The 53,810-nt window shown below is 68.3% G+C and carries 59 protein-coding genes and 1 tRNA gene (1 of these 60 cut by a window edge); 37 read left to right on the forward strand and 23 right to left on the reverse strand.

Annotated elements, in window-relative coordinates; all coding sequences use genetic code 11:
• Positions 1–348 carry the beginning of a glycosyltransferase gene (locus ACO2SS_RS13775; protein WP_423278243.1) on the reverse strand. Its footprint begins 936 nt before the window's first position, so 348 of the gene's 1,284 nt are visible here — the first part of the coding sequence; its start codon is at positions 346–348; its stop codon lies beyond the left edge, outside the window.
• Between the two features lie 348 nt (positions 349–696).
• On the opposite strand from ACO2SS_RS13775, the gene ACO2SS_RS13780 reads away from it, so the two are divergent.
• On the forward strand, positions 697–1,461 hold the full coding sequence (locus ACO2SS_RS13780) for a GntR family transcriptional regulator (RefSeq protein WP_423278244.1): 765 nt from the start codon (positions 697–699) through the stop codon (positions 1,459–1,461).
• Positions 1,462–1,544: 83 nt separating this feature from the next.
• On the opposite strand, the gene ACO2SS_RS13785 is transcribed toward ACO2SS_RS13780, so the two are convergent.
• On the reverse strand, positions 1,545–2,534 hold the full coding sequence (locus tag ACO2SS_RS13785) for a Bug family tripartite tricarboxylate transporter substrate binding protein (RefSeq protein WP_423278245.1): 990 nt from the start codon (positions 2,532–2,534) through the stop codon (positions 1,545–1,547).
• Between the two features lie 281 nt (positions 2,535–2,815).
• Between ACO2SS_RS13785 and ACO2SS_RS13790 the strand changes: the two genes are divergently transcribed.
• Genes ACO2SS_RS13790 through ACO2SS_RS13805 form a run of 4 tightly spaced genes read left to right on the forward strand, consistent with a single transcriptional unit; the run spans position 2,816 to position 7,441 of the window.
• Positions 2,816–4,009, forward strand: a complete 1,194-nt coding sequence (locus tag ACO2SS_RS13790) for a CaiB/BaiF CoA transferase family protein (RefSeq protein WP_423278246.1) — start codon at positions 2,816–2,818, stop codon at positions 4,007–4,009.
• Between the two features lie 11 nt (positions 4,010–4,020).
• Entirely contained in the window at positions 4,021–5,181 is a 1,161-nt protein-coding gene (locus ACO2SS_RS13795) for an acyl-CoA dehydrogenase family protein (RefSeq protein ID WP_423278247.1), read from the forward strand.
• A 23-nt stretch (positions 5,182–5,204) separates the two neighbouring features.
• On the forward strand, positions 5,205–6,632 hold the full coding sequence (locus ACO2SS_RS13800; RefSeq protein ID WP_423278248.1) for an MmgE/PrpD family protein: 1,428 nt from the start codon (positions 5,205–5,207) through the stop codon (positions 6,630–6,632).
• A 5-nt stretch (positions 6,633–6,637) separates the two neighbouring features.
• Positions 6,638–7,441 (forward strand): enoyl-CoA hydratase/isomerase family protein, encoded by an 804-nt coding sequence (locus ACO2SS_RS13805; protein ID WP_423278249.1) that lies wholly within the window; start codon positions 6,638–6,640, stop codon positions 7,439–7,441.
• A gap of 5 nt (positions 7,442–7,446) precedes the next feature.
• On the opposite strand, the gene ACO2SS_RS13810 is transcribed toward ACO2SS_RS13805, so the two are convergent.
• The 9 genes from ACO2SS_RS13810 to ACO2SS_RS13850 all read right to left on the reverse strand — a co-directional run bounded on the left by ACO2SS_RS13810 (position 7,447) and on the right by ACO2SS_RS13850 (position 16,235).
• On the reverse strand, positions 7,447–8,328 hold the full coding sequence (locus ACO2SS_RS13810) for a polysaccharide deacetylase family protein (protein WP_423278250.1): 882 nt from the start codon (positions 8,326–8,328) through the stop codon (positions 7,447–7,449).
• A complete protein-coding gene (locus tag ACO2SS_RS13815) occupies positions 8,328–9,086 on the reverse strand; it encodes an ABC transporter ATP-binding protein (protein WP_423278251.1) in 759 nt (252 codons plus the stop codon). The genes ACO2SS_RS13810 and ACO2SS_RS13815 overlap by 1 nt, the downstream gene beginning before the upstream one ends.
• A gap of 9 nt (positions 9,087–9,095) precedes the next feature.
• On the reverse strand, positions 9,096–10,007 hold the full coding sequence (locus ACO2SS_RS13820; protein WP_423278252.1) for an ABC transporter permease: 912 nt from the start codon (positions 10,005–10,007) through the stop codon (positions 9,096–9,098).
• 47 nt (positions 10,008–10,054) lie between these two features.
• On the reverse strand, positions 10,055–11,041 hold the full coding sequence (locus ACO2SS_RS13825; protein ID WP_423278253.1) for an ABC transporter substrate-binding protein: 987 nt from the start codon (positions 11,039–11,041) through the stop codon (positions 10,055–10,057).
• A gap of 53 nt (positions 11,042–11,094) precedes the next feature.
• On the reverse strand, positions 11,095–11,895 hold the full coding sequence (locus ACO2SS_RS13830) for an enoyl-CoA hydratase (protein WP_423278254.1): 801 nt from the start codon (positions 11,893–11,895) through the stop codon (positions 11,095–11,097).
• Positions 11,895–13,088 (reverse strand): CaiB/BaiF CoA transferase family protein, encoded by a 1,194-nt coding sequence (locus ACO2SS_RS13835; RefSeq protein ID WP_423278255.1) that lies wholly within the window; start codon positions 13,086–13,088, stop codon positions 11,895–11,897. Before ACO2SS_RS13835 ends, ACO2SS_RS13830 begins: the two co-directional genes overlap by 1 nt.
• A gap of 15 nt (positions 13,089–13,103) precedes the next feature.
• On the reverse strand, positions 13,104–14,420 hold the full coding sequence (locus ACO2SS_RS13840) for an amidase (RefSeq protein WP_423278256.1): 1,317 nt from the start codon (positions 14,418–14,420) through the stop codon (positions 13,104–13,106).
• A gap of 112 nt (positions 14,421–14,532) precedes the next feature.
• A complete protein-coding gene (locus ACO2SS_RS13845; RefSeq protein WP_423278257.1) occupies positions 14,533–15,429 on the reverse strand; it encodes a LysR family transcriptional regulator in 897 nt (298 codons plus the stop codon).
• Entirely contained in the window at positions 15,426–16,235 is an 810-nt protein-coding gene (locus ACO2SS_RS13850; RefSeq protein ID WP_423278258.1) for a GntR family transcriptional regulator, read from the reverse strand. The genes ACO2SS_RS13845 and ACO2SS_RS13850 overlap by 4 nt, the downstream gene beginning before the upstream one ends.
• A gap of 203 nt (positions 16,236–16,438) precedes the next feature.
• On the opposite strand from ACO2SS_RS13850, the gene ACO2SS_RS13855 reads away from it, so the two are divergent.
• Genes ACO2SS_RS13855 through ACO2SS_RS13895 form a run of 9 tightly spaced genes read left to right on the forward strand, consistent with a single transcriptional unit; the run spans position 16,439 to position 25,248 of the window.
• A complete protein-coding gene (locus tag ACO2SS_RS13855; RefSeq protein WP_423278259.1) occupies positions 16,439–17,590 on the forward strand; it encodes a CaiB/BaiF CoA transferase family protein in 1,152 nt (383 codons plus the stop codon).
• Positions 17,587–18,471 (forward strand): ABC transporter permease, encoded by an 885-nt coding sequence (locus ACO2SS_RS13860; RefSeq protein WP_423278260.1) that lies wholly within the window; start codon positions 17,587–17,589, stop codon positions 18,469–18,471. The genes ACO2SS_RS13855 and ACO2SS_RS13860 overlap by 4 nt, the downstream gene beginning before the upstream one ends.
• Before the next feature lies 1 nt (position 18,472).
• Positions 18,473–19,324 (forward strand): ABC transporter permease, encoded by an 852-nt coding sequence (locus ACO2SS_RS13865; RefSeq protein ID WP_423278261.1) that lies wholly within the window; start codon positions 18,473–18,475, stop codon positions 19,322–19,324.
• Between the two features lie 26 nt (positions 19,325–19,350).
• Entirely contained in the window at positions 19,351–20,463 is a 1,113-nt protein-coding gene (locus ACO2SS_RS13870; protein ID WP_423278262.1) for an ABC transporter substrate-binding protein, read from the forward strand.
• 1 nt (position 20,464) lies between these two features.
• Positions 20,465–21,634 (forward strand): ABC transporter ATP-binding protein, encoded by a 1,170-nt coding sequence (locus tag ACO2SS_RS13875; RefSeq protein WP_423278263.1) that lies wholly within the window; start codon positions 20,465–20,467, stop codon positions 21,632–21,634.
• 50 nt (positions 21,635–21,684) lie between these two features.
• Positions 21,685–22,569 (forward strand): alpha/beta fold hydrolase, encoded by an 885-nt coding sequence (locus ACO2SS_RS13880; RefSeq protein WP_423278264.1) that lies wholly within the window; start codon positions 21,685–21,687, stop codon positions 22,567–22,569.
• A gap of 25 nt (positions 22,570–22,594) precedes the next feature.
• A complete protein-coding gene (locus ACO2SS_RS13885) occupies positions 22,595–23,452 on the forward strand; it encodes a sugar phosphate isomerase/epimerase family protein (protein ID WP_423278265.1) in 858 nt (285 codons plus the stop codon).
• On the forward strand, positions 23,449–24,426 hold the full coding sequence (locus ACO2SS_RS13890; RefSeq protein WP_423278266.1) for an NAD-dependent epimerase/dehydratase family protein: 978 nt from the start codon (positions 23,449–23,451) through the stop codon (positions 24,424–24,426). The genes ACO2SS_RS13885 and ACO2SS_RS13890 overlap by 4 nt, the downstream gene beginning before the upstream one ends.
• A 45-nt stretch (positions 24,427–24,471) precedes the next feature.
• Positions 24,472–25,248, forward strand: coding sequence for an SDR family NAD(P)-dependent oxidoreductase (locus ACO2SS_RS13895; protein ID WP_423278267.1), 777 nt, complete (start codon positions 24,472–24,474; stop codon positions 25,246–25,248).
• A 29-nt stretch (positions 25,249–25,277) separates the two neighbouring features.
• On the opposite strand, the gene ACO2SS_RS13900 is transcribed toward ACO2SS_RS13895, so the two are convergent.
• Positions 25,278–25,631: a hypothetical protein gene (locus tag ACO2SS_RS13900; protein WP_423278268.1), complete on the reverse strand. Its 354-nt coding sequence runs from the start codon at positions 25,629–25,631 to the stop codon at positions 25,278–25,280.
• 186 nt (positions 25,632–25,817) lie between these two features.
• Here ACO2SS_RS13900 and ACO2SS_RS13905 point away from each other — a divergent pair, with 186 nt between their 5' ends.
• Genes ACO2SS_RS13905 through ACO2SS_RS13930 form a run of 6 tightly spaced genes read left to right on the forward strand, consistent with a single transcriptional unit; the run spans position 25,818 to position 30,377 of the window.
• The gene (locus ACO2SS_RS13905) at positions 25,818–25,970 is read left to right on the forward strand and encodes a hypothetical protein (RefSeq protein ID WP_423278269.1); all 153 of its coding nucleotides are present in this window, start codon (positions 25,818–25,820) and stop codon (positions 25,968–25,970) included.
• 6 nt (positions 25,971–25,976) lie between these two features.
• Positions 25,977–26,813 carry a cytochrome c oxidase subunit II gene (locus ACO2SS_RS13910; RefSeq protein WP_423278270.1) on the forward strand — a complete coding sequence of 279 codons (837 nt, stop codon included), beginning with the start codon at positions 25,977–25,979 and terminating at the stop codon, positions 26,811–26,813.
• A 24-nt stretch (positions 26,814–26,837) separates the two neighbouring features.
• Positions 26,838–28,598: a cytochrome c oxidase subunit I gene (gene ctaD, locus ACO2SS_RS13915; RefSeq protein WP_423278271.1), complete on the forward strand. Its 1,761-nt coding sequence runs from the start codon at positions 26,838–26,840 to the stop codon at positions 28,596–28,598.
• Positions 28,599–28,606: 8 nt separating this feature from the next.
• On the forward strand, positions 28,607–29,272 hold the full coding sequence (locus ACO2SS_RS13920; RefSeq protein ID WP_423278272.1) for a cytochrome c oxidase subunit 3: 666 nt from the start codon (positions 28,607–28,609) through the stop codon (positions 29,270–29,272).
• An 11-nt stretch (positions 29,273–29,283) separates the two neighbouring features.
• Positions 29,284–30,006: a heme-copper oxidase subunit III family protein gene (locus ACO2SS_RS13925; protein WP_423278273.1), complete on the forward strand. Its 723-nt coding sequence runs from the start codon at positions 29,284–29,286 to the stop codon at positions 30,004–30,006.
• Positions 30,007–30,011: 5 nt separating this feature from the next.
• The gene (locus tag ACO2SS_RS13930) at positions 30,012–30,377 is read left to right on the forward strand and encodes a cytochrome C oxidase subunit IV family protein (protein ID WP_423278274.1); all 366 of its coding nucleotides are present in this window, start codon (positions 30,012–30,014) and stop codon (positions 30,375–30,377) included.
• A gap of 39 nt (positions 30,378–30,416) precedes the next feature.
• Here the strand turns inward: ACO2SS_RS13930 and ACO2SS_RS13935 are convergent, their stop codons facing one another.
• Entirely contained in the window at positions 30,417–31,208 is a 792-nt protein-coding gene (locus ACO2SS_RS13935) for a DUF2189 domain-containing protein (protein WP_423278275.1), read from the reverse strand.
• Positions 31,209–31,525: 317 nt separating this feature from the next.
• Here ACO2SS_RS13935 and ACO2SS_RS13940 point away from each other — a divergent pair, with 317 nt between their 5' ends.
• On the forward strand, positions 31,526–32,125 hold the full coding sequence (locus ACO2SS_RS13940; RefSeq protein WP_423278276.1) for a hypothetical protein: 600 nt from the start codon (positions 31,526–31,528) through the stop codon (positions 32,123–32,125).
• A gap of 31 nt (positions 32,126–32,156) precedes the next feature.
• Here the strand turns inward: ACO2SS_RS13940 and ACO2SS_RS13945 are convergent, their stop codons facing one another.
• Positions 32,157–32,882, reverse strand: a complete 726-nt coding sequence (locus tag ACO2SS_RS13945) for a histidine phosphatase family protein (RefSeq protein WP_423278277.1) — start codon at positions 32,880–32,882, stop codon at positions 32,157–32,159.
• 68 nt (positions 32,883–32,950) lie between these two features.
• On the opposite strand from ACO2SS_RS13945, the gene ACO2SS_RS13950 reads away from it, so the two are divergent.
• The 7 genes from ACO2SS_RS13950 (at position 32,951) to ACO2SS_RS13980 (ending at position 40,175) form a co-directional block, all read left to right on the forward strand.
• Positions 32,951–33,739 carry an SDR family NAD(P)-dependent oxidoreductase gene (locus ACO2SS_RS13950; RefSeq protein ID WP_423278278.1) on the forward strand — a complete coding sequence of 263 codons (789 nt, stop codon included), beginning with the start codon at positions 32,951–32,953 and terminating at the stop codon, positions 33,737–33,739.
• 7 nt (positions 33,740–33,746) lie between these two features.
• Positions 33,747–34,019 carry a hypothetical protein gene (locus ACO2SS_RS13955; protein ID WP_423278279.1) on the forward strand — a complete coding sequence of 91 codons (273 nt, stop codon included), beginning with the start codon at positions 33,747–33,749 and terminating at the stop codon, positions 34,017–34,019.
• A 95-nt stretch (positions 34,020–34,114) separates the two neighbouring features.
• Complete coding sequence (locus ACO2SS_RS13960) at positions 34,115–35,089, forward strand: TRAP transporter substrate-binding protein (RefSeq protein ID WP_423278280.1); 975 nt, start codon at positions 34,115–34,117, stop codon at positions 35,087–35,089.
• Between the two features lie 79 nt (positions 35,090–35,168).
• Entirely contained in the window at positions 35,169–37,148 is a 1,980-nt protein-coding gene (locus tag ACO2SS_RS13965) for a sensor histidine kinase (RefSeq protein ID WP_423278281.1), read from the forward strand.
• On the forward strand, positions 37,141–38,883 hold the full coding sequence (locus ACO2SS_RS13970; protein WP_423278282.1) for a DUF3369 domain-containing protein: 1,743 nt from the start codon (positions 37,141–37,143) through the stop codon (positions 38,881–38,883). Before ACO2SS_RS13965 ends, ACO2SS_RS13970 begins: the two co-directional genes overlap by 8 nt.
• Positions 38,884–38,889: 6 nt before the next feature.
• A complete protein-coding gene (locus ACO2SS_RS13975; RefSeq protein WP_423278283.1) occupies positions 38,890–39,606 on the forward strand; it encodes a response regulator in 717 nt (238 codons plus the stop codon).
• 185 nt (positions 39,607–39,791) lie between these two features.
• A complete protein-coding gene (locus tag ACO2SS_RS13980) occupies positions 39,792–40,175 on the forward strand; it encodes a hypothetical protein (RefSeq protein WP_423278284.1) in 384 nt (127 codons plus the stop codon).
• Positions 40,176–40,737: 562 nt separating this feature from the next.
• Here the strand turns inward: ACO2SS_RS13980 and ACO2SS_RS13985 are convergent.
• Together ACO2SS_RS13985 and ACO2SS_RS13990 are read right to left on the reverse strand one after the other, a co-directional pair.
• A tRNA-Leu gene (locus tag ACO2SS_RS13985) sits at positions 40,738–40,822 on the reverse strand.
• Positions 40,823–40,903: 81 nt separating this feature from the next.
• Complete coding sequence (locus ACO2SS_RS13990) at positions 40,904–41,224, reverse strand: FliM/FliN family flagellar motor switch protein (protein ID WP_423278285.1); 321 nt, start codon at positions 41,222–41,224, stop codon at positions 40,904–40,906.
• 51 nt (positions 41,225–41,275) lie between these two features.
• Between ACO2SS_RS13990 and lipB the strand changes: the two genes are divergently transcribed.
• The 3 genes from lipB to ACO2SS_RS14005 all read left to right on the forward strand — a co-directional run bounded on the left by lipB (position 41,276) and on the right by ACO2SS_RS14005 (position 43,506).
• Positions 41,276–42,013 carry a lipoyl(octanoyl) transferase LipB gene (lipB, locus tag ACO2SS_RS13995; RefSeq protein WP_423278286.1) on the forward strand — a complete coding sequence of 246 codons (738 nt, stop codon included), beginning with the start codon at positions 41,276–41,278 and terminating at the stop codon, positions 42,011–42,013.
• 132 nt (positions 42,014–42,145) lie between these two features.
• Positions 42,146–42,700, forward strand: a complete 555-nt coding sequence (locus ACO2SS_RS14000; protein WP_423278287.1) for a hypothetical protein — start codon at positions 42,146–42,148, stop codon at positions 42,698–42,700.
• 155 nt (positions 42,701–42,855) lie between these two features.
• A complete protein-coding gene (locus ACO2SS_RS14005; protein ID WP_423278288.1) occupies positions 42,856–43,506 on the forward strand; it encodes a DUF4142 domain-containing protein in 651 nt (216 codons plus the stop codon).
• Positions 43,507–43,562: 56 nt separating this feature from the next.
• Here the strand turns inward: ACO2SS_RS14005 and purU are convergent, their stop codons facing one another.
• Positions 43,563–44,423 carry a formyltetrahydrofolate deformylase gene (purU, locus tag ACO2SS_RS14010; RefSeq protein ID WP_423278289.1) on the reverse strand — a complete coding sequence of 287 codons (861 nt, stop codon included), beginning with the start codon at positions 44,421–44,423 and terminating at the stop codon, positions 43,563–43,565.
• 145 nt (positions 44,424–44,568) lie between these two features.
• Here purU and ACO2SS_RS14015 point away from each other — a divergent pair, with 145 nt between their 5' ends.
• Positions 44,569–45,063, forward strand: a complete 495-nt coding sequence (locus tag ACO2SS_RS14015) for a DUF4142 domain-containing protein (protein WP_423278290.1) — start codon at positions 44,569–44,571, stop codon at positions 45,061–45,063.
• Positions 45,064–45,101: 38 nt separating this feature from the next.
• Here ACO2SS_RS14015 and msrB read toward each other — a convergent pair whose 3' ends face one another.
• Entirely contained in the window at positions 45,102–45,626 is a 525-nt protein-coding gene (gene msrB / locus ACO2SS_RS14020; RefSeq protein ID WP_423278291.1) for a peptide-methionine (R)-S-oxide reductase MsrB, read from the reverse strand.
• A 240-nt stretch (positions 45,627–45,866) separates the two neighbouring features.
• Here msrB and ACO2SS_RS14025 point away from each other — a divergent pair, with 240 nt between their 5' ends.
• From ACO2SS_RS14025 to trhA, 5 genes are all read left to right on the forward strand, one after another.
• Positions 45,867–46,361, forward strand: coding sequence for a (2Fe-2S)-binding protein (locus ACO2SS_RS14025; protein WP_423278292.1), 495 nt, complete (start codon positions 45,867–45,869; stop codon positions 46,359–46,361).
• A gap of 93 nt (positions 46,362–46,454) precedes the next feature.
• Entirely contained in the window at positions 46,455–48,851 is a 2,397-nt protein-coding gene (locus ACO2SS_RS14030; protein WP_423278293.1) for a xanthine dehydrogenase family protein molybdopterin-binding subunit, read from the forward strand.
• An 18-nt stretch (positions 48,852–48,869) separates the two neighbouring features.
• Positions 48,870–49,205, forward strand: coding sequence for a BrnT family toxin (locus tag ACO2SS_RS14035; RefSeq protein WP_423278294.1), 336 nt, complete (start codon positions 48,870–48,872; stop codon positions 49,203–49,205).
• Entirely contained in the window at positions 49,156–49,413 is a 258-nt protein-coding gene (locus tag ACO2SS_RS14040) for a CopG family antitoxin (RefSeq protein ID WP_423278295.1), read from the forward strand. The genes ACO2SS_RS14035 and ACO2SS_RS14040 overlap by 50 nt, the downstream gene beginning before the upstream one ends.
• Positions 49,413–50,081, forward strand: a complete 669-nt coding sequence (gene trhA / locus ACO2SS_RS14045; protein ID WP_423278296.1) for a PAQR family membrane homeostasis protein TrhA — start codon at positions 49,413–49,415, stop codon at positions 50,079–50,081. The genes ACO2SS_RS14040 and trhA overlap by 1 nt, the downstream gene beginning before the upstream one ends.
• Here the strand turns inward: trhA and ACO2SS_RS14050 are convergent.
• From ACO2SS_RS14050 to ACO2SS_RS14070, 5 genes are read right to left on the reverse strand one after another with little or no spacing between them, the layout of a single operon-like run.
• Positions 50,045–50,773, reverse strand: a complete 729-nt coding sequence (locus ACO2SS_RS14050) for an aspartate/glutamate racemase family protein (RefSeq protein ID WP_423278297.1) — start codon at positions 50,771–50,773, stop codon at positions 50,045–50,047. The genes trhA and ACO2SS_RS14050 overlap by 37 nt on opposite strands.
• A gap of 12 nt (positions 50,774–50,785) precedes the next feature.
• Complete coding sequence (locus ACO2SS_RS14055) at positions 50,786–51,391, reverse strand: nucleotidyltransferase family protein (RefSeq protein ID WP_423278298.1); 606 nt, start codon at positions 51,389–51,391, stop codon at positions 50,786–50,788.
• Positions 51,388–52,407: a molybdopterin-binding protein gene (locus ACO2SS_RS14060; protein ID WP_423278299.1), complete on the reverse strand. Its 1,020-nt coding sequence runs from the start codon at positions 52,405–52,407 to the stop codon at positions 51,388–51,390. Before ACO2SS_RS14060 ends, ACO2SS_RS14055 begins: the two co-directional genes overlap by 4 nt.
• Entirely contained in the window at positions 52,404–53,099 is a 696-nt protein-coding gene (locus ACO2SS_RS14065) for an XdhC family protein (RefSeq protein ID WP_423278300.1), read from the reverse strand. Before ACO2SS_RS14065 ends, ACO2SS_RS14060 begins: the two co-directional genes overlap by 4 nt.
• A 4-nt stretch (positions 53,100–53,103) precedes the next feature.
• Positions 53,104–53,427, reverse strand: a complete 324-nt coding sequence (locus ACO2SS_RS14070) for an XdhC family protein (protein ID WP_423278301.1) — start codon at positions 53,425–53,427, stop codon at positions 53,104–53,106.
• Positions 53,428–53,810 lie beyond the last annotated feature (383 nt).

The raw sequence follows: 53,810 nt of genomic DNA on the forward strand, positions 1-53,810 counted from the left end.
GGCCCGGCCCATCTCCTCGTGGCAAAGCGCCAGGAGGTTCTCGACGTAGGGTGACACGGAGTGCCGGAGCCATCGCAGCCAGGAAACGAGCTGGACCCCGACCGACCCCTTCGGCTTGGGGAAGCCTGCCATCGCCCGCATCTCGCGCATGCGGGGGCCGCCCTGGACGACGTGGAGACCGAAGGCTTCGCCGAGCCGGCCGAAATCGGGCGTGGTCAGGAGGGTGACGTCATGTCCCCGGGCAGCGAGCGCGGCGCCCAGCACACACATGGGTTGGACGTCGCCGCGCGAGCCGAGCGCAACGACCAGGATTCGCTTCGGCGCATCCTGGTGATGGGCGCGGTCCACGGGCTGTACCGCGCGCGGCCTTTAGCTGGACGCTCCAGGCCTCTCGCCCCCAGCAGTCGCCGGTCCTCGCGTGCGGGCCTCGGCAGAAGCAGCGGCCGCAATGGGCAGGATGAGGCCCGTTCCGACAACGGTCGATTGCCTCATGAACGCCTCCGACGGCCCAAATGGACCGGGGACGCTGGCGCGAGCGTGGGGCGCCGGCTTGATCGGTTGGGCCACGCGAATGCGCCCTGGCAGAGCTGCCAGGGCGGGATCGGCGAATGCCGGCCGGTTCGGCTACGCGGCGCGGCCGTGAAGCGGGCTCATGCCGGACTTCCCACCCCATCGGCCTTCTCGTAGAAAGCTCCCATGACCGAGGAGGAAGTGTCGCCCGACACGAACAGACGGGCAGTGCCTGCGGGCCGACACATCGAACTGGCGAACGAACTCAGCGCGGAGATCCGGTCGACCGCCTATCCGGTCGGCTCGCGCTTCCCCACGGAGCCCGAGCTGCAGCGGCGGTTCAACGTCGGCCGCCATACCATTCGGGAAGCGCTGAAGATCCTGACGGAGCAGGGGCTGATCGGGCGCAGGCGCAAGACCGGTACGGTCGTCCTCTCGAAGGCGCCCGTCTCGCCCTACGTGCACAGCCTGCGCGACATCAAAGGACTGCTCGACTTCGCCAATAGCACCGTGCTGGATATCCGGCACGAAGGCTTCGCCTCCCTGTCGCTCCGGAACTCGGGGGACTTCAGCGGCGTGGAGGAGAGGCGCTGGTTCAGGATCGCCGGCTTGCGTGCGACCCGCGACGACCTCGCGCCGCTATGCTGGTCCGAGATCATGGTGCCCGAGCGGTTCGCGCCGGACAGGAGCGAGGTTCGGCGCGGCGAGCGGGCCGTCTACGAGATCGTCCTGGCCCAGTTCGGCCTCAGACTCGAATATGTCGAGCAGAACGTCACGGCGACGCGCTTACCTGCGCAACTCGCCGCCATGCTCGAGTCGGAGGCGGACGGGCCGGCGCTGCTGGTCAAGCGGCGCTACGTGGCACATACGGGCGCGACCTTCGAGATCTCGCACAATCTCTACCCGGCGGATCGCTACTCGATCCACAGCGTCATCCGGCAGCGAGCCTGATCGCGCCGAGCCGGCGGGCCGCGCCGGCCGATCGAGGAGAAGGCGGACGGCCCTGCGGCCTCCCCGCCACCCATGCCGTTCCGTCAGGCAGAAATGCGGATTCCCGTACGCGCCGAGATGTCCTTGAACCGCTTGAGTTCCGCGGTGACGATGGCGCGCGTCGTCGTCGCCGTGTTCGGGCCGGTCCAGGCCTCCATGCCGGCGGCGATGAACCTGGAGCGCACTGTCTCGTCCTGAAGGGCGGACGCGACGGCGGCACTCAGGATCTCGTGGATGCCGGCCGGGAGGCGTGCCGGCGCGTGGACCAGATAGTAGATCTCGACCTCCATCTCCGGCAGGCCGCGCTCGGTGAAGGTTGGAACGTCGGGGAAGCTCGGAAAGCGCTTTGCCCCGGTCACGGCGAGTGCCCGCAGGCCTCCGCCCTGAAGGAGGCCGGCCGCGGAGCCGAGGGACGCGACACCCCAGCCGGTCTCGCCTTTCGACACGCTGAGCACGGCCGGCGCGCCGCCGCGATACGAGACGTGGCGCGACTGGTTGGTGTCGCCGACAACCTTCCGGAGCATCTCGGCCGCGATATGCGGGATCGAACCTGCCCCGGAACTGGAATAGTCGAGCTTCTCCGATTTCGGAGAGCGCAGCACCTCGATCGCCTCCTCCACGGTCTTGGCCGGGAAATCGGGGCTGACGATGAAGACGAGCGGCGCCGTGCAAACGGTCGAGACCCAGTCGAAATCCGCAAGCGGATCGTACCGCGTCCCCTCCGCGTGCATGCTCGGCCAGATCGCGAACGAGGACGACTCGGACAGGAGCAGGCTGTAGCCGTCGGCCGTCTGGCGCCTCAGCCAGTCGCAGGCGATGGTGCCGCTCGCTCCGGGGCGGTTCTCGACGATGACGCGCGAGTTCGGCATCGCGCGCATCATCCTGTCCATGATCAGGCGCGCCGCGACATCCGTCGAACCACCCGGCGGGTAGCCGTTCGACAGGATGATCGGGCGCTCGGGAAAGGTCGCCGCGTTGGCACGCGAAACGGCAGCCGAAAAGGCCAAGGCGGCCAGACAGTCACGGCGTCTCAATCGATCCTCCCCGAGCATCGCCTATTCATTCATTCGAACGTTTATCGTTATTCTGCTGCCTCGCATGGGACAAGACGGCTGCGCGTAAAATGCGAGATCCCCGACGATCACGGTGGTTCGGGAAGTGCGCGCGGAGACGGGAACGATCGAGGGTAGGTTGCGGCAATCCACCAAAGGCACTGAAAGCGGCGCTTCGACCAATTTGCAATTCGTTCGAACTTTTGGTTTGGGTGTCGGCAGCTCGCGGCCGGTCTGATGCGCCGCGTTGAAAAAGGGGTTCGATGCTCGACGGCGTTCTCAAAGGGATCCGGGTCATCGATCTCACGCAGAATGTGGCGGGTCCCTACTGCACCCAGGTGCTGGGGGACCTCGGCGCGGAGGTGATCAAGGTCGAGCGGCCCGGGCGCGGCGACGATACGCGGGACTGGCGCCCGCCATCTACCGGCGACCACAGCGCGACCTTCCTCTCGCTCAACCGCAACAAGCGCAGCATCTGCATCGACCTGGACAATGCGGCGGGGGTCGAAGCCCTGAGGACCCTGATCGCGGCCTCGGATGTCGTGATCCACTCCATGAAGCCCGGCAGCGCGGAGGCGCGCGGCCTCGGCTATGACGCGCTCAAGGCGGCCAATCCGAAGCTGATCTACTGCGCCATCAGCGCCTTCGGTAGCGTCGGGCCGCTCAAGAACCTGCCCGGCTACGATCCGCTGATGCAGGCCTTCACGGGCATCATGAGCACGACCGGCCACGACGGCGACGACCCGGTCCGGGTCGGCGTGTCGCTGATCGATCTCGGCACAGGCATGTGGTCTGCGCTCGGCATCCTGGCCGCCATCATCGAGCGCGGACGTTCGGGGGAGGGGGCTCTCGTCGAGGCGAGCCTGCTCGAGACGGGCACCGCCTGGATGACCGTGATCGTCGCCGCGCATCTCGCGACCGGCAAGCTGCCGCGCAAGCTCGGATCGGCGACCCCGATGACGGCGCCCTATCGAGTGTACCGGTCCGCCGACGGGCATGTGTTCATCGCGGCCGGCAACAACGGCCTGTTCCGCCGCGTCTGCGAAGGGCTCGGCGCGCCCGAACTCGCCGCGGATCCGCGCTTTGCCAGCAATCCCCAGCGCCTCGCCAACCGCGACGAGCTCGACGCGGCGCTCGAGGCTCTCACGCGGCAGCGGCCCACCGGGGAGCTCGTCGCGAGCCTGCAGAAATCCGGCGCGCCCTGCAGCGAGCTGAACGATGTCGGCCAACTCGTCCGGCACGAGCAGGTGGCGGCCATGGAACTGCTCGCCCCGCTGCCGGTCGAGGGCGTGCCCGATCACAAGGTGATCGCGCTTCCCATCAAGGCGAATGGCGCGCGCAGCCGAAACCTGGCGCCGCCGCCGGCGCTCGGGGCCGACACGGAGGCCGTTCTCCTCGAGATCGGCCTGGACGAAGCACAGATCGAGCGGCTCCGCGCCGAGGGCGCGGCGGGGTAGAGACCGGGACGATGAACTTCGAGTACACCGAGATTCAGGAAGAGATCCGGAAGGCCGTAAGGAAGCTCTGCGAAGAGTTCGGCCCGGATTACTGGCGCCTTTGCGACGAGCGCGAGGCTTATCCGGAAGAGTTCGTCCAGGCCATGACGAAGGCCGGCTGGCTCGCGGCGCTGATCCCGGAGGAGTTCGGCGGCTCGGGCCTCGGCGTCATGGAAGGTTGCATCATCCTGGAGGAGATCAACCGGTCCGGCGGGAACGGCGCCGCTTGCCACGCCCAGATGTACACGATGGCGTCGGTCCTGAACCACGGCAGCGAGGAGCAGAAGCGCAAGTATCTGCCGCGCATCGCCGACGGGAGCCTGCGCCTCCAGGCCTTCGGCGTGACGGAGCCGGATGCCGGTTCCAACACGCTGAAGATCAAGACCTTCGCCAAGCGCACGAGCGACGGCTACGTCATCAACGGCCAGAAGATCTGGACCTCGCGCTACAAGCAGTCGCACATGTACCTGCTCATCGCGCGCACGACGCCGCTCGAGGAGGTGAAGAAGAAGACGGACGGGCTGTCGCTCTTCCTCGTCGACATCGAGAAGGCCGGCGACTCGCTGAAGTCGCGCCCGATCAAGACGATGCTCAACCACCACACCAACGAGGTCTTCATCGACGACCTCCACGTGACGGAGAAGGACCGGATCGGGGAGGAGGGCCGCGGCTTCTACTACCTGGTCGACTCGCTGAACTCGGAGCGGCTGCTGGTCTGCAGCGAGTCGATCGGCGACGGGAAGTGGTTCGTCGAGCAGGCCTCCCGCTACGCCCGTGAGCGCTTCGTCTTCGACCGCCCGATCGGCCAGAACCAGGGAATCTCGTTCCCCATCGCCAAGGCCCACATGAACGTGGAAGCGGCCGAGCTCATGCGGAACCGCGCCGCGGCGCTGTTCGATGCGCGCAAGCCCTGCGCGAACGAGACCAGCATGGCGAAATATCTCGCCAGCGAGGCCGCCTGGGAGGCCGCCGAGGCGTGCATGACCACCTTCGGCGGCTACGGCGTGGCCTGCGAATACCACGTCGAGCGGAAGTGGAAGGAGGCGCGGCTGTTCCGCACCGCGCCGCTCTCCAACAACCTCATCCTGGCCCAGGTCGGCCAGAACGTGCTCGGCATGCCGCGCACCTACTGAGCGGCTTCGAGGAGGAGCGAGACATGTCAGCTGCCCTAGCACCGGCGAGCCAGGCCGAGCCGTCGCCCGGCCCCGCAACCGTCGACATCGCTCGCTTCGCCCTCTCCGGGACGGTTCCGCCGGAGGTAGTCGAGCAGGCCGTGCCTCTCTTGCTCGACACGATCGGCGTGATGGTGGCCGGCGGCGCGGAGGAGCAGGTCCGGCGCCTCGCGGCCTCCCTGCCCGTCCTGAGCGGGGCGGGCGGCGTCGCGTCTCTCTGGAGCGAGGCGCGCTATCGCGACGACGATGCGGCGCTGCTCTTCGGCATGGCGAGCCATATCCTGGACTACGACGACGTCTCGATGCTGGCCGTCTGCCACCCGAGCGTGCCGATCGTATCGGCCCTGCTGGCCGGGCTCGACGGCGCGGAGACGAGCGGGCGGGCCTTCATCGAGGCCTTTGCGGTCGGAACGGAGGTGCTCATCCGGCTCGGGCAGGTAATGGGCTTCCGCCACTACGACCTTGGCTTCCACGCCACCGCAACTCTCGGCACCATCGGCGCCACGGCTGCGCTCGCCCGGCTGCGCGGGCTGGACGAAGCACGAACCCGGCATGCCCTCGCGATCGCGGCGAGCCACGCGTCCGGCGTGCGGGCCAATTTCGGATCGATGGTGAAGTCGCTCCATGTCGGCATCGCGGCCGCGAACGCAGTGCGGGCCGTGCGGCTGGCGGTGGCCGGCATCGAGGGAGCGGCCGAGCCGATCGAGGGGCCGGTCGGCTTCCTCCACGCCTTTTCGGGCGGAGCCACGACCGCCTGGACGCCCGGCTTGAGCCTGGGGCAGCCCTTCGCGATCCGCGATCCGGGTTTCGAGCAGAAGCGCTATCCGTGCTGCTACATGCTGCACAAGACGATCGAGGGCACGCTGGCGCTCCGGCGCGAGACGGGGCTCGACCTCGCGGCCGTCGCATCCGTGCGCGTGGACGTTGCCAAGGGCGGCACGAGCGCTCTCATCCACCCCTATCCGAAATCCGGACTCAACGCCCTCTTCAGCGCGCCCTACGCGATCTCAGCAGCGCTCGCGGATGGAAGGATTGATCTTGCGAGCTTCACGGACGAGGCGGTGCTGCGGCCCCACATCCAGCGGCGGCTGACCGACGTGACGGTGGTCGAGAGCGACAAGGCGCCGGCCCAGGGCAGCGATGTCGGCGGCGCGCCCGTGACCGTCACGATCTTCCCCGCGAACGGGGCGCCGGTGAGCCGTACGGTGACCGCGTCGCCCGGCTCGCTCGCCGATCCGATCACGCCCGAGCAACTGCGGGCCAAGTGGCTCGACTGCCTGCGGCGCGCGAGGCCCGACCTGCCCTCCGAGACGGCGACCGCCCTGTTTGACGAGGGAACGCGCATGCCCGAGAGCCCGGGCGTCGCGCGCTGGATCGAGAATATCGCCGGCGCGATCAGCAAGCAGAAGTGACCACCATGGCCCGTTCCGTTCCTACCTTCGAGACCCTGTCCGTCGAGGCAGCGGGCGACCACGTCTGGATCGTCCGCACGAACCGCCCTGAGGCTTCCAACGCCCTGAACACCCAGATGGGCCTCGACCTCGTGCGCTGCTTCGAGGACGTCGCGCTCGATCCGGGGGACCTGCGCTGCATCGTGCTGACCGGCACGGGCGAGAAGGCGTTCTGTGCCGGCGGCGACCTCAAGGAGCGCCGGGGGATGACCGACGAGGCATGGACCCGGCAGCACGTCATCTTCGAGCGCATGGTTCGGGCGCTGGTCGATTGCCCGGTGCCGATCATCGGCGCGATCAACGGCGCGGCCTATGGCGGCGGCTGCGAGATCTCGGGCTGCTGCGACTTCCTGTATGCGGCCGAGACGGCGCGCTTCGCCCTCACGGAAGTGACCCTCGGCATCATGCCGGGCGGCGGCGGGACGCAGACGATCCCGCGGGCGCTCGGCGAGCGGCGCGCGAAGGAGCTGATCCTGACGGGGCGCCCCTTCTCCGCCCGTGAGGCGCAGGAATGGGGGCTCGTGAACGCGGTTTATCCCGCCGCGGACCTCCTGCCGGCGGCGCTCGAGACGGCGCAGGTGATTGCCCGGAATGCCCCGATCTCGATCCGGCAGGCCAAGCAATCGATGCATCGCGGCCTGCAGATGTCCCTTCGCGACGGACTGGCCTTCGAGATCGAGGCCTACAACAGGATGGTGCCGACCGAGGATCGCCGCGAGGGCATCCTCGCCTTCAACGAGAAGCGCAAGCCCGTCTTCAAGGGCCGCTGAGCCGCTCAGCCGGCTGGTGGCGGCTCGTGGAGCTTGTACCAGTCGGCGATCTCCGCACCGGTCACGAACTTCACCTGCTCGGAGGCCTGGAGCAGGTCCACCATCCGCTCCAGCTCATGGAAGCGGTGCGGCACGGCGATCAGGTGCGGGTGGAGGCCAATCGCGAGGACACGCACCGTCTCCGTCGCCTCGCGCTCGAACAGCCGCAGCGTGTGCTCGAGGCGTGATGCCATCTCGCCGGTCGCGTGCCGCTCGACCGCATAGATGATCGAATCGTTGATCTCGAGATTGTAGGGCATCGCGAGGAGCGGCCCCTGCGCCGTCGTCATCCAGGACGGCAGGTCGTCGATGACCCAGTCGAAGACGTAGTCGATCCCGAGCTCCTTCAGGATCTCCGGCGTGTTCTCGGTCTCGCGCAGCCCGGGCGAGAGCCAGCCGCGCGGCCGCGTGCCGGTGAAAGCCGCGATCCGGTCGAGCGCTTCCTTGATGACGGCTCCCTCGCCGCCCTCCGCATGGTTCAGCGCGCGCTGATGGATGCCGTGGCCGACGAATTCCCAGCCGAGGTCGCGCATCGCGGCGGCGGCCTCGGGATAGGCCTCGATCACGCCTGCATTGAAGCTGGCGGAGGCCGGCAGCCCGCGGCTGCCGAACAGGTCGAGGATGCGCGCCATGCCGGCCCGCATGCCGTAATCGGCCCAGGAGAAGTTGGGCACGTCCGGCACGGTCTCTCGCCCGTGCGGGGGCGTGAGGATCGTCCTCGGCATCGGGTCGCTGAAGCGCCAATGCTCCACGTTCACGACGAGGTGGGCGAGGATCCGCTTGCCGTCGAGCGGCGGCAGGGCTGGCCGGGAAGAGCTCAGCCGGTAGGGAACACGGGGATTGGCCATCAATGGGTTCCGTGGGCGAACTTCATCTCGGCCATGATCATCGCCTTGTAGGTCGTGAATTCGGGGGTGAGGAGGTTCTCGATCGAGCGCGGGCGCGGCAGGTCGACCTGGATCTCGCGCGTGATCCGTCCCGGCCGGGCCGACATCACGCAGATGCGGTCGGCGAGGAGGATCGCCTCGTCGATGTCGTGCGTGACGAAGAGGACCGCGATCCCGAGCGTCTGCCAGACGTCGAGCAGGAGCTGCTGCATCGCCATCCGGGTCTGGGCGTCCAGCGCGCCGAACGGCTCGTCCATGAGGAGCGCGCGCGGGTTCATGACGAGGGCGCGGGCGATGCCGACGCGCTGGCGCATGCCGCCCGAGAGCTGGGCGGGGAGAGCGTCCTTGAAGGATTCGAGGCCGACGAGCCGGAGCATGTCGCGCGTGCGGCTCTCGTACTCGGCCTTGTCGCGACGCTGGACGCGCGGCCCGAAGGTCACGTTGTCCCACACAGTCAGCCAGGGAAACAGCGAGGCCTCCTGGAAGACGACGGCCCGGTCGGGCCCCGGCCGCTGAACGGTCCTGCCGTCGAAGGTGAGATGGCCGTCGGTCAGCGGCTCGAATCCGGCGAGCAGGTTGAGCAGCGTCGATTTTCCGCAGCCCGAGGGGCCGAGGAGCGCCACGAACTCACCCTCCCGGATCGAGAGATCCACGTCGGCGAGGGCCCGGACGGCGGTCCGGCCGGGAAACGTCTTGGAGACGTCCTGGAACTCGATCACCTTCGATCCTCAGTTCTGGAAGTTGGATAGGCGGCGCCAGCCCAGGAGCCAGTGCTCGATGAAGAGGATCAGGCGGTCGCTGAGGAAGCCGAGGAGGCCGATCGAGGCCATGTCGGCGATCACGACGTCCATCCGGCCGATGTAGTAGGCGTCCCACAGCACGTAGCCGAGGCCGGACTTCACGGCGACCATCTCGGCCACGATGACGGCCGTCCAGCCGATGCCGAGACCGATGCGGAGGCCAGTGAAGATGGAGGGAAGCGAGGCCGGCAGGACGACGCGCAGGAGAATGTCCATGGGCCGCGCACCCATCATCAGGGCGGCACGGATCCAGTTCTTCTCCACGCCGCGTGCGCCGGCGGTGGCGTTGATGACGATGGGGTAGAAGGCGCCGAGCGCGATCAGGAAGACGGCGCCCATGCTCTGGATCCCGAAGACGGCGATCGAGAAGGGCAGCCAGGCCGTGATAGGGATCGGCCGGAGCATCTGGATGAGCGGGTCGAAGCTGCCCGCGGCGAGGCGGTTCCAGCCGATGAGGATGCCGAGCGGGATGCCGACCAGCGTCGCCAGCGCGAAACCCTGGCCCACGCGCTGGGCGGAGAACATCACGTTCGACGCCCAGGTCCCGCTATAGGGATTGAGGCCGAGCCCGGACTGGCCGAAGGCCCAGACCTTCCAGGCGTCCCAGACCCGGTCGGGCGTCGGAAGGACGCCCCCGAAGAGCGAGCCCGTCCCGCGGCCTGCGAGCTGCCACAGGACGAGGATCAGGATCGGGAGGGCGATGGCGAGGAGCATCCGCCCGACCGGCGAGCCCGTGAGGAACGCGGTCGCGCTCCGGCCGGCCGGCCGCGCCGGGGCGGGCGTTGCCGATTTTGTGGCCGCGGGGGGCTGCCCCGCCGCCAAGACTTCAGCCTGTGCCATTCCCTTGCTCCCGCCCGGTCACCCGAAGGTGCCTCGCGCCCCTGTTCCTACTGTCCCTTCGCCTTCTGGACGAAGGAGGCGTCCCAATACTTGCGGATCTCGCCGGACATGTCCTTCTGGATGACGCCGAGCTCATGGAAGGCCTTGGCCTGGCGCTCCAGCTGCTCCGGCGAGACGACCGCGCCAAGGGTGATCACCTTGGCGGCGTCGGCCGCGATCTTCGGGTCGATGCCGGTGAGTTTCGCATAGGCGTCCGCGAACTTGGCGGGATCGGCGGCGAGGGTCTCCTGCGCCTTGATGTACGCCCAGACGAAGCGCTCGACGGCGTCGCGCTTGGTGTCCACGGCCTTGCGGCTCGCCGCGATCATGCCGAGCTCGGCGCCGACGGCCTTGGACTCGCTGTATTCGAGGTTCTTGGCGAAGAAGCCGTGCCCCTCCATGACGGAGAGCGACTCGAAGGGCTCCCATGAAATCATCGCGTCGACGTCGCCGCGCTGGAGCGCCTGGACGTAGTTCGCGCCGCCGCCCTGGATGTTGACGGGCGTGAAGCTGTTGTAGGGGATCCCCTTCTCGGTGACCGTCGCGGCGAACTGGAACCACACGGCCGAGCCGGGCCCGATCGCGACCTTCTTGCTCTTCAGGTCTTCCCAGCTGTCGAGCTTCACGCCCTTGCGGCCGATGACGTATTTCTTCGAGCCGCCGACGCCCATGATGCCGACCATGTTGGTCGAGCCCTGGGCGAGGCTGATGGCGAGATCGGCCGGCGCCACCGCGGCCACGTCGAGCGAGCCGGCGAGGAGCGCCGTGCGGGCGTCCGCATAGCGCGAGAACTCGACCATATCGAGTTCGAGGCCGAGCTTCTTGGCGTCCTCCGTCACGAGCGACAGCGGGGCGAGGTGCCCCACCTTCACGTAGCCGACCGTCAGCTTGACGGGCGGCGAAAGCGGCGCCGGCTCCGGCTGAACCGCCCGGGCGAGGCCGGGCGCGAGCGCAAGCGCTGCGGTAAGACACAGGGCTGCAAATGACCTCATCATCGCTGACCGTCCTCTCTGTCCTGTCGCGCAGCGATCGGCTGCGCTGTTGATCGTCACCGCCCCGTGAACCGGGGTTCTCGCCTTTCCCGGAAGGCCGTCCGGCCCTCATGGTAATCCGCACTCGCAAGGCACCGCGAGACCGCCGCCTGGACGGCCGGGAGGTCACGCTGACCGGCGGGCTTCGCGTGTTCCAGGAGTGCCCGCTTCACCGCCTGCAGGACGAGCGGGGCATTTCCCGCGATCCCGCCCGCGAAAGCGGCAACCTCGTCCGAGAACCGGTCTTCCGACAAGATCTGGGAGATGATCCCGACCCGCCGCGCATCCTGCGCGTCGAGGATCGCCGCCGTGAAGAGGATCTCGGCCGCCGCGTCGTTGCCGAGCCGGTCGACGAGGAGGGCGACGTTCTCGTACGCATAACCGAGGCCAAGCCGGGCAGCCGGGATGCGGAAACGGGATCCGGCCGAGGCGATGCGAAGGTCGCAGCAGAGGGCGATCTCCAGCCCGCCGCCGAAGCAGATGCCGCGGATGGCGGCGATCGTCGGCTTCGCGGCGCCCTTCAGGGCCTCGATTGCGACGTCCACCACATGGTCGTAGGCCGCTCCCGCCTCGGGGGTCGAGCGGTTCTCGCCGAATTCGGAGATGTCCGCACCCGAGCAGAAAGCCTTCTCGCCCGCGCCGGTCACGAGGATCGCGCGGACCTGGTCGTCCGCCACGGCCTCCTCGACCCGCGCGGCGAGCTCGCTCCACATCGCGAGCGACATCGCGTTGTGGCGGCTCGGCTGGTCGAGCGTGATGGTGGCGAGCGCGCCGCTCGTCGTAAGGGTGACCCTGCCTACCTTGGACGACGCGTCCATCAAACCACTCCTGCTGCCCTGAGGTCGGAGATGGTGTCCTCCCCCAGCCCGATATCCCGGAGAATCTCGTCCGAATGCGCGCCCGGATCGGGCGTGGCTGAGGCGATTCCTGCCGGGGTGCGTGACATGTCGATCGGCTGTCCGACGAGGCGGATGTCCCCGAGTTGCGGATGCCGGACCGGCTGCGCGATGCCGAGATGCTCGACCTGTGGATCCGAGAAGACCTCGTCGACCTTGTAGATCGGGCCGGCCGGCACGCCTTCAGCCTCCAGCCGCTCCAGCCAATCCGCCGAGTTGCGCGTCGCGAAGATGGCGGCGAGCTCCGCCATCAGCTTCGGGCGATTGCGGAAGCGCTGCTCCTGGACGGCATAGTCCGGGTTCTCGGCCAGGTCGGGCCGCTCGAGCACGCGGCACAGGGCCGCCCATTGTCCCTCTCCGCCGACGCCAAGGTTGATGTAGCCGTCCTGCGTCTGCAGCACGCCCATCGGCGTCGAATAGGGGTGGTCGTTGCCGGCCTGGCCCGGGACCTTGCCTTCGACGAGGTAGGCGGCGGCCTGGAAGTCCATCATGGCGATCTGCGCCTGGAGCAGCGAAGTCTGCACCCACTGGCCCTCGCCGGAGCGCTCGCGCTCCGAGAGCGCGATCATGATCCCGGTCGCAGCGTAGATGCCGGCGGCGGAATCCGCGACCGCGATGCCGGCGCGCATCGGGCCCTCGCCCGGATTGCCCGTCACCCACATCAAGCCGCCGACGCCCTGCGCGATCTGGTCGAAGCCCGCGCGGTTCCGGTACGGGCCGGTCTGGCCGAAGCCCGAGATCGAGGCGAGGATGATGCGCGGGTTCACGGCCTTCAGGTCGTCATAGGCGATCCGCAGCCGGTCCTTCACGTCCGGGCGGAAATTCTCGACCACGACATCGGCCGTCTTCACAAGCCGCATCAGGATCTCGCGCCCCTCCGGCTTCTTGAGGTTGAGCGTGAGGGAGCGCTTGTTCCGATGCAGGTTCTGCATGTCGTAGCCGAGGCGCTGGCCGCTGATCCCCTCGTTGGGATCGACGCCCTGCGGCGCCTCGATCTTGATCACGTCCGCGCCGAAATCGGCGAGGATCCGGCAGCAGGTCGGCCCGGCCCGGACCCGCGTGAGGTCGAGCACGCGGAGGTGGGAGAGCGCTGAGGAGGGTCTGGGAGCCGTCATGGAATCCGGGCGCTGCTAGCTGGAGGAGGCCGTGGCCGTGGGGCAGCGGCCGTGCCAATCGGTGGTCGCCTGGAGGCGGGCCGCGGTCGCAAGGAGGCGGGCCTCGCTGCCGGCAGGGCCGATCATCTGCAGCCCGATCGGCACCCCGCGCCCGTCAAATCCGCAGGGCACCGACAGGGCAGGGAGCCCGAGGAAGTTCACGAACCGCGTGAAGCGGCTCATCGCGTAGAGAACCCGCGGCTGGAAGTCGGCGCTCGCCGGGTCGGTCTGCGAGGCGAGGGGCGTCTCGATAGGCATGACCGGCAGCAGCGCCAGCTCCGCCCCGCCGAGCCTGTCGAAGAAGGCCGCCGTGAGGTCGGCTCGGGCCGCGAGGCTGTCGGCGAGAACGCCGTCCGTGATCTCGAGGCCCTTCGTCAGGCGCCGCGCCAGGGTCGGCGAGAGGCGCCCCCCGTCGAAGGGGCGATGTGCATGGGAGCGCGAGCTCTCCGCCTGCATGACGGTGAGCGCATGGCCGTCGATCTCTCCGAGGAGGTCGCCGAATTCGGCTGGCGCGATCGTAAGCCCGGCTCCGCGCAGGGCCTCGATACCGGCGGTAACGGCCTGCCGGACGGCCGGAGAGGCTTCCGCCATGCAATCCGACAGGATTGCAGCCTGGCCGAACGGTTCGGCCGACCCGGCCGGCGTCGTCTCGGACACGACGGGCAGGATTGCTGCGAGTTCCGCCGCGCTCCGCGCCATGAAGCCGATCGTGTCCATGCTGGGCGAGAGCGGCATGACGGCAGGGTCGAGCGGTCCGCCGCCGGTCGGCTTCAGGCCGGTGATGCCGCAGCAGCTCGCGGGAATGCGGACGGAGCCGCCCGTGTCGGAGCCGATGCCGAGCACCACCGCGCCACAGGCCACGAGGGCGGCCGAGCCGCTCGACGATCCTCCGGTCACGGCTTCCGGATGCCATGGATTGCGCGTCCGGCCGCGCTGCGCGTTGTAGCCGGACGGCTCGTAGGCGAGCTCGGTCATGGTGGCGACCGCGGCCTCGACGGCGCCGGCCCGGTCGAGCCGCCGCAGCAGCTCCGCAGTCCCGCCCGATGCCTCGCTGCTCGGGCGGACTCCGCCCCAGCCGGCGGCCCGGGCATCCCGATCGAGCATGTCCTTGGTCGCGTAGGGCATGTCGGCCAGGGGGCCGGCGCTCGCGGAGCTTGGCGAGGGTGCGAGCGCGGCGACGAAGGCGTTCAGCGTGGGGCCGTATTCCTGCAGGCGGCGGTTCGACGCCTGCAACTCGCGCCGGCGTTCCTCCGGAGAGAGCTTGGTCCAGTCCTGGAAACGCTGATTGTCCATCGGCTCGCAAGGTGCGGCGGACGGCCGCGAATGACGTTTGCGCGGAGCCTAGAGGGGCCGTTTCGGCCGCGGAACCGGAATTAGGCGGGGGCTGGTTTCGAAAAATTCGAATTCAGGAGATCGCGTCCCCCAGCAGGAACGCCATGAGACGCCGCGCGGGAGGGTCGAGCTCATCGATCGAGCGAACGCAGATCGCGAAATCACGGCGCGCCCATGGTTCGTCGAGCAACACGATCCGGAGGCCGAGCGCTTCCGCGAATGGACGGACGGCGTGTTCCGGAAGAATGCCGATCCCGAGATTCTTGGCGATCATCAGCCCGACGACCTCGAAGCTGCTGACCTGCACGCGCACCTTGAGATGCTGTCCGAGGTCGCGGGCCCGGTCGGCGAGAAGTCGGCGCAGGGCGGTCCTCGGCTCGAGCGTGACGATGTCCTCCTTGACAACATGGCCGAACCGGACGCCCTCAAGGGCCGCGAACGGGTGGGCAGCGGGCACCGCCACGACCAGGCGGTCGCCCCCGAAGGGAAAGCTCTGGAAGGGGTGGGCCTCCGCGCCGACGACGACGGCGCCCATGTCCACCCGCCTCTTCTCCAGCGCATCCAGGGTCCCGAGCGTCGGATGCTCCTCGAGCTCCAGCTTGATCTCTGGATTGGCCGTCAGGAACTGCGAAAGGTCCGATGCGAGGCGCTGGACCAGGACAGAACTCGACGCGCTGATCCGGACGAAGCCGCGTATCCCCGAGCGGTGCTCCTCGAGAAGCCCTCCGAGCTGCTCGGTCATGTGCAGGATGTCGCGCGCGTAGCGGAGGACAGTCAGGCCGGCCGCGGTCGGCTCGACGCCGTGCGGACGCCTGGCGAGCAGCGGACTCTTCGCCTGCTCCTCGAGGAGCTGGATGCGGCGGCTCGCGGCCGAGGGAGCGAGGTTCATGCGCTCGGCCGCCTGGCTCAGGCTCCGCAGCTCGCACGCGATCACGAAGAGTCGCAGGGTCTTCGAATCGTGGTGGTTCATGGCGCCCCGCGCGGCGGTGCATCCCCGCCGTCCAGGGCCGGATAGGCTTCCGTCAGGGCCCGGGCGATGATGCGGTGGGCCCGCCGAATCATCCGGGTCGCCCTGCGCTGCGCCATCGGGGCGTTCTGCAGGACGATCGCCTCCCTGACCTCGCGGTAGTTCTGGAGCGAGACCTCCAGCATCTCGTGCGTCCAGGTATGCGCGAGATAGCGGTAGCGGCGCGCCTGCTTGTCGATGCCTTCGAGGATCCGGGTGAGCGTCTTGTTTGCGCAATGCCGGTGGATGGCGGACGTGAAGGCGACGCTGTTCTTGAAGAATTCGGGGATGTTGCGCGCGGTGATCGCGGGCTCCAGCGCGTCGATGAACTCGGCGAGCTCGGTCTCGATCGCGCGATCCGGGTTCAGCGCGGCGCCCGCGGCCGCCAGGCCCTCGAGGGCGGCACGGCAGGAATAGACCTCGTCGAGGTCCTGGCGGCTGATCGGGGTCACCCGGACGCCCCGCCGGGCCGAGCGGATGATGAGCCCGTCCGCCTCCAGCGCTTTGAACGCTTCGCGGACGGGAGACCGGCTCACGCCGTAGCGGCTGCAGATCTCCTCTTCGGTCAGGCGAAAGCCGGGCTCGAAGCGAAGCGTGATGATTTCCTGCGACAGGGCGCGGGCCACCTCGGCGCCGATCACGGTCGGCAGCGCGAAGCTGGCTGCGCCGTCGCCCTCCGCTTCCGACGGCCTTTGAAACGGGCTGAGGGGAAGAAGCTCGCGCAAGTTTCCTAGCTCGAGCACGTCGGCCCGCCGGTCACGAAGACTCACGTTCTCATCTCTCCGCACCGGGCAGCACTAGCGCAGTTCGTGTCGGGCGTCAGGCGGCTGCGCGCCGGCGAGACCCGCCCAAAATTCTTGCGACCCGCTGCCTACCAAAGTCGCACAAATCCGGCGCCGCCGCCTTGCATCCCGGGTTCTTATGGGTCAGCATCGATCGTGTACAGTATACAAAACGGGGTGAGCGGGGGCCGATGGCCGGGGCACTGGAAGGGTTGAGAGTCCTCGATCTGTCGAGCCATCTCTCGGGCCCGTATTGCGCGATGCTGCTGGCGGATCATGGCGCCGACGTCATCAAGATCGAGCGGCCCGGGCGGGGCGACGAGGCACGCGCCATGCCGCCCTTCGTGGCGGGCGAGAGCGCGCCGTTCATGGTGTGGAACCGCAACAAGCGGTCGGTCGCGCTGGACCTGAAGAGCGAGGACGGAAGGCGGGCGCTGCAGGAGCTCGTGCGGACGGCCGACATCCTCATCGAGAACTTCCGGCCCGGAACGCTCGACCGGCTGGGGCTCGGCTGGTCCGAACTTTCGGCCCTCAACCCGCGCCTGATCTATGGCGCGATCTCCGGTTTCGGGCAGACGGGACCCTGGCGCGACCGCGGCGGGTTCGACCTCGTCACGCAGGGCATGTCCGGCCTGATGAGCGTCTGCGGTCCGGCCAATGGCCCGCCGCACAGGCTCCCGATCGCGCTCTCGGACATCGCCGCCGGGATGCATCTCGCCGTCGGCATCCTCGCCGCCGTCGAGGCGCGCCATCGCACCGGGCAAGGGCAGCAGGTCGAAGCCTCGCTCCTCGATTCGGCGATCTCGTTCGGCGTCTACGAGGCGGCCCATGTATTCGCCACCGGCGAGAGGCCGCCGCGGATCGGCCAGTCGCATCGGGGCAGCTCCCCCTACCAGGTCTTCCAGGCGGCCGATGGGTGGATCACGGTCGGCGGTGCGCAGCAGAATTTCTGGGAGGCGCTCTGCCGGATCCTGGAGGCGCCTGAGCTTCCCGCTGATCCCCGCTTCGCCACCAACCGGGATCGGGTCGCAAACAACGCGGTGCTCGTGGCGCTGCTGCAGGAGCGTTTCCGGCAGCGTCCGTCCGAGCATTGGCTGGACGCCTTCGATCGGGTCGGGCTTCCGGCCGGCCCGGTGCTCGACTTCGCCGAGGCGCTCTCCCATCCCCAGGTCGTGGCGCGCGAGATGGTGGTCGAGGCGGAGCACACGAAGGCGGGCCGCACCCATACGCTCGGCGTGCCCGCCAAGCTCTCCATGACGCCGGGCAGCATCAGGAATGCCGCCCCCGCTCTCGGGGAGCACACGCGCGAGGTGCTCGAGAGCATCGCAGGAGCAGCGGCATGAGCGGCGCGACGGCAGTGGCCGCCATTCCCCGTCGGCGCGACCTGCGCGCGCTTCTCGTCATCCCGGCTGCGCTCTGGCTGCTCGCCTTTGCGGTGGCGCCGCTGGTGATCCTGTTCGCGATGTCGTTCTGGACGTCGTCGATCTTCGGCACCACGACCGACTTCACGCTCGACAATTATCGCGTCATCGCGGACGACCCGATCTACTTCCAGGTCCTCCTGCAGACGCTCCGCATCGCGCTGACCGTGACGCTGCTGTCGCTGCTGGTCGGCTATCCGATGGCCTATTTCCTCGCCTCGCTCCAGGGGCCGAAGCGGGGCATCTTCCTGGTCCTGCTCTTCCTGCCGTTCTGGTCGAGCTACGTCGTCCGCACCTTCGTCTGGCTGCCGATGCTCGGCCGCAATGGCCTGGTGAACGCCGTGCTGCTGCAACTCGGCGTGATCTCCGAGCCGCTCGACTGGCTCCTCTACAACGAGGGCGCGACCCATGTCGGCCTCGTCTACGTCTACACGCTGTTCATGACGCTGCCGATCTACCTCTCGCTCGAGAGAATGGACCGGAACCTGATCGACGCCGCGGCGGATCTCGGTGCCGGCCCGTTCCGGACCTTCTTCCGCGTGACGCTCCCGCTCAGCATGCCGGGCGTGCTCTCGGGCTGCGTGATGGTCTTCCTGCTGGCCTGCGGGGCCTATGTCACGCCGCAGCTGCTCGGCGGCACATCCGGCATGATGTTCGGCAACGTCATCGCGCCCCAATACACGGTGACCAACAACTGGGCGCTCGGCGCGGCGCTGTCCGTCGTCCTCGTCGTGGTCGTCTTCCTGTGCCTCGTCGTCATCGGCCGGCGCGTGCGCCTCAACGACATCTTCATCGGGGGCTGACATGGCAACGATGGCCTTGAACACCAGCGCGTCGAACACCCGCGCCTCGCTGGACGTGCGCCAGCGCGGCGAGCGCCTGCGGCGGCTCCTCCTCTGGGGCTATGCCGGGCTGTTCTACTGCTTCCTCTACCTGCCGATCCTCCTGCTCGTCCTGCTGTCGTTCAACGACTCCCAGACGATCGGGCTGCCGTTCCAGGGCGTGACGCTGCGCTGGTACGAGGAGGTGCTGGGCTCGCCGGACATGCTCCGGTCGATCCTCAACAGCGTGATGCTCGGCATCGTGAGCGCCACCGTCGCGACACTGCTCGCCGTCCTGATGGCGCTCGGCTTCCGCCAGGAATTCCCCTTCAAGGCGGTCCTGATGAAGATCATCCTGCTGCCGATCCTCATCCCGGGGATCGTGGGCGGCGTGATCTACCTCGTCTTCTTCGGCTTCGCGGAGGTCGAGTTCGGCGTCTGGTCGACGGCGCTGCCTGTCCACATCACCTGGGTTCTCCCCTTCGCCTTCCTGACGCTGTTCCCGCGGGTGCACGGGCTCGACAGGAGCCTCGAGGAGGCTGCTGCCGACCTCGGTGCCCGGCCCCTCACGGTGTTCACCCGCGTGGTCCTTCCGATCATCAAGCCCGGGGTCATCGCGACCGCGATGTTCGCCTTCACGCTCTCCTTCGACGAGTTCATTCGGACGCTCTTCATCATCGGCAACCAGCGCACGGTGCCGGTGCACCTCTGGACGCTCCTGTCCGACCAGATGGCGCCGTTCCTGCCGGCCGTCGGCGTCGTCATCACGGTCATCTCGATGCTGGTCTCGGGCCTCGGCTTCGCCGCATCCGCACGCGCCGGTCGCGCGCACTGAACAACAACAGAGGAGAACGGAAAGAGATGTCGACATTCGACGAGCACAGCCGCGCTGCGATGGACCGGCGCAAGTTCCTGGGCACGAGCCTCGCGGGCGCCGCAGCGCTCGGCGGCTTCGGCACCACGGGGGCGTTTGCGCAGGGCGCCGAGATGACCGCCCTCATGGTGAACGCGATGCTCGGCCCGACGCTGAAGCCGATCGTCGAGCAGGAGGCGAAGGTCACCATCAAGGAAGGCGCCTTCCTGTCCGGGACGGACACGGTCTCCCGCCTCACCGCGCCGGGCGGCGCGCGCTACGATCTGATGAACTCGTCCTTCGCGTTCTCCAGCCCGGTCGTGATGGGCCCGAAGGCCGGCGCGGAGCGCGTGCAGCCGATCGACGTCTCGCTGATCCCGAACATGAAGTACATCAACGACCCTTCCAAGGAGGGGATCGGGCAGCGGGACGGCAAGGTCTACATGATCCCGCACAGCTGGGGCTTCGACTCAGTCCTCTACAGCCGCGACGTCGTCCCCGATAACGAGCCGCTCCTCGATTCCTGGGCGCTCCTCTTCGACGACAAGTATGCCGGCAAGATCGGCTGGTGGGACGTGGCGCACCAGATGCTGATGGCGGCGGGCCTCTACCTCGGACATACCGAGCCCGAGAAGATGGACCGCAACCAGCTGAACGAGGTCGCGAAGTTCCTGATCTCCAAGAAGAAGAACGTCCGCACGTTCTACACGACCTTCGCGCAGGGCTCGAACCTCCTGGCCGGCGGCGAGATCGCGATCTGCTACGGCGTCGTCCCGATGCGGGTCGAGCTGAAGAAGCGCGGCTTCAACATCGCCGGCGCCTGGCCGAAGGAAGGCGTGCTCTCGCTGATCAGCGCCTCCTACATCCCGAAGGACTCCAAGAACGTCGCGGGCGCCCACGCGGTCATCAACGCGATGCTCGGCGAGCGCTACGCGAAGGAGCTGTCGAACGGCTCCGGCTACCTCTCCGCGTCGAAATTCGCGCAGGAGGGCCTGACCGACGCCTACCGCAAGGAATACGGCTACGGGATCTTCGACGGCTCCGTGAAGCACTACCAGCTCAAGTTCCCGACCAACATGAACATGTGGATCGAGACCTGGAGCAAGGTGAAGAGCTCCTGAGATGGCATCGGCTAGCGCCGTGTCCCTCTCGTCGGGGCACGTTCAGGACAGGGGGGCGCCGCTCGCGGCGCCCCCGGCATCGACCTCCGGCGAGGTCTCCGTGTCGATCCGCGGGATCACGAAGTCCTTCGGCAAGACGACGGCGCTCGATGCCGCCAATCTCGAGATCCGCCGCGGCGAGTTCTTCTCGCTTCTCGGACCGTCCGGTTGCGGGAAGACGACGCTGCTCCGGATCATCGGCGGCTTCGAGACGCCCACGGGCGGCGATCTCCTCATTGCCGGTCGGAGCGCGCTCGGCGACCTCCCGTATCGTCGCCGGACGAACATGGTGTTCCAGCACGGTGCCCTGTTCCCGCACCTGACGGTGGCGCAGAACATCGCCTTCGGGCTCGAGATGAAGCGGCTGCCCAAGCCCCAGATCGCCAAGAAGGTCGAGGAGGCGCTCGCGCTGGTCCGGCTGTCCGGCTACGGGGACCGCAAGATCGACCAGCTCTCGGGTGGCCAGCGCCAGCGCATCGCCATGGCGCGCGCCCTCGTGAACGATCCCGAGGTGCTGCTTCTCGACGAGCCGCTCGGCGCGCTCGACCTCCAGCTCCGGCTGCAGATGCAGGAAGAGCTCCGCCGCCTGCACCGGGCGATCGGCGGCACCTTCATCTTCGTCACGCACGACCAGGGCGAGGCGATCACGATGTCCGACCGGATCGCCGTGATGAAGTCCGGCCGCATCCAGCAGGTCGGGACGCCGCGCGAGGTCTACGAGCGGCCGGCGAACAGGTTCGTGGCCGAGTTCATGGGCCATTCGAACTTCTACGACGGCGTGGTCGCCAGCCGCGGGCCGGACGGGGCCGGGACGGTCACCGTGAACGGACAGGCCTTCCCGACGCGTCTGCCGGCCGATGCGACGCCGGGCCAGAAGGTCTTCGTCGCGCTTCGCTACGAGAAGGTCGACGTCGCACCCGCGGCCCTGGCGGGCGGGGGCGCTCCGTCCCTGGAGGGCACGCTGGAGGAGGAGAGCTACATGGGCCCCTTCATCCGGCGCCGGGTCAATCTCGGACCCATGGGCGAGATCGTCTCGGATGCGGCGAATACCGGCCGGCAGCAGGCGATGGAGCCGGGCACGCGCGTTGCGGTGCACTGGTCCCTCGACAGCGCAACCGTCCTGACGAACTGAGCGAAGACACACACTCTGCGGAAATTCCGAACCAAGGATCGAGAACGACGATGCCGCACGCGACCGCGGATGACGGGGTGAAGCTGTACTACGAGGAGACCGGGTCCGGGCGGCTCGTGATCTTCGTGCATGAATTCGCCGGCAGCTACCGCAGCTGGGAGCCGCAGATGCGCCATTTCGGCCGGCGCTACCGCTGCGTGAGCTTTGCGGCGCGCGGATATCCGCCGTCCGACGTTCCGGAGGATCCCGCCTCGTATTCGCAGGCGCGCGCGGCAGACGACATCCTCGCGATCCTCGACCATCTCGGCGAGGAGAAGGCGCATGTGGTGGGCCTCTCCATGGGCGGGTTCGCAACGCTCCATTTCGGTTTCCGCCATGCCGCGCGGGCGCATTCGCTGATGGTCGGCGGCTGCGGCTACGGCGCGGAGACGGACAAGCGCGAGCGGTTCAAGGCGGAGGCCGACACCATCGCCGAGGCCCTCAAGCGGGACGGCATGGCCGCCTTTGCCGAGCGCTACGCCTATGGGCCGACGCGCGTGCAGTTCGAGAACAAGGACCCCCGCGGCTTCGCCGAGTTCAAGGCGATGCTGGCGGAGCATTCCGCGCTGGGCTCGGCCAACACGCAGCTCGGCGTCCAGCGCGAGCGGCCCTCGCTCTACGATCTCGTCGAGGACATGAAGAAGCTGACGGTCCCGACGCTCGTCCTGACGGGCGATGAGGACTGGCCCTGCCTCATGCCGGGCCTTCTCATGAAGCAGTCGATCCCGTCGGCCGCGCTCGCCGTGATCCCGAATTCCGGGCACACGATCAACATCGAGGAGCCGGACGAATTCAACCGGGTCGTCGGCGACTTCCTCGCCCAGGTGGATAGCGGCCGGTGGCCGAAGCGCGATCCGCGCTCCCAGAGCGCCTCGATCACGGGAATGAAGAGTTGAGCGCCGCAACGGGCCGGAGGACCTGATGCTGGGTCTTTCCATCAACCACTACCTGACGCCTGAAGGCTATTCGCTGACGCGCTTCCTCGACGAGGCGGCGGCGGTGGGTGCGGAGGGCGTCGGCATGACCGAGCGCGCCCTCTCCGAGATGGCGCTGCCGGAGCTCAAGCGCGCTCTTCGCGAGCGGAACCTCGTCGTCACCTCGCTCAACAGCTCGGGCTTCTTCCTCTGGGCCGACCCGGAGCGGGCGGCACGGCAGGCCGAGATCAACGCCCGGCTCATCGCCCGGGCGGCGGAGCTCGAAGCGGATACGCTCGTCCTGATCGGCGGCGGCCTGCACGACATGGGCGAGGAGCATCCGCGCAACCTCGCGGAGGCACGTCGGCGGGTCGAGGCCGAGCTCCCGGCCATCATCGAGGCGGCGGGCAGGGCGGGGGTGCGGCTCGGCATCGAGCCCATGCATCCGCTCCGCATCTTCACCAAGGCCTGCCTTAACACCCTCGCCCAGACGGAGGTGCTGCTCCAACGCCATCCCGACCTCGGCCTGGTGCTCGACCTGTTCCATTCCTGGTGGGAGCCCGATCTGCACGAGGCGCTCGGCCGGCTCGCCGATCGGATCACCCTCGTCCAGGTCTGCGGTGTCACCCAGTCCCGCACCGAGCCCGCCCTGCCGCGGCGCTGCCTGCCGGGCGAAGGCGTGATCGACCTGCCGGCGATCCTGAAGACGCTCGACCAGGCAGGCTATCGGGGCCGTTTCGAGTTCGAGCTCTTCGCGCAGGATCTCGACGGCCGCGAACCGGTCGACGTGATGCGGGCAGCGATGGCCGACTTCGCGTGGCTGGCCGGCGATGCGAACGCAGAGCAAGGGCGCCCCGTCGCATGAGCATCCTCGTCACCGGCGGTTCCGGCTTCGTCGGCATCAACATCGCGGCCGCGCTCCTCGAGCGCGGGGATGACGTCGTGCTTCTCGACGTGAACGCTCCGCCGGAGATGGCGGAGCGGCACCTCCGCTCCCTGCCCGGCACGCTCGCCATCGAGAGCGGCGATGTCCGGGACGGCGCCACGACGGCGCTCGCCATGAAGCGCCACGCGGTCCGTCGCGTCGTGCATGGGGCGGCCATCACGGCGGGCCCCGACCGCGAAACCTCGCAGGCGCGCTTCATCGCCGACGTGAATCTCGGCGGCACCATCGAGACCCTCGAGGCGGCGCTGGCGGCCGGCGTCACCCGTGTCGTGCAGCTCGGCACGGGATCGGTGTTCGGGGCGACGATCCAGCCCGGGACAGAGCTCATCGACGAGGGCGCCACGGTGCCTCTGCCGGACTCCCTCTACGGCATCACCAAATTCGCGGCCGAGCGCACCGCCTTGCGCTATCGCGACAAGCGGGGACTCGACGTGGTGGTCGGGCGGCTCGGCGTCGTGTTCGGGCCGTGGGAATACGCGACCGGCGTCCGGGATACGCTCAGCATCCCGTTTCAGCTCCTGCGCGCGGCGGAGGCGGGGGAGGTCGTCCGCTTCAGGCGCACGCTCCCGGACGACTGGGTCTACGTGAAGGATGTTGCGAGCGCCGTCGTCGCGCTGCTCGACATGGGACCGGCTCCGAACACCGTCTACCAGCTCGCGACGGGCGCGCGCTGGTCGGTGCCGGATTGGTGCGAGCGGCTGAAGCGTCGTTACCCGGGCTTCGACTACGCGGTGGTCGGGGACGACGAGCCGGTGACGATCGGGGCGACGCAGCCCTCCGCCCGCCCGCCATTCTCCGTCGAGCGACTGCGCCGCGATACCGGCTTTTCCGCCGCGTTCGGGGCCGACCAGGCCTTCGACGACTACCTGCGCTGGCGCGACGCGACCCGCTAGTGCCGGCCCTGACCTCCTCCGCTTCTCCTGTTTCGAAGGTGTCCCTTGTCCAGCATCCCTCTCGGCGCGGCATTCAGCCTTCACGGGAAGATCGCCGTCGTCACCGGCGCCGGTGGCGGGATCGGCAGCGCCATCGTCCAGACCTTCGCCGAGGCGGGCGCGAAGGTGGCGTGCCTTGACCTCGCCGCCCCCGAAGCGATCGCGGCGGGGATCCGCGAGTCCGGCGGCGAGGCGCTGGCGTTCGCCTGCGACGTGACTGACGAGGCTCGCACGCTCGCCGTCGCGGCCGAGGTGAAGGCCGCCTGGGGCGGCGCCCATGTCCTGGTCAACGGGGCTTCCAACGCCGACCCGAGCGGGACGGTGCTGGAGATCGGACTGGCGGACTGGAACCGCCTCTTCGCCGTGCAGGTCACGGGAGCCTATCTGATGAGCCGGGCCGTCCTTCCGCTCATCATCGCGAGCGGGGGCGGCAGCGTGATCCATATCGCGTCCCAGCTCGGCCATGTCGCCGCTGCCGGCCGGCCGGGCTACTGCGCCGCCAAGGGCGCCCTCCTGCAGCTCGCACGGGCGATGGCCCTCGACCATGCCGCCGACAAGGTGCGGGTCAACTCGCTCTCTCCCGGCGCGGTGGAGACCGGCCGGATGCTCCTTCGCCACGGCGACATGGCTACGGCGCTCGCCTACAACGCCCCGAAGCACATGCTGGGGCGGATCGGCCAGCCGATCGAGATCGCGCGGGGCGCGCTGTTCCTGGCGAGCGAGGCGTCCAGCTTCATGACCGGGACGGACCTGCTCGTGGATGGCGGCTACGCCAACATGTAGCCCGCCGGCGGCGCCGCCCGCACCGCGTGCTACGGGACGAGCGTCGGCCCGCAGATCAGCTTCAGCCACTCCGCCCTGTCCAGCGCGAAGGCCCATCCCGACAAGCCGGCCAATCCTGCCGCGCCGGATGCGAGCAGCAGCCCCCAGGCGGCTCCGGTTCGGGGCCAGTAGCGGGGATGCTCGGTCACGCCCGGCGCGATGGCGAAATGCGACGGACTGAGCCGCACGCCGTCGTCGCTCGCCCGCCAGCCGCCCTCGCTCCAGCGGCCGAGTCTCCATCCGCCCGTCTGCGGGTCGCAGAGGAGGAGGGCCCCGGAGCCTTTCAGCCGCGGAGGCATCTCGTCGATCGGATAAGGTGTTCGCCAGCGCAATCGACCATGCATCACCTGAGCTCCGCGTGATCGCCGACAACAATACAGCAGCTACATCAGTCTAGCAGCATGATGTTGCCAGGGGGCGACGCTGCGATCGGTTGACAAAGGGCAGGGGAGTGCAGGAGGATTTGCGCCTTCACCTTTGTCCTCGCCTGCTTCGTGGGCGGAAGGATTGGTGTGAAGGAGCGCGCTGCCATGGCGATCATGGAAGCCATTGTCGGTTTTGAGCCGAGCTCCATCCGCCGGGTTTCCGGATACTCTCCGCTTGTGCCGTTGCCGACCGCGCTGCCGGGCGCGCTTCTCGATCGAGGCGAGCTCCTGCTCAGCCTTGTGCGCGCGAAAAGGTGACGGGAGATGGCGATCGCGCTCGCTCTCGTCCTGATCGCGATCGGCTCCGTCGCCTTTCACCTGCTGAGCCCCTGGTGGTGGACCCCGATCGCGTCGAATTGGGGGTACATCGACGGAACCCTGGTGATCACCTTCTGGATTACCGGGGCCGTCTTCGTCGCCGTCCTGCTGTTCACGGCCTTCTGCGTCGTCCGCTTCCGGCACGGGTCGGGGAGGGCGGTGGAGTACGAGCCGGAGAGCAAGCGCCTCGAATTGGTCCTCACGGTCGCGACCGCCATCGGGGTGGGCGCCATGCTGGCTCCCGGGCTCTATGTCTGGAGCCAGTTCGTCACCGTCCCGCACGACGCGTCCGAGGTCGAGGTTGTGGGGCGGCAATGGTCCTGGAGCTATCGCCTGCCCGGCAAGGACGGGAAGCTCGGGACGGCCGACACCCGGGCCGTCACGGCCGAGAACCCGCTCGGGCTGAACCCCAACGATCCCGCCGGACAGGATGACCTCGTGATCGAGGCCGACGACCTCGTCCTCGAGGTCAACAAGCCGATCAAGGTTCTGCTGCGCTCGCTCGACGTCCTGCACGATTTCTACGTGCCCGAGTTCCGCGGCAAGATGGACATGATCCCCGGCGCGGTCACCTATTTCTGGCTGACCCCGACCCGGACGGGCACCTACGACATCCTGTGCGCGGAGCTCTGCGGTGTCGGGCATCCGCAGATGCGGGGCCAGGTCGTCGTCGCGGACGAGGCCGCCTACCAGGCCTGGATCGACAAGCAGAAGACCTTCGCGGAGCTGTACGGGCCCCAGCGAACGAAAAAGGCGAGCTACGAGGTGGCGCCGACGGAGTGAACGCCACCCGCTGGGAGGACGTGCATGAGCGATGTCGCACTAGGCCCGGACGACCGCATCCCGCCGGCCGAAGTCGCGGATGTCGAACTCTATCACCCGCACAGCTTCGTCACGAAGTGGGTGTTCTCTCAGGACGCCAAGGTCATCGCCATCCAATACGCGATGACCGCGATGACGATCGGCCTCGTCGCGCTCGTGCTGTCCTGGCTGATCCGCCTGCAGCTCGGCTTTCCGGGCACCTTCTCCTTCATCGATCCGAGCCAGTACCTCCAGTACATCACCATGCACGGCATGATCATGGTGATCTATCTGCTCACCGCACTCTTCCTCGGCGGCTTCGGAAACTACCTGATCCCCCTGATGGTCGGCGCGCGGGACATGGTGTTCCCGTACATCAACATGCTGAGCTACTGGATTTACCTGCTCGCCGTGCTCGTCCTCGTGGCGAGCTTCTTCGTGCCGGGCGGGCCGACGGGCGCCGGCTGGACGCTCTATCCGCCGCAATCGATCCTTCCGGGCACGCCCGGCTACGAGTGGGGCATCATCCTGATGCTCGTCTCGCTCATCATCTTCATCATCGGCTTCACGATGGGCGGGCTGAACTACGTGGTCACCGTCCTGCAGGGCCGCACGCGCGGCATGACGATGATGCGGCTGCCCCTGACCGTCTGGGGCATCTTCACGGCGACCGTGCTCGCGCTCCTCGCCTTCCCGGCCCTCTTCGTCGCCTGCGTGATGATGCTGTTCGACCGCCTGCTCGGCACCAGCTTCTTCATGCCGACGCTGGTCTCGATGGGCGAGCAGCTGAAATACGGCGGCGGGAGCCCGCTCCTCTTCCAGCATCTCTTCTGGTTCTTCGGGCATCCCGAAGTCTACATCGTCGCCCTGCCGGCCTTCGGCATCGTGTCCGACCTGATCGCCGTGCATGCCCGCCGCAACATCTTCGGCTACCGCATGATGGTCTGGGCGATCATCGCCATCACGGTGCTCAGCTTCGTCGTCTGGGCGCACCACATGTATGTGAGCGGGATGAACCCGTGGTTCGGGTTCTTCTTCGCGACGACCACGCTGATGATCGCCATCCCGACCGCGATCAAGGTCTATAACTGGGTGCTGACCCTGTGGCGGGGCGACATCCACCTGCGCGTGCCGATGCTGTTCGCGCTCGCCTTCATCGTCACCTTCGTGAATGGCGGGCTGACGGGTCTCTTCCTCGGCAACGTCGTGGTCGACGTGCCCCTCTCCGACACGATGTTCGTCGTCGCGCATTTCCACATGGTGATGGGCGTTGCGCCCATCATGGTGATCTTCGGCGCGATCTATCACTGGTACCCGAAGATCACCGGCCGGATGTACAACGACGTGCTCGGCAAGGTGCATTTCTGGGTCACGTTCCTCGGCGCCTACGCGATCTTCTTCCCGATGCACTATCTCGGCCTGCTCGGGATGCCGCGCCGCTATCACGACATCGGCCAGACGAGCTTCATCCCCGATTCTGCCCATACGCTGAACGCCTTCATCAGCGTGGCCGCGCTCGTCGTCGGCGCGACGCAGCTCCTGTTCCTGTTCAACCTGTTCTGGAGCCTTCGCTACGGGGCTAAGGCGGACGGCAATCCCTGGCACGCGACGACGCTCGAGTGGCAGACGCCGCAGACCCCACCCGCTCACGGCAACTGGGGCAAGGAACTCCCGGTCGTCTACCGCTGGGCCTACGACTACAACGTGCCCGGCGCCGACAGGGACTTCGTCCCCCAGAACCAGCCCACGCTGAGATCGACGGCTTAGGGGGCGGCATGGGCGCGACGATCCTCGTCATCGCGCTGATCGGCGTCGTCGCCTCCTTCTGGCTCGCGCGGCAGCGCCTCTCCGCCAAGCCATGGCTGGAGGCCGGTCCCCTGGGCGAGTTCCCCGGGACCGGGCCGCTGGCCGCGGATCCGGCGAAGATCGCCCTCGGCATGTTCCTGGCCGTCGTCGCCTCGCTCTTCGCCCTGTTCGCCGGCGCCTACCTGATGCGCATGCAGCTCGGCGACTGGCGGACGCTGCCGAAGCCCGGGATCCTCTGGGTCAACACGGGGATCCTGGTCCTTGCCAGCGGCGCCCTCGTCTGGGCGCAGGAGGCCGCGGATCGGGGCTCTCTCGCGCAGACGCGCCGCGCGATCCTGCTTGCTGCCGTCGCCTCGCTCGCCTTCCTGGCCGGGCAGGTCCTCGCCTGGCGTGATCTGGTGCGGGACGGCTATTTCCTCGCCACGAACCCGGCGGCGACGTTCTTCTACCTGATCACCGGAATGCACGGGCTCCACCTGCTCGGAGGCCTCGTCGCGCTCGGCCGCACCGCAAGCCGCGCCTGGGGCGAGACGGACGCCGCGGCCCTGCGGCCCAGCCTCGATCTCTGCGCCATCTACTGGCACTTCCTGCTGCTGGTCTGGTGCCTCCTGTTCAGCCTGTTCCTGGTGACCTGAGGAGAGGGTGGATGCACGCACCTCCGGGCCTGGCCACGTCCGAACCCGCCCAAGCCGCCGGTCGCTGGGGCGGCATCGTCTCGGACTGGAGCTCCGATCAGAGGGCCTTCAAGGACGTGTCCTGGGGGAAGGCCATGATGTGGGTCTTCCTCCTGTCCGACACCTTCATCTTCGGCTGCTTCCTGCTGTCCTACATGTCCGTGCGCATGTCGACGACGGTGCCGTGGCCGAACCCGAGCGAGGTCTTCGCGCTCCACATGTTCGGGCACGACATCCCGCTGATCCTGATCGCCATCATGACCTTCGTGCTGATCACCTCGAGCGGCACGATGGCGATGGCGGTGAACTTCGGCTACCGCCGCGAGCGCCGGAAGACGGCGCTGCTCCTGCTCGTGACCGCGATCCTCGGCGCGACCTTCGTGGGCATGCAGGCCTTCGAATGGACGAAGCTGATCCAGGAGGGGGTGAGGCCCTGGGAGAACCCCTGGGGCGCGCCGCAATTCGGCTCGACCTTCTTCATGATCACGGGCTTCCACGGGACGCACGTGACGATCGGGGTGATCTTCCTCCTGATCGTGGCCCGAAAGGTCTGGCGCGGCGATTACGACACCGGACGGCGCGGCTTCTTCACGAGCCGGGCAGGGCGCTACGAACTCGTCGAGACGACGGGCCTCTACTGGCACTTCGTCGATCTCGTCTGGGTGTTCATCTTCGCCTTCTTCTATCTGTGGTGAGCGCCATGGCACATGCCGCGACCGTCCATGCTCCACCTCCGCCGGCCGCGGCGCACAGCGAAGGCGGCCAGCACCATCCGATCAGGCTCTATCTCGTGGTCTGGGCCTGGCTGTTCGTGCTCAGCGCCTGCTCCTACGCGGTGGACTATTTCCACGTGCAGGGGCTCCTGCGCTGGACGCTGATCATCATCTTCATGCTGGCCAAGGCCGGGCTGATCGTGGCGATCTTCATGCACATGGCCTGGGAGCGGCTCACGCTCGTCTACGCGATCGTGCTGCCGACCGCTTTGCTTCTCGTCTTCGTCGGGATGATGGTGTCCGAGTCGAGCTACACGCACCTGACCCGGACGATCTTCTTCGGCGGCCCGTGACCGGCGAGCGGACCTGACGGCCGCTCGCCGGACCACCCGTCAGGAGCCGACGGCGCGCCTGTACAGGTGCCAGCTCGCGTGCCCGAGGACGGGCAGCACGATGGCGAGCCCGACCAGGAGCGGCGCCGAGCCGATCATCACCAGCGCCGCGATGATCAGCGCCCAGGTCGCCATGATGCGCGGGTTGCGGCGGACGACCTCCACCGAGGTGAGGATCGCCGTGCCGACGCCGACATTCCTGTCCAGGAGCATCGGGAAGGACACGACGCACATGCTGAAGACGGCGAGTGCGTAGAGGAAGCCGAGCACGTGCCCAAGGACGATCAGCGTCCAGCCTCGGGGCGTCGTCACCACCTCCCACAGGAAATCGTCGTAAGCTTCGGGGACGAGGTCGCCGTAGATCGCGTGGTAGAGCGCCTGGGCAGTGGCCAGCCAACAGACGAGCACCACCAGCAGCAGGACGCCCATCGCCAGGATCGATACGAGCGCCGGCGACTGGAGAACGGCGAAGACATCGGCCGCGGAGGTGCTGAGCCCCTGCTCGCGGCGCCGGCTCAGTTCGTACAGGCCGATGGCGGCAAAGGGGCCGATCAGCGCAAAGCCCGAGACCAGCGGGAACAGGAGCGGGAGGGCATTCGCCGAGAAGGTGAGCGCGGCAAGGCAGATGCCGAAGACGGGGTAGATCAGGCCCAGGAAAACGAGGTGGGACGGCATCTTCGTGAAGTCGTCGTATCCTCTCCGGAGCGCGTCCTTGAGGTCGGCAACCTCCAGCTGACGAATCGCGGGCACATCGGGCGAGGTAATCGGAGTTGCAAGTCGAGACGTGGCCATAGCTGTCCCTCCGGCTCAGGGGACGGTCACGGCTCGCATTTACGGTACGGCGCTCGATGGTCACGCTCGAACCGCGACCTAACGCCCGCACCCTACGCCTCTCCGACTCTTGCGCCCAGCCCCCAATCGGGATGGCTTGGCCGCCGCGGGAGCGCGACCCGGGCTCTTCGGCGGGGTTTGTGAAACCTCGTCTCCTCGCGTAAACAGCGCCGGTGCATCGCCGGGCGGCACCGGACCCATCGGTCTCGGCCGCGAGGCTCGATGTGCCAGGCCCTTTCACGAAGGCGCGAGCAGGCTGAGGATACGGAACGGAGCCGGTGAAGCTGCACAGGTCTCTGCTCGCCCTCCTTGCCGCCGCCATGGCCACTCCCGGCCTCGCCCAGGAGCTTGCCTCGCCCCCGGCCGAGCGAATATCGCCGGACAGCTGCCTGCCTCGCGCCGCCGTCTATGCGGCCGGAAACGTTCGGGTGTGGGTGACCCGCATCGGGACGATGCTGGAGGACAACCCTCTCCGCCCGCTGTCGCGGGAGAGGCTCCTCGTCCTGCAGGTCGTCGTGAACGGCCGGTCCGCCACGGCCTACGGGCCGGATTTCGACCAGATGCGGCAGGGAGGCTCGCCCGCTCGCCTCGAGGAGGCGAGCGGCAGCCGGATCGACTGGAAGGCAGGCGCCAGGGAGCTGCCGGCGTCCTTCCGCGTGGTGGCCGAGGACGGCCGGCCCCTCCTCGGCCCGCTCGCCTTCCAGTCCTGCGGCGATGCTCCCGCCGTCGCGGCCGAGAAGCCCGCCCAGGCGCGGCGGCGCCCGTCGGAGGAGGGCCGTCGCGCTCCCGACGGGAGCGGAGGCGGCAACCGGCCAGGGCTGCCCCAGGGCGCAATCCCGTCAGGCGGGGGCGGCGGGCTATCCCTTCCGCCACCCTGACCGTTTAGTGCTTCGGCCCTGAGGTCTTCGCTCAGCCCTGGGCGGTGTGCCGGGACGGGTTGGTCTGGCCCCAGCTATGCCGGTTGATGACGCCGACGCGCCAGCCGGCCGCGCCGTCCCCGGCGAAGTGGTCCAGCCGGGTCAGCGAGCAGTTCTCCACCGCGAAGGCCAGCGCCCCCTGCGGATCGAGGCCGAGCGCGTGGGCGATTGCCCCGCGGATGGTGCCGCCATGTGCGACCGCGATGATGTCCCGGCCCGCATGAGCCGCGGTGAGCCGATCGATCGCCGCCGAGACGCGCCGGCAGAGGTCAGCAAAGCTTTCGCCTCCCGGCGGGCGCTCGTCCGCGGGTGCGAACCAGTAGCTCGCCGCCATGGGCCGGCGCCCGGCGAAGAACCCGGCCCGGTCGAGCCCCTGCCACTCGCCGAGGTTCTGCTCGGCGAAGTCGGGTATCACGGTGGGGGAGGGAGCCTCGGCGCCGCCGGACAGGTATCCGGCATCCCAGAGCGCCTCGGCAGTCTGGCGGGTTCGCCCGAGATGGCTCGTCACCCAGAGCGCATCCTTCGGCAGCTCTGTCGCGAGCGCCTCGAAGATGTGGGTGTCGCCGCAATCGCAGTCGATGTCCGACTGGCCGTAGATCCGGCCGCCGTCACTCCGGACGGGGGCATGGCGGATCCACCACCAGCGGGTCCGCACGAAGGTCGGGGCTCGGCCTGCAACGGCCCCGGATGACAATTCCTGGGTGGGATCAGTTGCCACGCATATCCTCGCAAAGCATGGGTTCTCTTCAGCCATCGGCCGCAGGCTGACAACTCGGGAGGGCGCGAATGGGCCGGCTTGCCGGGAAACGTGCGATAGTGACGGGGGCGGGCAGCGGCATCGGTCGCGCGAGTGCGCGTCTCTTTGCCGCTGAGGGCGCCGTGGTCCTCGCCGTCGATCGGGATGAGGAAGCGGTCGGAGAGACGGTCCGATCCATCGTGTCTGCCGGACAGGTCGGGATCGCGCTGAGTGCCGATGCCGGGAGCGAGCCCGACGTCTGCCGCTTTATCGGGCGCGCCGTGGACGAGTTCGGCGGGCTCGACATCATCTACGCCAATGCCGGGATCAGCGGCGGCATGGTCCCGTTGCTGGAACAGTCGGTCGATCTCTGGACCGAGCTCCTGCGCGTCAACCTGGTCGGCGCATTCCTGGCCATCAAGCATGGTGCGCCGGTCCTGACGGCGGGCGGTGGCGGGTCGATCCTCTGTACCGCCTCCGTGGCAGGGCTTCGCGCGAACGCCGCGGGTGCTCCGTACAGCGCCAGCAAGGCCGGCGTGATCAGCCTCGTGCAGACCTCCGCCAATGCGCTCGCGGGGACGGGCATCCGGGTGAACGCGATCTGTCCCGGCCTGATCGAGACGGGGATGACGCGGCCTCTGTTCGAGGCGGCGCGCGCCCGTGGCACCGAGGACCGCATCGGCCAGCTGAATCCGCTCGGCCGGGCCGGCCTGCCGGAGGAAGTCGCCGCGACCGCGCTTTTCCTCGCCAGCGACGAGGCCTCGTATGTCAACGGCCAGGCGATTGCGGTCGACGGCGGGCTGAGCAGCACCCACCCGTTCGCCAGGCATCGAAAGTGAAGCGAGTATGGCGTCCTGGGGTGATCTGAACGCCCGCCTGAACGGGCTGGTCCGCGCCGGCATCATCTCGGCGTTCAGGACCAATGTCGGGACGCGAGCTCCCGGATCCGAGCTTGCCGTCGTCGTGCGGCCGCCGGAGGAGCCGCCCGCCGCGGACGTCGGCGATCACGCCACCCTCCGCCGGCGGGTCGGATTGGCTCTGGCGACGATCGCCCCGGGCGCCAGGATCTCCATCGAGGACGAGGACGGGCGCAATGTGCCGGAAACACACCCTGGCTAGGCCCTAGCCCGGCGAGCGGGATCGGTCCCCCTGCTGGCGTCCGTCTCCCGGATCGGGGTAGCATCGTGTCGATAAGTCCCGGGAGAGGACGAGCCTTGGCGAGGTGGCGCAAAGCGCTGATGGGGATCGCGCTCGCGGCGGGGTGGCTGCTCGTCCAGCCAGCGTCGGCGCGCACGTTCCGCGCTGCGGACAACCAGATCGAGGGCTATCCGACCGTCCAGGCCCTCCAGTTCATGGACCGGCTCGTCCGCGAGAGAACCGGGGGGCGGCACCGCATTCAGGTCTTCCACTCCCGCCAGCTCGGCGAGGAGAAGGACACGATCGAGCAGACGCGGGTGGGGGCGATCGACATCAATCGCGTCAACGTCACCCCCCTGGCCCACATCGCGCCCCTCGCGCAGGTCCTGACGCTCCCTTTCCTGTTCGACTCGCAGGAGCATCTCGATCGCGTGCTCCAGAGCGAGATCGGACAGGAGATCCTGGAGAGCTTCCGGCCGGCCGGCCTGGTCGGTCTCACCTTCTACGATTCCGGCGCGCGATCGCTCTACAACGCCGTCCGGCCGATCAACACGCCGGCGGACGTGCAAGGGCTCACGATCCGGGTGCAGCAATCTGAGGTGATGGATGACCTCGTCCGCGCCCTCGGCGGCAAGCCCGTCACCCTGTCCTACGGCCAGGTGCTGGCGGCGCTGCAGATGAAGCTCGTCGACGGGGCGGAGAACAATTGGCCGTCCTACGTGTCGACGGGGCACAGCTCGGCCGCGCCCTACATCGCCCTCACCGAGCACGTGCGGGCGCCGGAAATCGTGGTGATGGCCGCCAAGGCCTGGGACGGGCTTTCGGCCGAGGATCGGCTGATCTTCCGGCAGGCGGCGCGGCAATCGGCTTCGTTCATGCGCGCCCGGTGGATCGAGTACGAGCGCGAGATGCGGCAGCTCGCATCCTCCACGGCCGTCGTGACGGAGATCGACCGGAAGGCGTTCCGGGACGCCACCGCCCCGGTCCGGGAGAAGTTCCTCGCCGACCCCGCGATGCGCGACCTCGCGCGTCGCATCGAGGCGATGCGGTAGCCCCATGCTCGCGCGCCCTGAGCAGATCGGGAGCTCGGCCACATCCGAGCGGCGAACCTCCGCAGCCCTCGAGCGGGTTGTGCGGCGTTCCCCGATCCGCTGGCGCATCCTGGCGATCGCGGTGTTCAACTCGGCAGTGGCCCTGCTCCTGCTCGCCCTGATCTGGAACGGCGCGAGGGTTCTCGGGGATGCCTGGTCGGATCTGCGCCGGGTGCGCTCTTCCGAGCGGTTCCTCCGTTCGCTCGACAGCGATGCGGAGCAGCTGCAGAGCCTGATCCACCGCTACTTCGCCCAGAGCGACCCGGACGTCCACGCCAAGATCATCGACATCCGCGAGACGCTGATCAGCCAGCTTCGCGTTCAGGCGCGGCTGGATCCCCTGCTGGCGGATGCGAGCCGGCCGCTGACGGAGATCACCGAGCGCTACGTCGCCGGCTTCGACCAACTGCGGGACGCGCGGACGGCGATCACCTTCATCTACGACGGCAAGGTCCTGCGCGCCTCGCGCGACATGGCGAACCTCTATGCGCTGGTCACGAACGCCACCACCGACCCGGCATCGCTGATCTGGCCGGCGCTGAGCAAGTCGCGCGAGGCGTTCAACGCCATGATGCTGGCCGCGAACGCCTTCTATCTTTCGAATTCGTCGCCCGCCGCCGCGGAGGCGAAGGCCTACGCGAAGGTGATCAAGCGGACCGCGCCCGTGATGGCCGACCTGTCCGGCGGCGACGAGATCCGCCGGCGGGCCCTCCTCGGCCTCGAGGAGCGGGCCGACCTCTTCGAGACGGGGATCGACGAACTCCAGGAGCAGTTCGCGAACCAGTCGCGCCTCCTGCGCGAGGCCGTGGACGGGAATGCGGAGGCGATGTCGGCCGCGATCGACCGACTGACCGGGGGCATCCACGCTCTCGAGCAATCCGCGCAGCGCCGCTTCGACCAGACCCTGGAGGACGTGGCCGTGCGGCTGAGCCTCCTGGCGCTTGCCTTCGTGGTGCTCGTCGTCCTCATGGGCATCCAGATTGCCAAGAGCATCAGCGAGCCCCTCGCCGATCTTCGCAACGCCATGCTGTCGATCGCCTCCGGGAACTACGACCGGCGCGTCTCGGGCCTCACGGCGGGAGACGAGATCGGCGAGATGGCCCGGGCGGTCGAGGTTTTCCGCGAGAATGCCATCGCCAAGCGGCGCGCCGAGGAAGACCTGCGTCAGGCCAAGGAGCGCGCCGAACGGGCGCTGACCGACCTGCGCGAGACGCAGACGAGCCTGATCGAGGCGGAGAAGCTGGCGGCCCTCGGCGGCCTGGTCGCAGGGGTGGCGCACGAGGTCAACAATCCCGTCGGGATCAGCCTCACGGTCGCGTCCAGCCTGGCCCGCCGCGCGGAGGATTTCGCCGCGGAGGTGGCCACCGGCCAGATCCGCCGCTCGCGGCTGGACGAGTTCACCCGGTCGACGGCGACCGCCGCGAACCAGCTCGTCTCCAACCTCATGCGGGCGGGCGAGCTCGTGCAATCCTTCAAGCAGGTCGCGGTCGACCGCAGCCAGGCGGAACGGCGGACCTTCGACCTCGGCCACGCGATGGAGCAGATCCTGGCGAGCCTTCGGCCGACGCTGAAGACCTCGGAGGTGCAGCTGATCGTCGAGGTGCCGGAGGGCATCGGGATGGACAGCTATCCCGGCCCGCTCGGGCAGATCCTCACCAACCTCTTCCTCAATTCGCTTCACCACGGCTTCGACGGCCGGCCGGGCGGCACGATCTTCGTGTCCGCCCGCCTGCGCGGCCGCGACGAGGTCGAGATCCTGTTCCGGGACGACGGCCACGGGATGACGGAAGAGGTGCAGCGCTCCGCCTTCGATCCCTTCTTCACCACCCGGCGTGGCTCAGGCGGAACGGGACTCGGACTGCATATCGTCTACAATCTCGTGACGGCCCGGCTCGGGGGCAGGATCATCCTGTCTTCGAGCCCCGGGCTCGGTGCAACCTTCCTGATCGTGCTGCCGCTCGTCGCGCCCCGCGAAGCTAGCCGGGGTGATGGTGTGCGGGCGGAGGCTGGACATGTCTGACGGCGACGAGCTGATTGCGCTCCTGGACGACGTGGAGCCGGCTCCCGCGGGCGAGATGCTGCCGCCCTGGCGGGTGGCCGTCATCGACGACGACCCGGCCGTTCACGAGGGAACGCGCTTCGCGCTCTACGACTACAAGCTCAGCGGGCAGGGGCTGGAGATCCTCTCCGCCCACTCGGCCAAGGAAGGCCGCGAACTGCTGGCCCGCTACCCGGACATCGCGGTCGTCCTGCTCGATGTCGTGATGGAAACCGAGACGGCGGGCCTCGACCTCGTCGGCTTTATCCGAAACGAGCTTCGCAACGAGACCGTCCGCATCATCCTGCGGACCGGGCAGCCGGGCCAGGCTCCCGAGCGCCGGGTGATCGTCGATTACGACATCAACGACTACAAGGCGAAGACAGAGCTCACCGCCGACAAGCTGTTCACCAGCATCACGGCCGCGCTGCGCAGCTACCAGCAACTGCAGCGGATGGTGGAGACGCGCCGCGGGTTGGAGATCATCATCGAGGCCGCCTCGACGCTCTTCGACTTCCGCTCCATGCAGCGCCTCGCCGAAGGCGTGCTGACCCAGCTCGCCTCCCTGCTGGAGGTCGATTGCGCCGGCATCCTCGTCCTGCGGGAGGACGGGATGGAGCAGGAGAGCTTCTCCATCCTGGCGGGCTCCGGCTGCTACCGGCGCTTCGTCGAGGACGTGGCGGAGTTCGAGCGCGAGCGGGAGCTGAACGACGTCGTGAAGCAGGCCTTCGAGCGCCGCTGCCATGACTTCATGGAGCGTCGCTCCGTTCTCTATGTGAAGACGGGCAGCGGACGGGAGGTCATCGTCCTCCTCGAAGCCGCGAAGAGCCTGTCGGACACGAACCGGGCGCTTGTCGAAGTCTTCTCCAGCCGCTTGTCCATCGCCTTCGACAACGTGATCCTCTATCAGCAGCTGCAGGATGCCAATCTGCGGCTGGAGGAGCGCGTCCTGAAGCGTACGGCTGAACTCAAGAGCGCCAACCATCGTCTTGCCGCGCAGACCGCCGAGCTGAGGCGCGCGAACCGTTTCAAGACCGAGATACTCGGCACGATTGCCCACGACCTGAAGAACCCCCTCGGCGTGATCATGGGGCGTTCGGAGATGCTGTCCGACCTCCTGGCCATGCAGCCCGTTCCCAATGGCCAGGTCGGGGATCAGATCCGCCATGTCCGGGATTCCGCCAAGCGTCTCACCAACATGGTCGATACGCTCATCACGGATGCCATGAACGACGCGCTCGACGTCACGATCCGGCGTGAGCCGCTGGATCTGGCCGCGCTCGTCGGAGACGTCGTCGAGGCCAACCGGCCGCTCGCGGAGCGCAAGGATCAGGCGCTGACGATGGCGGGTCCTGAATCGCTCACGACGTGCGGCGATCAGGACAGGCTCTGGGAGGCGGTGGACAACCTCGTCTCCAACGCGATCAAATACAGCCCCACCGGGGGCGCCATCCGGGTCGAGCTGCGGCGGGAGGGGGCAGACTCCATCGTGCACGTCCGCGACAACGGACCGGGCCTGTCCCCGGAGGATGTCGGCCGGGTCTTCGGCCGGTTCCAGCGCCTCTCGGCCAAGCCCACGGGCGGGGAAAGCTCCACCGGGCTCGGGCTTTCCATCGCCAAGCGCATACTCGACCTGCATCACGGCCGAATCTCCGTCGAAAGCGCCGGGCCGGGTCACGGCGCGACCTTCACGATCTCCATTCCGGATCCGGAGTAGGCAGCGATGGCTTCCACCCCCCATATCGTTGTCGTCGACGACGAAGCGCCTGCCCGCGAGATGGTGGGCGACTACCTGAAGATGCACGGCTTCACGGTGACGCTCTGCGACGGCGGCGCGAGTCTCAGGCGCGAGCTCAAATCGGCGAGCCCGGACCTCATCGTCCTCGACCTGAACATGCCGGAGGAGGATGGGCTCTCGATCGTGCGCGATCTGAAGCGACAGAACGGCACGCCGGTCATCATGCTCACTGCGACGGCCAGTCCGATCGACCGGGTCGTCGGCCTCGAGATCGGGGCGGACGACTACGTGGCCAAGCCGTGCGAACTCCGCGAACTCGTAGCGCGGATCAGGTCCGTCCTGAGGCGAAGCGGGCAGGGCGAGGCGGCGCCCGCCCAGAAGAACCGGCGCATCCGTTTCGGCACGAAGTGGCTCGACCTCGATGCTCACCATCTGCGCGACGACGAGGATGCCATCCATCCGCTGACCGCCTCCGAGTTCAGCCTGCTGAAGGCCTTCGCGGAAAACCCGCAGCGGGTTCTCACCCGGGAGCGCCTCCTCGACCTCGCCAGCGCGCGCGACGACGAGCCGTTCGATCGCGCCATCGATGTCCGGATCACCCGCATTCGCCGCAAGATCGAGCCGGATCCGGGGCAGCCGAGAATCATCCAGACGGTGCGCGGAGCCGGTTACCTCTTCTCCCCGGAGGGCCGCGAACGCTGAGCGGCGTTCACGAAGCGGCGGTGCGGAGAAGCGCTCGCGCGGCGGTTTATTTCCCGAGCTGCCGCGGCGCGAAACAAACCGTTCGAACACGAAATCAGACCATGCCCCGGCGCAAGACCGCTGAAAACGGGGCGATCTAGAAGCGCCTCCATCAAACAAGGCCGGAGAGGCCGATGGAGGCTCACGTGATCACCACCCTCAAGTTGGCGGGCATCAGCGCGATTCTCTCGGCCGGTATCGTCTCGGGCTTCCCCGGTGCGGAGCGCGGTACCGGCCACCCGGCCGGCAAGCTCTTCTACGATCGGGCAGGCGATCCGGCTCCCGCCAGTTTCACCTTCGCCGCGGCCGATCCAAGGGCCCTTCGCTCCGTCGACGTGAACAAGAGCGCCAAGGGCGATCGCGGGCGCGTCGACGGCGGGGCGAGGTGCACGGACCAGGCATGGCTCCTGGCCGCCGGCGATTGCCGGCCCAACTTCAACCTGTCCTCCGGGCGCACGGCCGAGCTTCGAACCGCCGACAATGTTTCGACCCTGGTTCGGGCCGTCCCGTCGCCTCTCGCATCCCGCTGACGCGATGCGCCGGCACCGCTTTCATCCTGAAGGCGGACGTCTTTCTTCCTACTCAGCGCGGTTAGGTCGGGAACCAACGACGCCGTTCTGCGCTGATTGGCCAACTTTGATTTGCGGAGCGACAAAATGGACGTGGTGAAGGCGAAAGCGGTTCCCGACGCGATGGGAATCGCCACGCGACTCGCAGGATTCCTGGCTTCGACCTTCGCCACGATCACGCTGATGGTGATGCTGGTGGCCTGAAGCCGCGCGATCCCTGCGGAAGCTGCGGGAGGCAGATCTCCGGGCCGCGAATCGTGGCCGGTAGCGTCCCCGCCTGGCGGTGAGCCGAATCGGCTCATTCCGCTAGGCGCCGCGGATCTCCGAAGCGGAGCGCGATGACCCGCTCTCGGGCTGACTGCAGTGTGGGATTCGTTCGCTGTAGGGGAAAGGATTGTGCCCAGCGCGGGGCTCTTTGAGGGCTGCGCATCCTGCGCGCCACGACCAAGTCCCTGTCCTGGGAGAGGGTCGTCCTAAGCTAGCGATTTCCGCTGATTATTTGGCACCAAGCGACTAAGTCGTTTGGTGCGGCCGAGAGGACTCGAACCTCCACTGGTCTCCCAACTAGCACCTCAAGCTAGCGCGTCTACCAATTCCGCCACGGCCGCAACAGAAACGAGGCCCGAGGGCCTCGCCGGAGCCGCGCTGGTAGCACTTCGAATCCGGCGGAACAAGCCCGGTTTTGAGATTTATGCTGCCGCGGGCCGTTCCAATGCCGTGACGAGGTTGAACGGCGGCGCGCCATCGCCCCCGATGCGGACGCCGCCCTGCCGGATGACGCTTTCCTTCCGGATCATCTCCGTCACCTGGATGGAAATCGCGCGACCGGTCACCACGACATTGCCGCGGGCGATCGGGTGGCCGTTCACGAGGATGTCGACGATCTCGGCGTCGCTGCCATCGAGTTCGACGATGGCCCCGCGGCCGAGCTTCAGCAGCTGGTGAAGCGGCATGCGGGTGGTGCCAAGCTGGACCGTCAGGTCTACATGGAGGCTGTCCAATTCGCTCACCGTGCCTGAACCCCTGGCGATGCCCACGATCGCGCCTCTCGAACGGTTACGATGTCATCGAAACAGGGTGAACCCTTGGTAAACGGCCGGGACGGCCTCGCCCTGGCCATGCTCCCCGTTGAGGGCTCTCCGCCGGTCGAATGGCGGATCGAGGACGCCCTCGTCCCGTATGAGGCGGCGCTCGCCTTCATGGACGAGCGCGTCGCCGCCATTGCGGACGGGAAGGCCCGTGAGCTCGTCTGGCTGCTGGAGCACCCGCCCGTCTACACGGCCGGTACCTCGGCGAATGATCGCGACCTGGTCGAGCCCGGGCGATTCCCGGTGGTTCGCACCGGCCGGGGCGGGCAGTACACCTATCACGGCCCAGGCCAGCGCGTGGCCTATGTCATGCTCGACCTCAGCCGCCGTCAGCCGGATCTGCGGCGCTTCGTGGCGGCACTCGAGGCCTGGCTGATCCTGACGCTCGACGCCTTCAACCTGCGCGGCGAACGTCGAGAGGATCGCGTCGGTGTCTGGGTGCGACGGCCGGACAAGGGCGAGACCGTCGAGGACAAGATCGCGGCCATCGGCATCCGGGTTCGGCGCTGGGTGACGTTCCACGGCGTGAGCCTGAACGTCGAGCCCGACCTGTCACATTTTTCAGGCATCGTTCCGTGCGGCGTTGCCGAGCACGGGGTCACCAGCCTCGTCGATCTCGGGCTGCCCGTGACAATGGCGGATGCGGACATCGCGCTGCGTCAGGCGTTCGAGGCGATCTTCGGCCCGACCGTCAGCTCCGCCGGCACCTGACCCGTCTTCGCACACGATTCGTGGCCGCCCCGCGGGCCTGGCCCACGGAATTGCTAAGCTTCGGTTGACGCATGGAACGGCCGAGCTTCAGATGCGTTCACCCATCTCTCAAGTCCGGATCAGGGTTCCGCCATGCGCAATCCTCAGTCGCTCCGTGGAGCCTTCATCGCCGCGGCGATCGCGCTCCCGCTCGGGGTGCCGAGCCCTGCTTCGGCCGCCGGCCTCTTCGAGGCCATCGGCGAGCTCTTCGGCATCAACCAGCAGCCAGAGCGCCAGTACCGCCAGGCTCCCGGCGGATATTACCAGGACGGCGGCGGCGGGCTCGGCATCACGGTCCGGCCACGCCGGAGCCAGCCGGTGCGCGAGCGGCGTCCGGTCGCCCGCAAGGCGAAGCCCGCGCCGGTTCCGGTCAGCATCGTCAACCTCGACCCGGCCAAGAACCCGAACTGGTACCTCGACGACCCGACCCTGCGGCCGGGCGATATCGTCGTCCTGAAGGACCAGGTCCTGGTCTTCGAGGGAGCGCACAGCGCACGACACGCGCGGGAGGATTTCACCTCCCTGGAGAAGTCCAGGCTCTCCAAGGCCGAGCGGGAGCGGTTGAGGGCGATGGCCAGGATCTCGCCCGAGGCGGAAGCGCTCGCGGAGGCGCGGCAGAAGACGGCCGTCGTGCCGCCCGCCGAGTAGGCCGCCGGGGCGGGCGAGCAGCTTTCGGCACGCCTCGTCCGCTTTCCAACAAGGCCGGGGGAGAGATACTGCCGGGGAACTTGCGAGATCGAGCTGGATTGCTTGAACGCGCGACGTCGACGTCGTGAAATCAGACAATCGGAGCAGATCCCAAGATGTACCGCCGCCAGTTTGTTGTGGGCCTGATGCTCGCCACTTCGCCGCTCGCGATTACGCATACGGCGGCCCAGCCCGCCCCCGCGGCAGGTGGCATCCCGGCGCCGACCTATCTCGCCATGGCCGCCAAGGGCGGCATGCTGCTGGAGGAGACGGCCCGCGACGCCTTCGAGAAGACCCGTGATCCGCGCCTGAAGAAGTTCTCGCGGGCAGAGGTCGTCGAGCAGGTGAAGCTGACGGACAAGCTGACCGCCGGCACGCCTCCGGGACTGATGGCCGGCGGGGCCGGCGGAATGCCTCCGGGCGGTGTTGTCGGCGGGATCGTTGCGGCGCCCTTCATGGCGGCGGGCGCCGTGGCCGGCACCCTTCTCGGCCCGGGCGGGCAGCCCGTCCCGATGACGAGCGATGGGCAGAAGGCCGAGATGATCGCCCGCGTCCGGAACACTGCGGCCGGCCCGCAATACGATGCGCTGTTCGTCCAGACGCAGCTGATGGGCCACCAGGAGGCCTATGCGGTTCACAGCAACTATGCGCAGAACGGCGACGATCCCGCACTGCGTCGCGTGGCTCGCGGGGCGCTTCCGCTGATCCGCCTCCACATGGCCCAGCTCGAGCGGCTTCAGGGCTCCATGGGCGCCCCGCAGGGCTGAGCCCGAGCACGGTCGACATGGCCAGGGCCGCCGGGACCCGGCGGCCCCTTCTTCGTTCAGTCGGTGAAGACGACGGTCTTCCGGCCGTTCACGAGGACGCGGTCCTCGAGGTGGTGCCTGACCGCGCGGGCGAGGACGCGGCGCTCGATGTCGCGACCCTTGCGGATGAGGTCGTCCGGCGTGTCGCGATGGCTGATGCGCTCGACGTCCTGCTCGATGATCGGGCCCTCGTCGAGGTCGCTCGTGACGTAGTGGGCGGTGGCGCCGATGAGCTTCACGCCGCGCTCGTGCGCCTGGTGGTAGGGCTTGGCGCCCTTGAAGCCGGGCAGGAACGAGTGGTGGATGTTGATGCACCGCCCGGCGAGCTTCGCCGCGAGCCCGTCCGAGAGGATCTGCATGTACCGGGCGAGGACGACCAGGTCGGTCTCGGTCTGGCGCACGAGGTCCCAGATCTGGGCTTCCTGCTCCATCTTCGTGTCCCGGCGGACGGGCAGGTAGTGGAACGGGATGCTGCCGAAATCGAGATGCGAGTAGGTCTCTCGCGGGTAGTTCGCGATGATCCCCGTGATCTCTGCCGGCAGCTCGCCGATCCGCCAGCGATAGAGCAGGTCGGCGAGGCAATGGTCGAAGCGCGAGACGAGGATCATCACCCGGCGCTTCGCGCCGGCGTCGCGCAGGGACCATGTCATCCCGAACTCCTCCGCCACCCGGACGAAGGTCTCCCGGAGGTCGGAGCCGGCGCCGCCACCCGCCGGATTGAACACGACCCGCATGAAGAACAGGCCGGTTTCGACATCGTCGAATTGCTGCGCGTCGAGGATGTTGTAGCCCGCCTCGAAGAGCCCCGCGGATACCGCGGCCACGATGCCGGGCCGGTTGCGGCAGGACAGGGTCAGAACGGATGCGGGCGCGCTCACGAGGGCGGCACTCCTGGCTGGACAAACGGGAGATGGAAGAGGGCCGGCTTGCCTTGCGACGAGAGCAAGGTCAAGGCGCCAGGCCCCTGGCCGGAACAGGGCGGTCCGGGGCACGTTTGGCGGTCTCAGAGCGAGGAGATCTACCATGAAGCCCGCTTCGGTCGCCACGCTTGCCGTGGCCGCAATCCTCGGCACCTTCCCGGCACTCGCGAAATCGCCCCCGGGCCAGGCCTTCATCACGAAGGCGGTGCAGGGCAACCTTGCCGAAGTCCAGATGGGCAGGCTCGCGCAGGAGAAGGGCCATTCGGACGAGACCAAGGCCTTCGGCCAGCGGCTCGTCACCGACCACAGCCACGCGAACGAGCGCGCGTCGGCGGTAGCGAGCGGAATCGGCGTGACGCCGCCCACCGAGCCGACCGCGAAGCAGAGGGCCGATCACGACCGGCTGGCGAAGCTTTCAGGCGCCAGCTTCGATCGCGCCTTCGCGGCGCACATGGTTGCCGATCACGAGAAGGACGTTCGCGAGTATCGCGCCGAGGCGAAGAAAAAGGACGCAGCCGCCGCCTATGCGGCCGAAACGCTGCCCGTCCTGGAGCAGCACCTCCAGATGGCGCAAGGTCTCGCGAAGGCGAAGCACTAGGCGTCCTTCGTCCGCGGCGACCTTCCGCAAAGCCCGGTTCAGAGGTGGTCGCCGCGTCCGAGCGGGTCGCGCAGCGGCTCGCCGTCGGGCACGAATTCCAGCGACACCGAGTTGATGCAGTAGCGCAGCCGCGTCGGCGCGGGACCGTCCGGGAAGACGTGGCCCTGGTGGCTGTCGCAACGGGTGCAGCGGGTCTCGATGCGCACCATGCCGTAGCTGCGGTCCTCGATCGCGAGCACGTGGGTCTCGTCGAACGGCGCGAAGAAGCTCGGCCAGCCCGTGCCGCTTTCGAACTTCGTTTCCGCCTTGAAGAGCGGCAGGCCGCATTCGCGGCAGCAATAGACGCCGTCCTCCTTGTTGTTCAGGAGGCCGCCGCAGAACGGTGCTTCCGTCCCGTGGTGCAGGAGGACCTGCCTTTCCTCCGGCGACAGGTCGGCTTCGAGCTCGGCCCGCTCCTCCGGCGACGGCGGAGTGAGGTCGAACCCCGAAGGGGAGCGCTGCGGGATCGCGCTCCTGTCGGTCGCAGGCGGATTCTCGCGGCGGAAGAGATCGAGGACGCTCATCGGGGCCTCTGTCGTGGGCGGGTCGTTCTGCCCAAGATGGGCGGGCGAAGGCGGACAGACAACCCGTCGGGCGCTGCGCGCGGGCCGGGTTGCAGCCATGCGGCCAGCGTCGGCCACGCTTGTTCGGCTTCCTGCTTGACCCTGAAGCCGCGCCTCCGCAATGTCGGATAGGAACAGTTCGCAAGAGAGCCGGGCCGCGAGATCCGGCCAGGGGCGTCCGGCGGCCCGGGGGAGAGACAGATGGCATCCGTATCGATGACGGTGAACGGGAAGGCGGTTTCCGGCGACGTCGACCCGCGCACGCTGCTCGTTCAGTTTCTCCGGGAGCACCTGCGGCTGACCGGCACCCATGTCGGCTGCGATACCAGCCAGTGCGGCGCCTGCGTGGTCCACCTGGACGGCCAGGCCGTGAAGGCGTGCACCACTCTCGCCGTGCAGTGCGAGGGGGCGGACATCCTCACCATCGAAGGGCTGGCGAACGGGTCGGAGCTGCATCCGATGCAGGCGGCCTTCCGCGAGCATCATGGCCTCCAGTGCGGGTTTTGCACCCCCGGCATGATCATGACGGCGGTCGACATGGTGAACCGGCTCGGCAACGAGCTCGACGACCACACCATCCGCGAGGAGCTGGAGGGCAATCTCTGCCGCTGCACCGGCTACCACAACATCGTGAAGGCGATCGGCGCCGGCGCGCGCGCCATGGGCTCGCAGCCGCTCCAACAGGCCGCCGAATAGGCAGGGCGGCCTCCGGGCCGCCCGCCGCGCCTTCGTAGACCGACTTGAGAACCCTCCCGCAGAGGAGGGGAACGCGACATCTGGAGGAGACACATGGCCGGGACTGGTGTCGGCGCGCGCGTGCAGCGCCTCGAGGACAAGCGCTTCATCACCGGGCGTGGTCGCTACACCGACGACATCAACCGCGACGGCCAGCTCTACGCCTATTTCCTGCGCTCCCCTCACGCGCATGCGCGCATCCTCTCGGTCGACACGTCCGAGGCGCTAAAGGCGCCCGGCGTCGAGGCGATCTACACGGGCAAGGACCTGCGGAAGTTCGTCCCGACCTCGGACGACCTCCTGGAGGAGGATGTCGGCGGCCTCATCTGCGGCTGGATGATCCACTCGAAGGACGGCTCGCCCATGAACGCGGGGGCCCATCCGGCCCTCGCCAAGGACTATGTCCGCTATGTGGGCGACCACGTCGCCGTCGTGATCGCGACGACGCTTCGCCAGGCGCAGGATGCGGCCGAGAAGATCCAGGTCGATTACGAGGTGCTGCCGGCCGTGGTGGATCCCGGGAAGGCCCGGGAGCCCGGGCAACCGGAGGTGCACCAGGGCATTGCCCGCAACAACGTCTACGAGTGGGAGCTGGGCGACAAGGCGAAGACGGAGGCGGCTTTCGCGTCCGCCGCCCATGTGACGCGGCTCGACATCGTCAACAACCGGCTCGTGCCGAACCCGATGGAGCCCCGCGCCGCCATCGGCGAGTACGATCCGGGCGAGGAGGCCTTCACCCTCCACGTCACGAGCCAGAACCCGCATGTCGCCCGACTCGTCCTCTCGGCCTTCGTCGGGCTCGCGCCCGAGCACAAGCTGCGGGTCGTCGCGCCGGATGTCGGCGGCGGGTTCGGATCGAAGATCTTCATCTACGCGGAGGAGGTCGTGTGCCTCTGGGCCGCGCGGCGGCTGAAGCGTCCGGTCAAGTGGACCTCCGACCGCACGGAGGCCTTCCTGGCCGATGCGCATGGCCGCGACCACGTCACCAAGGCCGAGCTCGCGACCGACAAGGACGGCCGCATCACCGGCCTCCGGGTGAAGACGATCGCCAATATGGGCGCCTATCTCTCCACCTTCGCGTCCTCGGTGCCGACCTATCTCTACGCGACCCTGCTCTCCGGCCAGTACGCCATTCCGGCGATCTATGCGGAGGTGGACGCGGTCTACACCAACACCGCGCCGGTCGACGCCTATCGCGGGGCAGGGCGGCCGGAGGCGACCTTCGTGGTCGAGCGCCTCGTGGAGGTAGCGGCGCGCGAGCTCGGCATGGACCCGGTCGAGTTCCGGCGGCGGAACTTCGTGAAGAGCTTCCCGCACCAGACGCCCGTCATCATGATGTATGACGCGGGCGACTATGACGCCGCCCTCACGAAGGCGCTGGAGCTGGCCGACGTCTCCGGCTTCGCTGCCCGGCAGAGCGACAGCCGCCGTCGCGGCAAGCTCCGCGGCCTCGGCTACTCGGCCTATATCGAGGCCTGCGGCATCGCTCCCTCGCAGGCGGTCGGCTCGCTCGGGGCTGGCGTCGGCCTATGGGAATCGGCCGAGGTGCGGGTGAACCCGACCGGCAACATCGAGGTACTGAGCGGCTCGCACAGCCATGGCCAGGGCCACGAGACCACCTTCGCGCAGCTCGTCTCCGACCGCCTCGGGGTGCCGATCGAGACCGTGAAGGTCGTCCACGGCGATACCGACAAGGTTCAGTTCGGCATGGGCACCTACGGCTCCCGGTCTGGCGCGGTCGGGATGTCGGCGATCTCCAAGGCGCTCGACAAGATCGTCGCCAAGGGGAAGAAGGTGGCGGCCCACGTGCTCGAGGCGTCCGAGGACGACATCGAGTTCAAGGACGGCAAGTTCGGGGTCGCGGGCACGGACAAGGCGATCGACTTCGCCTCCACGGCGCTCCAGGCCTACATCGCCCACAAGTTCAACGGCTCCGAGCTCGAGCCCGGGCTGAAGGAGGGCGCCTTCTACGACCCGACCAACTTCACCTTCCCGGCGGGCGTGCATGTCTGCGAGGTGGAGATCGATCCCGACACGGGCGTCACCACGATCGCGAAGTTCACGGCGGTCGACGATTTCGGCAACGTCATCAATCCCATGATCGTCGAGGGCCAGGTCCATGGCGGCATCGCGCAGGGCGTGGGCCAGGCGCTGCTCGAGGGTGCGCGCTACGACCAGGACGGCCAGCTCGTGACGGCGAGCTTCATGGACTACACGATGCCGCGCGCGTCGGACCTCCCGACCATCGAGGTCGGGATGACGGTGACGCCCGCTCCCTCTAACCCGCTCGGCATGAAGGGCTGCGGCGAGGCCGGCGCGATCGCGTCACCGCCCGCGGTCATCAACGCCATCACGAACGCGCTCGGCCACGAGGACGTCACCATGCCGGCGACACCAGCCGTCGTGTGGCGGGCGGCCCAGCGGGCCAGGATGCCGATGGCCGCGGAGTAGGGCGGCCCGAAGAGCTCCGTGACGGAGGACGACGACGCTGCTCTCGGCTTCGATTGGGACGCCGGGAACATCGCCAAGTGCACGAAGCACGGGGTCTCCCTGATGGAGATCATGGAGGCGCTGCAGAGCCCGTCGCTACGCAGGCGGCGGGATCATGTTCACTCGGTCGCCAAGGAACGGGTTCAGGCATTCGCTTCGACGAGAGCGGGGCGTCACATCTTCGTCGTCTTCACGCGGCGTCATAGGCACGGCATGATGCTGATCCGACCGATCAGCGCCCGCTACATGCACAGGTCCGAAGTCGATGCGCTCCAAGAAGAAAATTCCGGTTTTCACGACCGACGAGGAAGCTGAGGAGTTCGTCGCCAGCGCTGATCTCACGGAGTACGACTTGTCCGATTTCGTCGTTGCTCCCATCAAGTTCGTACGACCGCTTCCGAACACGTTCGTGCCCGACGACCTGCTCGACAAGGTTCGGGAACGGGCGCGACAGCAGGGCGTTTCGCCCGACCAATTCATCGAGCGCGCCCTTGAGGAAGCGGTCGAGGACACGCATCGTTAATGACCGACCACGACGGACGCCCGCTGCACCTGACCTGGAACTACACCCGGGAGGAGATGATCGCCGATGCGGTGGTGCATGCGATCGGAATCGCCTTCGCGGTGATCGGCGGCACGGCCATCATCACGCTGGCGGCCGTGTTCGCCGGCGGGGCGCAGCTCGCGGCGGTGACCATCTACGCCCTCGGGCTGGTGGCGTTGCTCTCGGTCTCGGCCGCCTACAACCTCTGGCCCGTCTCGCGGACCAAGTGGATCCTGCGGCGGCTGGACCATGCGCTGATCTACGTCCTCATCGCCGCCACCTATACGCCCTTCATCACCCGCTTCCCGCACGGGTTCGACCGCTATGCCCTGCTGTTCGGCGTTTGGGCCGTGGCCGTCGGCGGGGCGGTGCTGAAGGTCACGCTTCCCGGCCGGTTCGACCGGCTGTCGATCGTCCTCTGCATCCTGCTCGGGCTCAGCGGCGGCCTCGCCTGGAGCACCGTCTCCTCCGCGCTGCCGCCGTCGACGGTGTGGCTGATGCTGTCCGGCGGCGCCATCTATATCGCCGGGGTGGTCTTCCACGTTTGGGACGGCCTGCGATTCCAGAACGCGGTCTGGCACGCCTTCGTGCTCGTGGCGTCCATCTTCTTCTATTCGGCCGTGCTGGACGGCGTGGTGTTCGCCTGAAGGGCGAGACGGCCCGGAGGCACGCGCGCGGAGGCGAGATCGGCGAGCACATCCACATGGATGTCGAGCGCGTCGATGACGGGGTATCCGGGCTCCTGGCCGTCGAAGGCGAGGTTCAGGTCCGTGCCGGCAAGGACGATCGCTTCGGCCCCGGCCTCCATCATGCGGCGGCCCGCGCCGACGAACAGGGCGCGCTGCTCGGCTGAGCATGTGCCCGAGACGGCGACGTCCTGGTAGGTCTGGCCGATGGTCTCGATCTCGTCGTCCAGGGCGATCGCCTGCGTTTTCGCGAGCTGGCCGTAAAGGCGCGTCCGCATCACCACGCGCGTGCCGAGAAGCCCGATGCGGCCGATACCCTGGCGGGCGAAGTGGGAATCGAGCGGCGCCACGCCCGACACCAGGGGCAGGGGCGACAATCGCGCGAGTTCGTCGAAGCAGAAATGCGCGCCGAGCGAGGTCAGCGCGGCGCAGTCGCAGCCGGCATCGCGCAGCCGCTCGACCAGCGGCAGGAAGGCGCGCGCCTGCTCCTCTCGGCGATCGGCGAGGTTATTCCGGATGAGCTCCTGGATGTCGCCATGGACGATGGTGAGCTCGAGCTTCGTTCCCTCCCGCTTCGCGAGTGCGGCCGTGAGGCGCTGGTAGTAGACGATCGTCGCCGCGACCCCGATCCCGCCGATCAGCCCGATATGCATCGCTCGCCTTTCTCAGGTCGCCCGAAGCGGAGCGATCTCCGCGAGGGTCTCGGGCGTGTCGACGTCGAGGAGCACGCCCTCCTCCCCAATCGGGACCTCCACGATTCCGCTGGTCGCCCGGAGCAGCGGACCGGCCCCGGTATCGCCGGTGAGCTTCGCGATCTCGGCGGAAAGTCGCCGGGAGAGCAGGACCGGATTTCCCCGGCGGCCCCCCGCGACGGGGATGACGGCGTTCGGCCGCCCCGACGCGTCCCAGGTCGCGACGAGGCGGAGGAGCAGCGCGGGACTGAGACGCGGCATGTCGCCGAGGAGCACCAGCGCGCCCTCCGCCTCGGCCGGGAGCGCTGCGAAACCCGCCTTCAGCGATGTCGAGAGGCCGTCGGCAAAGGCCGGGTTGCTGACGAAGGCGACCGGCAGGTCAGCGAGCGCCGCCCGGATCTCCGCCTCCCGGTGGCCGAGGACCACGATCGTTCGCAGCCCGGCTGCGAGCGATGTCTCCACGGCGTGGCGGACGAGCGGCTTGCCGTCGAGCTCGGCGAGCAGCTTCGGGCTCTCGCCGAAGCGCGTGCCGCGCCCGGCCGCGAGCACGATGGCGGCGACCTCTCCCGGCGCGCTCAAGCCTCCCCCTCGCTCTCGCCGCCCTCGCGCGGCTGCCCGCGCGAGACGATCTCCATCAGGAGCCCGCCGACGCCCAGCCGTGTGATGTCCGCCCGCGTCACCGGGATGCCGGCGAGGAGGCGCTGCAGCACCCAGTCGAACCCGTTCTCCTTCGGCGACCGCGCGCATCCGGGCGCGCCGATCACGGGCTTGTTCCCGATCCGGCCGACGAGGAGCAGGTTCCCGGGATCGACTGGCATCCCGAAATGCTCGATTTCGCCTCCCGCCGCCTCGATCGCGGACGGGATCACGTCGGCGCGATCCGCTATCGCGGAGGCGCCGAAGACGACGATGAGCTCCGCGTCGCCCGCGGCCTGCCGCCTGAGCTCTTCGGCCAGGGGCGGCGCTTCGTGCGGCACGGATGCTTCCGCCACGACGCCCGCATCGGCCGGTGCGAGGCGCTCCCGCAGCGTGCCGATGGTCTTCGCGACGACGCTCGGCTTGAGGCCGGGAAGCAGGGTCGAGATCGCCCCGACCTTCCTCAGCCGGTACGGCGCGACCGCCACGGCTCCCGCCCTGGCGACCTCGAGCGCGGCCGCGACCATGCTCTCGGGCACCGCGTAGGGGATGATCTTCACGGTCCCGATCATCTCGCCCTCCACCACCGGCTTGAAGGCTGGGAGGGTGGCGAGCGTCACGCTCTCGTCCACCGCGTTGATGCGGTCGATCGCCTCGGCATCGACCTGGAGGATGCCCCCTTGGGCGGCATAGAGATTGGAGCGGCCGGTGAAGGGCCGCTCGACCCGAACGGCTCTGCCGGCCACGGCCTCCGCGATCCGCAGCGCGGCCTCGTCCTCGCCGACATCCTCCGGATCGAGGCGGACGGCGACGACGCTCTCCAGGCCGGCGGCCTCGAGCGCCGCCACCTGCTCGGCCGAGATGGTCGAGCCCTTCCGGATGAACAATCCGGGCAGCCTCAGGCCATGGGCCGCGATCGTGCCTGCGGCTTCGCCGACCGGGACGGGACCGAATTTCACGGCTTGCGCCGCCGGTCGCGCCTGAGTTCCGAGACGAGCTCGGCCAGGATGGAGACCGCGATCTCGGCCGGGCTAACGGCGCCGATATCGAGCCCGATCGGGGCGTGGATGCGGGCGATATCCGCCTCGCCGAACCCCGCCGCCTGCAGCCGCTCGACGCGCTTGGCATGGGTCCGGCGCGAGCCGAGCGCGCCGATATAGAAGCATTCGGCACGGAGCGCGGCTTCGAGGGCCGGATCGTCGATCTTGGGATCGTGGGTGAGGCAGGCCAGGGCCGTGTAGCGGTCGAGCCCGCCGAGCCTCGGCAGCGCGTCGGACGGCCACTCGGCGAGGAGCGGCACGTCCGGGAATCGATCCGGCGTGGCAAAGGCGGTGCGCGGGTCGATGATGGTCACGTCGAGGTCGAGCCCTTTCGCCATGGGGGCCAGCGCCTGGCTGATATGGACCGCGCCGATCGCGACGAGGCGCACCGGCGGCATCTGCACCGTCAGGAAGACGTTTGTTCCGTCGACCTCCACCGCGCCGCTCTTGCCGGTGCGGAAGCGCTCGGCGAGCTCCTCGGCGAGCGGATCGGCGCCCGCCTCGGCCTCGCGCACGAGCCGTGCCTCGCCGGTTGCCGTATCGGTGACCAGGATCGCGGCGCGGCGGGCCGCGCGCTCGGCATTGAGCGCGGAAAGGAGCGCAAGATCCATCGGCTCAGACGACCTTCTGGACGTAGACCTTGATGCGGCCACCGCAGGAGAGCCCGGCGCGCCAGGCGGTTTCGTCCGCCACGCCGAATTCGAGCATGCGGGGCTGTCCGTCGCCGATCACGTCCAGGGCTTCCGTAATGACGTCGCCCTCGACGCAGCCGCCGGAGACGGAGCCGAGGAAATTGCCGTCTTCGTCGATCACCAGGTGGCTGCCGACCGGCCGCGGGGCCGAGCCCCAGGTCTCGACCACGGTGGCGAGCGCCACCTTGCGCCCGGCACGCCGCCAGGTCTCTGCCTCGTTCAGGATATCGCTGTCGCTGGAGAGCATGGGAGATCCCTCGGGTGATGGCGCTGAGATGACCACAGCGGGGCGCATTGTCGAGAGGGCGGCGGCAGCGGCGGCGTCATCGCCAGGGTAATGCACGCCTCCGGTGATCTTCGGTATAGCTCGCCCGATACTTGCTTGGCGTTCTGGAACAGCCCGGTAAGTTGATTGCCCGAAGCATCGCTCATGGAAGTGAGGCAGATATGTCGAAGCTTTCCCTTGGATTTTTGGTGTTGAGCGTCGTCGCGGGAGCGAATGGCGCGATCGCCCAGCAGCAATGCGGGCCTGCGTGCCAGACATGCGTCCAGCAGCTGGGCGTTCCGCGCGATGGAGCGGGAAAGCCCGTCTGGGCACGGGTCGACCGCGTGGCGTTCCGGGAGTGTATC

Source organism: Enterovirga sp. CN4-39 (assembly GCF_049446235.1).
In the GTDB taxonomy this organism is placed as follows: Bacteria; Pseudomonadota; Alphaproteobacteria; order Rhizobiales; family Beijerinckiaceae; genus Enterovirga.

Excerpts from the sequence above, each read along its gene's own strand:
- ACO2SS_RS13780 (WP_423278244.1), top strand. The coding sequence starts at position 697 with ATGACCGAGGAGGAAGTGTCGCCCGACACGAACAGACGGGCAGTGCCT.
- ACO2SS_RS13790 (WP_423278246.1), top strand. The coding sequence starts at position 2,816 with ATGCTCGACGGCGTTCTCAAAGGGATCCGGGTCATCGATCTCACGCAG.
- ACO2SS_RS13795 (WP_423278247.1), top strand. The coding sequence starts at position 4,021 with ATGAACTTCGAGTACACCGAGATTCAGGAAGAGATCCGGAAGGCCGTA.
- ACO2SS_RS13800 (WP_423278248.1), top strand. The coding sequence starts at position 5,205 with ATGTCAGCTGCCCTAGCACCGGCGAGCCAGGCCGAGCCGTCGCCCGGC.
- ACO2SS_RS13805 (WP_423278249.1), top strand. The coding sequence starts at position 6,638 with ATGGCCCGTTCCGTTCCTACCTTCGAGACCCTGTCCGTCGAGGCAGCG.
- ACO2SS_RS13810 (WP_423278250.1), bottom strand. The coding sequence starts at position 8,328 with ATGGCCAATCCCCGTGTTCCCTACCGGCTGAGCTCTTCCCGGCCAGCC.
- ACO2SS_RS13820 (WP_423278252.1), bottom strand. The coding sequence starts at position 10,007 with ATGGCACAGGCTGAAGTCTTGGCGGCGGGGCAGCCCCCCGCGGCCACA.
- ACO2SS_RS13825 (WP_423278253.1), bottom strand. The coding sequence starts at position 11,041 with ATGATGAGGTCATTTGCAGCCCTGTGTCTTACCGCAGCGCTTGCGCTC.
- ACO2SS_RS13830 (WP_423278254.1), bottom strand. The coding sequence starts at position 11,895 with ATGGACGCGTCGTCCAAGGTAGGCAGGGTCACCCTTACGACGAGCGGC.
- ACO2SS_RS13835 (WP_423278255.1), bottom strand. The coding sequence starts at position 13,088 with ATGACGGCTCCCAGACCCTCCTCAGCGCTCTCCCACCTCCGCGTGCTC.
- ACO2SS_RS13840 (WP_423278256.1), bottom strand. The coding sequence starts at position 14,420 with ATGGACAATCAGCGTTTCCAGGACTGGACCAAGCTCTCTCCGGAGGAA.
- ACO2SS_RS13845 (WP_423278257.1), bottom strand. The coding sequence starts at position 15,429 with ATGAACCACCACGATTCGAAGACCCTGCGACTCTTCGTGATCGCGTGC.
- ACO2SS_RS13855 (WP_423278259.1), top strand. The coding sequence starts at position 16,439 with ATGGCCGGGGCACTGGAAGGGTTGAGAGTCCTCGATCTGTCGAGCCAT.
- ACO2SS_RS13860 (WP_423278260.1), top strand. The coding sequence starts at position 17,587 with ATGAGCGGCGCGACGGCAGTGGCCGCCATTCCCCGTCGGCGCGACCTG.
- ACO2SS_RS13865 (WP_423278261.1), top strand. The coding sequence starts at position 18,473 with ATGGCAACGATGGCCTTGAACACCAGCGCGTCGAACACCCGCGCCTCG.
- ACO2SS_RS13870 (WP_423278262.1), top strand. The coding sequence starts at position 19,351 with ATGTCGACATTCGACGAGCACAGCCGCGCTGCGATGGACCGGCGCAAG.
- ACO2SS_RS13875 (WP_423278263.1), top strand. The coding sequence starts at position 20,465 with ATGGCATCGGCTAGCGCCGTGTCCCTCTCGTCGGGGCACGTTCAGGAC.
- ACO2SS_RS13880 (WP_423278264.1), top strand. The coding sequence starts at position 21,685 with ATGCCGCACGCGACCGCGGATGACGGGGTGAAGCTGTACTACGAGGAG.
- ACO2SS_RS13885 (WP_423278265.1), top strand. The coding sequence starts at position 22,595 with ATGCTGGGTCTTTCCATCAACCACTACCTGACGCCTGAAGGCTATTCG.
- ACO2SS_RS13890 (WP_423278266.1), top strand. The coding sequence starts at position 23,449 with ATGAGCATCCTCGTCACCGGCGGTTCCGGCTTCGTCGGCATCAACATC.
- ACO2SS_RS13900 (WP_423278268.1), bottom strand. The coding sequence starts at position 25,631 with ATGCATGGTCGATTGCGCTGGCGAACACCTTATCCGATCGACGAGATG.
- ACO2SS_RS13905 (WP_423278269.1), top strand. The coding sequence starts at position 25,818 with ATGGCGATCATGGAAGCCATTGTCGGTTTTGAGCCGAGCTCCATCCGC.
- ACO2SS_RS13910 (WP_423278270.1), top strand. The coding sequence starts at position 25,977 with ATGGCGATCGCGCTCGCTCTCGTCCTGATCGCGATCGGCTCCGTCGCC.
- ctaD (WP_423278271.1), top strand. The coding sequence starts at position 26,838 with ATGAGCGATGTCGCACTAGGCCCGGACGACCGCATCCCGCCGGCCGAA.
- ACO2SS_RS13920 (WP_423278272.1), top strand. The coding sequence starts at position 28,607 with ATGGGCGCGACGATCCTCGTCATCGCGCTGATCGGCGTCGTCGCCTCC.
- ACO2SS_RS13925 (WP_423278273.1), top strand. The coding sequence starts at position 29,284 with ATGCACGCACCTCCGGGCCTGGCCACGTCCGAACCCGCCCAAGCCGCC.
- ACO2SS_RS13930 (WP_423278274.1), top strand. The coding sequence starts at position 30,012 with ATGGCACATGCCGCGACCGTCCATGCTCCACCTCCGCCGGCCGCGGCG.
- ACO2SS_RS13935 (WP_423278275.1), bottom strand. The coding sequence starts at position 31,208 with ATGGCCACGTCTCGACTTGCAACTCCGATTACCTCGCCCGATGTGCCC.
- ACO2SS_RS13950 (WP_423278278.1), top strand. The coding sequence starts at position 32,951 with ATGGGCCGGCTTGCCGGGAAACGTGCGATAGTGACGGGGGCGGGCAGC.
- ACO2SS_RS13955 (WP_423278279.1), top strand. The coding sequence starts at position 33,747 with ATGGCGTCCTGGGGTGATCTGAACGCCCGCCTGAACGGGCTGGTCCGC.
- ACO2SS_RS13970 (WP_423278282.1), top strand. The coding sequence starts at position 37,141 with ATGTCTGACGGCGACGAGCTGATTGCGCTCCTGGACGACGTGGAGCCG.
- ACO2SS_RS13975 (WP_423278283.1), top strand. The coding sequence starts at position 38,890 with ATGGCTTCCACCCCCCATATCGTTGTCGTCGACGACGAAGCGCCTGCC.
- lipB (WP_423278286.1), top strand. The coding sequence starts at position 41,276 with ATGTCATCGAAACAGGGTGAACCCTTGGTAAACGGCCGGGACGGCCTC.
- ACO2SS_RS14000 (WP_423278287.1), top strand. The coding sequence starts at position 42,146 with ATGCGCAATCCTCAGTCGCTCCGTGGAGCCTTCATCGCCGCGGCGATC.
- ACO2SS_RS14005 (WP_423278288.1), top strand. The coding sequence starts at position 42,856 with ATGTACCGCCGCCAGTTTGTTGTGGGCCTGATGCTCGCCACTTCGCCG.
- ACO2SS_RS14015 (WP_423278290.1), top strand. The coding sequence starts at position 44,569 with ATGAAGCCCGCTTCGGTCGCCACGCTTGCCGTGGCCGCAATCCTCGGC.
- msrB (WP_423278291.1), bottom strand. The coding sequence starts at position 45,626 with ATGAGCGTCCTCGATCTCTTCCGCCGCGAGAATCCGCCTGCGACCGAC.
- ACO2SS_RS14025 (WP_423278292.1), top strand. The coding sequence starts at position 45,867 with ATGGCATCCGTATCGATGACGGTGAACGGGAAGGCGGTTTCCGGCGAC.
- ACO2SS_RS14030 (WP_423278293.1), top strand. The coding sequence starts at position 46,455 with ATGGCCGGGACTGGTGTCGGCGCGCGCGTGCAGCGCCTCGAGGACAAG.
- ACO2SS_RS14040 (WP_423278295.1), top strand. The coding sequence starts at position 49,156 with ATGCGCTCCAAGAAGAAAATTCCGGTTTTCACGACCGACGAGGAAGCT.
- trhA (WP_423278296.1), top strand. The coding sequence starts at position 49,413 with ATGACCGACCACGACGGACGCCCGCTGCACCTGACCTGGAACTACACC.
- ACO2SS_RS14050 (WP_423278297.1), bottom strand. The coding sequence starts at position 50,773 with ATGCATATCGGGCTGATCGGCGGGATCGGGGTCGCGGCGACGATCGTC.
- ACO2SS_RS14065 (WP_423278300.1), bottom strand. The coding sequence starts at position 53,099 with ATGGATCTTGCGCTCCTTTCCGCGCTCAATGCCGAGCGCGCGGCCCGC.
- ACO2SS_RS14070 (WP_423278301.1), bottom strand. The coding sequence starts at position 53,427 with ATGCTCTCCAGCGACAGCGATATCCTGAACGAGGCAGAGACCTGGCGG.